The sequence below is a fragment of the Pseudoalteromonas sp. SG41-5 genome (assembly GCF_014164495.1).
In the GTDB taxonomy this organism is placed as follows: Bacteria; Pseudomonadota; Gammaproteobacteria; order Enterobacterales; family Alteromonadaceae; genus Pseudoalteromonas; species Pseudoalteromonas rhizosphaerae.
The window spans coordinates 1-57,671 of record NZ_JACJFH010000003.1 but is presented as its reverse complement, the minus strand read 5'-3'; the positions used below and the strand labels follow the sequence as shown (position 1 = coordinate 57,671).

Here is a 57,671-nt window from a genome sequence, read left to right as displayed (position 1 = left end):
TGGCTTAACGGGTATTTTTTTCGCGCCTTTTTTACATGGCGGCTGGGCACATTTGCTTAGTAACTTAATCCCATTTGCAGTGCTTGGCTGGCTAGTCTGCCAATATAGCGTCAAACGGTTTTGGGCTGTATTTATCTTTACTGCTGTGGTTGGAGGATTACTGGTTTGGCTATTTGGTCGCGCTAATATTCACGTTGGCCTGAGCGGTGTACTTTATGGCTTGTGGGGCTTTTTAATTTGCTACGGCATTATGCATCGGTCATTTAAGGCCATTGCTATTAGTGTCGCGGTGGTATTTTTATATAGTGGTTTAATTTGGGGTGTTTTGCCACAGCGTCCCCATGTGTCATTTGAAAGCCACCTGTTTGGCGCACTCGCTGGTATTCTTATTGGCTATTATTTAGCAAAACAAGATAAGAAAAGCGCAAGTTACAAGCTTTAAAGTTAGCAAGGTTAAAGATAAAATATTAACCGTCATTATCTCGGATTAAATAAATTTGCGCTTTCTCAATTTCGGTTAGCGCTTTATATCCTAGAGGATAAGGCCAACCATAACCCCATCTAAATGTTGTTGGAGAATATGGACTACCGCCAACACGCACACCGCGAGCATGAGTTGTGCTATTTACACCTCGCTTACTTCAGCTACACATTCACGAAGTCCATTATCAACAATATGCCTTTGCTCATATGTACCATCTTGGCAATAACTATAATCGTGGGCGGTACAGCAAAATAACCATAATTATTGCTGAACAGGTAACAAACTTCGAGTAAATTAGGGGCGCTCAATCGATATGGAACCAACTTTAGCTGCAGGTTTGTTTTATCCCGAGTCTGAATGAAACCGCAATCTTGTATTAGTGATTTCAGCATTTTGCTAGCTATTAATCAGATATCGATACTGCTAAATTATTATACTTTGTCAATAATGTTGAGCCTTTTTAATGATTAAGCTACTTAAATTTACTTAATAACTAACTACACTCGGTTATAGAACCTATAATTAAAGCAATACCTTAACAAGAAACTATTTCTTCGTGTATAACTCTCAAAGTATGATTATGAATCGAAGCTGCTATTTTCCTAGCGTAAACGATGGCTCAACAGGTAAATAACTACAATCAAGAGTAGCTATTAGCTGATTATTACTCTTTTTAAGAATTATTTAGCCATAAAACATAGTAGATCGGAGTCCTATTTTTGACAAAGATAATTAAACACCTGAGCATAGTTTTGTTAGCACTCATATTTGCAATGTCATTTGCTTTTGCTAACTCGCCATCAGTTCATTTTGAACGTCTATCTATCAAAGATGGCTTACCTCAAAGCAGCGCGAAAGCGGTGTTACAAGATCGTAAAGGGTTTTTATGGGTTGGTACTGAAGAGGGTTTGGCCCGTTATGATGGTTATGAGTTTAAAGTTTTCAAAAATAGTTTAGATAATCTCCACTCACTCTCAAATAATTATGTAACTGTTCTTTTTCAAGATCAACAGAGCGATCTTTGGATCGGCACCAGAGGTGGTGGCCTAAATCGCTTTAGCTCTACAACTGAACAATTTACGCATTATCGCCATCAAGCAACAAATCTAAACAGTTTAAGTAATGATACCGTGCATGCTGTTACGCAAGATAAACAGGGAAATATTTGGGTGGGGACAGACGGTGGAGGCCTTAACCGTTTTAATCCTGTCACCGAACAATTTACTCATTATCGTCATCAGCAAGCAAACTCTGCAAGCTTAAGTGATGATGCTGTTAGTGTTATTACTGAAGATCAACAAGGAAACCTATGGGTAGGCACGTGGAGTGGCGGCTTAAATCGTTTTAATCCTATCACTGAACAATTTACTCATTACAAACACCAAGCAACAAACCCTAATAGTATAAGTAATAATGCTGTCAGTGCCATTCTTGAAGATAAACAAGGTAATCTATGGGTAGGAACAAAGGGTGGCGGCCTTAATTATTTTAATATCACTTACGATAAATTTACTCGCTATATCCATAATGCAACTGTGCCCAAGAGTCTGAGCCATAATGAAATAGCAGCCATTACCGCAGATCAAGAAGGTAACCTTTGGTTAGGAACTTTAGGTGGTGGACTCAATTATCTCAACTTAAAAACCCAAAAATTTACCCACTATCGCAATCAGACAACAAACCTAAATAGTTTAAGTAATGACAATATTCGAGCCATCACTTATGACCAACAGGGTAATCTTTGGATAGGAACCGATGGCGGCGGACTTAATCGCTTAAACTCACTTACTAAACAATTTGCTCACTACCATCATCAAGCTAATAAACCCAACAGTTTAAGTAATAATATAATACGCGCTATTACCGAAGACAGTCGAGGCATACTGTGGGTAGGAACTTGGGGAGGCGGTTTGAATCGCTTTGATTCCGTCACCGAGCAGTTCTCTCATTACCGTTATAATGAAGATGATCCCAACAGTTTGAGCGACGATAAAGTCTATGCCATCACTGAAGATCGCCAAAATAATCTTTGGATAGGCACTGATGGTAATGCCCTTAATCGTTTTAATCCAATGACAGGGGAATTTACTCACTATCGTCATGATCCTAGCAATGCTAACAGCCTAAGTGATAATGCGGTTAGTGCCATTACTGAAGACCAGCATGGCGATCTTTGGTTTGCCACGTGGAAAGGTCTTAATCGCTTTAATCCAATTACGGAGCAATTTACTCATTATCGCTATCAAGCAGATAACCCTAATAGTATAAGTAATGACAGTATTCGGGTGATCACTGAAGATCAACAAAGTGATCTTTTGCTAGGGACTTGGAAGGGCCTTAATGTTTTTAATCCAAACACCGAAAAATTTATTAATTACAAACATCAGCCAACAGATCCTAGCAGCTTAAGTAATGACACTGTCTACGCGATTACCGAAGATCGAAAGGGAAATATTTGGATAGGTACCGCCAGTGGCCTTAACTTATTCAACAAAACTACCGGTAAATTCACTCGTTTTCTGAAAAAAGATGGCCTACCTAATAACGTTATTTATAGGATTGAAGAAGACAATAAAGGCAGTCTTTGGCTGAGCACAAATCTTGGTTTATCTAACTTTGATTTTAATACAAAAACATTTAAAAATTACAATATGGATGATGGATTACAAAGTAACGAGTTTAATGCTGATGCATCATTTAAAAATAAACGCGGTGAATTATTTTTTGGCGGGATCAATGGTTTTAATCGTTTTTTCCCCGATAAAATAATCAGTGATACCCAACAACCAAAGGTTGTTATTACCGATATGTTACTATCTAACCAATCCGTACCTATCAGCAATGTAGTACCATTAGATAAAAAATCAGACATAATTAAAAACACGCCTAATAGTAGCTATTCTTTAGAAAAACCAATTCACTCCACTTCTGCAATCACCTTAACTCATCAACAAAACCTTGTAACATTTGAATTTAGTACACTGCATTTTTCCAATCCCAAAAAGAATCAATATGCCTATAAAATGGAAGGTTTTAATGAAAAGTGGATCACAACTACTTATAAAAACCGCCGCGCAACATATACCAATTTACCAACCGGCAATTATATTTTACGCGTTAAAGCCAGCAATCCATATGGCATTTGGAACGAAAAAGGAGTAGCCCTTAAAGTCACTGTATTACCACCGCCATGGCTATCATGGTGGGCATACTCATTTTATTGCACGTTACTCCTGTTCATTATTTGGCTATTTGTGCGCGCGCAACGCAAAAAAGTCATATTTATAAAGAAGCTAAATGAGCAATTAGAAATTAAAGTGGCTGAACGGACACTAGGTTTACAAAAAGCGAATGAAGAACTAGCTAAAATTACTGTAACCGACGAACTCACAGGGTTAAATAACAGACGATTTGTCGCTAATAATTTGCAAACAGACATTGACTTAGTACTACGAAAATATCGCAATCATGATCAAAATAATGATATTGAAAATCATAGTGAATCAGACTTAATCTTTTTTATAATCGACCTAGATCACTTTAAACAAATAAATGATCTTTATGGTCATGCCGCAGGTGATAGCGTATTAATGCAAATTAAACCTATTTTAAAACACGTTTTTAGAAATACCGACTATCTTGTGAGGTGGGGAGGTGAAGAGTTTTTAGTAGTTGCCCGCTTTACCGACCGAAAAAATGCACCGCTACTTGCGGAAAGATTAAGAGCATCGTTTGAAATGCATAATTTTGTCATAGATGACGGAACTATTATCAAAAAAACATGCTCAATTGGCTATGCTAGTTTTCCTTTTTCAATAAATAATCCCGAAAGTTTAAATTGGGAACGAGTTGTAGATATTGCCGATCACTGTTTGTATGCAGCGAAAGAATCAACAAGAAATGCTTGGGTAGGACTAAGCGACATTGATTGTTACGATGATAATTTATTTGTAGCCATCACTGAAAAAACGCAGCAATTGATCAACCTCGAGCAAATAAAAGTAGAGTCTTCAATTCTTAAACCGGATAAAATAAAGTGGCATTAATACACTTTTGTTTACTCCATTAAATAGAGTTAAGTAGTTGCAGGTTTATCTTCTAATTATACAAAAAACACTTAAAAAATAGCCGCGATGTAAACCAATAAACACACGATATGCTTATTACGTGGCGTGGCAGTTTATATTATACCTTATGATCTCAGCGTCATTGTCACTAATACAACGGCGTGATCAGTGCTTTGGTGGTCATGCTCAATCAAGGGATGGTCGTAGTTGTACGAATGAGCTCTGCAGCTCTGCTTAGCTCATATTTAATAACATTACTCATTGATATGTGGTAACGCAATTGTCGTTCAAATTCATAGAAAGTATTCAGTGGCTCAAAGATTAAATGTCGTAATTTAAAGCTGAGTAACGGAGACAACATAAACATTGCATCATCTAAATGATCTTCATATTACTCATGAAAGTTATCTTTGCTTCCCTTGCTCTAAATGATCAACTAGGATGGGTTGTTCGTAACCTTAATTAAAGTAACCAACGTTTAAGGAGTTTTGATGAGTAACAGCGAAAACTATACCCCGCCTAAAGTATGGCAGTGGGACGCGGAAAGTGGCGGTGACTGGGCAAAAATAAATCGACCAATTGCAGGCGCGACTCGCCAGCAAGATTTACCAGTTGGTGAGCACCCTCTTCAGCTTTACTCACTGGCAACCCCTAATGGCCAAAAAGTCACCATCATGCTTGAAGAACTGTTAGAGCTTGGTATCACTGAAGCCGAATATGATGCGTTTTTAATTAAAATCGGCGATGGCGATCAATTTGGCTCAGGCTTTGTGGGTGTTAACCCTAATTCAAAAATTCCAGCGCTGATGGATCACAGTACGACCCCTATAACGCGGGTGTTTGAATCAGGTGCTATTTTACAATACTTAGCAGAGAAGTTTGATGCGCTAGTGCCAAGCGACCACACCAGTAAAACCGAATGCCGTAACTGGTTATTTTGGCAAATGGGATCAGCACCTTATTTAGGCGGTGGTTTTGGTCATTTCTATGCCTATGCACCACACAAAATGCAATATCCTATTGACCGATTTACGATGGAAGTTAAACGCCAGCTAGATGTATTAAACCGCCATTTAAGTGATCACGATTACATGGCTGGTAGTGACTATTCAATCGCAGATATTGCTATTTGGCCATGGTATGGCTCGCTGGTATTGGGATATTTATACGACGCCGCCGAGTTTTTAGATGTTGAATCATATACCCACGTGATGCGCTGGGCAAAACAGATTGAACGCCGCCCTGCAGTAAAGCGTGGTCGTAGAGTTAACCGGACTTGGGGCCCAGAAGATGAGCAACTAGCCGAGCGCCACAGTAAAAGCGACTTTTAACGAAAACCTAACAGCGCGATTAGTATGACTAACCGCGCTGTTACTTATGCTGGCTGTAAATCTATTTGGTTATTTCGCGCCTGCAGGATCTGTAAGCCGCGTGCTAAGAATATGCCACTTAAAATACCGTAAATCGCGCTGACAATAACCATAAATTCTGTACTTTGCGTAACTGCTAGTTGTATTGCCAGCATCACTCCAACACAATATTTAGTAAAGAAAATGGCCATTATTAGTATAAATGGTACTTTGCTACCAGGTATATGAAACACATGCTGCTCACTTATGTAGCGCACTCCCTTTGGCAAACCGAATTGACGAGCGACTCCCCAACCAAGTACTAAACACACAAACCAAACTGCTAATGCAATTACACCAGAAAATGCGGAGTACACCCCAAAAACTGACAGGCCAGCCATTGCGACAGGTAACACACAAACACTGCGTAACGTGACCTCTCTTGCTCGGGTTTGTTTGACACCAAGCACAATCAGGCCGGCAAATAACGCGAACACCCACAGCGGTGTATGTTTAATTATATCAATCACTAAACTTCCTTTTTATTGTTGTTATTGCTTATTGTATTAGTGCCTTGAGCTTAATCTTATTTCAATAATTAATAAAGTTACAATTACATTTTTTTAACCTTTATATACGTAGCAAGCTTAATGTGCCATCTCGATGCTAACTTAGAGAATAGTAAAAGGCGACGACAAACAAATATCGCAGAGTGTAATCGCCATCATTTCAGTAGTAGCAAAACAACAGCGCAATTTGATAACCAAAAACCACTCAGCAGCAAACTAAAACATTCTCTTAAATCGAATGGTTAAGCCATTAAATTGCATTGTTAATTTGTAATATAAAAGGATATGCTCTTATTAGTAATTTACAATTAAAGGAACGGCTATGAAGAACGTATTATTAATCAACTCATCACTCAACGGTGAAAACGGTAATTCACATCAGCTTAGTGAACAGTTCATTGCTGAGCTTACACAAAAAACTGACATTACAGTGACTCGTCGGGATGTTGCCGAAAACCCATTACCACACCTAACTCAAGCTGAAATGGGCGCATGGATGACAGAGCCTTCAGAGCGTAGCGATGAGCAAAACAAACTGGCTGCTATTTCTGATGAGTTGGTCACTGAGCTGCAAAATAATAAACTCATCGTGATGGGCGTCCCTATGTATAACTTTGGTATTCCATCTACATTAAAAGCGTGGATCGATCGTGTTGCTCGCGCTGGCATTACGTTTAAATACACTGAAACAGGCCCAGTTGGGTTAGTTGAAAATACTAAAGTAGTTATTCTTGCTGCTCGTGGCGGTATGTACTTAGGTACTGATATGGACACGCAAACTAAGTATCTAAAAGACTTTTTTGCATTTTTAGGCATCAAAGATGTGGACTTTATTTATGCTGAAGGCCTAAATATGCCAGGTGGTGATGACAGCAAAAACGCCGCTAGTAAAGAAATTTCAGATTACGTATCGGCACTTTAATTTTTTGATAAACAAGCGGTCAGTAAGGATCGCTTTTTAGTTAGCCATGCTGATTTCATTTATTACACATTCTTATCGTCAGTGGATCCGTGTAACTCAACATTCAATACTTTTGTAAACTTGGTGCTTATGTTGCAACACTCTCTATAAACCGCCCATTTCGCTATGCAAAGGTGAAATCTTTTCACAGTTAGCGAAATTATTACAAAGAAGATGAGTATGACGATTAAGAAATCTGCACAATCACATTGGTCTGGCGATATTAAATCTGGTAAAGGTCAAATTAGCACCGAAAGCGGCGCTTTAGATAATCAGCCCTATGGTTTTAATACGCGCTTTGAAGATAAAGCGGGCACTAACCCAGAAGAACTAATAGCTGCGGCGCACAGTGCTTGCTTTAGTATGGCGCTATCACTTGCGTTAACTGAAGCAAATTACGTTGCTGATGATATCACCACCAGTGCAGTGGTTAGTTTAGATGAAGTGGATGATGGCTTTGAGGTTAGTCATATAGCCTTAAGTGTAGAGGCAAAAGTTGCCGGTATTGCTGAATCAGAATTTAAAAAACTGTGCGAGCAAACCAAACAAGGCTGCCCTATCTCAAAATTAATGAATGCTGAGATATCTCTCACTATGGCACTCAACTAAGCTAAAAAATTAACCGTATATAAGCCAAGTAATTATTACTTGGCTTTTTACTGCACGGTTTTTACTATACGTAAAAGGTATAAACATAAAATAACGTAAAATTTCAGCTAAATCTCTGGCCTAACCAAGCTAAATAAATCATGCGTTGTCGTAAAGTAATCTCCGCCCATTTTACCAACGGTATTTAAAGCTCTTGGGTCAATATAGCCGTTAACAAGTACACTTTCATCAATATAAATACCAACTACATTTAATAACATCATTTGCCCGCCACCTGCTTGTTCAGAAATAGTGACCACGTCACGTAAGCTACATTCATAACGAACCTTAGCTGCTGCCACCCCCAATGGAGTTACTGATTGACTTGCACATGATGCGATCCCCACAGCCGTAAATTCACTAGTTTGCGAAGAAAAATTACCGCAACTTTGATTCATTTGCTCCACCAGATTATGACTGACCACATTGATAACGCACTCTTTTGTGGCCAGTAAATTGTTTAAGGTATCCTTGTTTTGATTCTCAGCTGGATTTACCTGAGTCACACTCAACACTGGCGGGTTTACACTTGCCACGGTAAAAAATGAATACGGCGCAATATTCGCCACGCCATCACTACTTAACGTGCTTATCCATGCGATAGGCCTTGGCGTGATCCCACCAACCAATTTACTGTATGCCCCTTTTTGCTCGTCAGGATCAGTTAAATCAAAATACATCATCACCTCATTAAATTTAAACTCATTAAACTAAACGCCTTTTCACTTTGTTACGTATTAAAGACAAAGTAAATGAAAAAAACGCTTTATTACTATGACACACTCTTTGTACTGGTTTACTAACGATTTACGACTAAGCGATAACGCACTAATCTCTCTTGCTGCAAAGCAAGATACAGCACTTAGCTTTGTATATTGTGTTGACCCTCAATGGTTTAAAAGCAATCACCATGATTGCCAATCAATGGGACAACATCGCTGGCAGTTTTTAGCGCAATCTTTACAACAGTTAAACAATACTCTGAAAGACTATGGGCAACATTTAGTGATCTACCATCAAGCTGCTCATGAGGTGATTGAACATTATTATCACCATCACAACGTGCGTACTCTATATTGCAGTGAACAAATTGGTTACGATGAGCAGCAAACGCTACTCAATGTAGCGAAAAATCATGGTGATCTTGTTATTAAACAAGCTAATACATTTACCTTATATGACAACCAGCAACTTCCTTTTACTATTAATGAACTGCCAGCAACATTTAGTCAATTCAGAAAGCTAATTGAGCAAACAACGCCCACTATCAATACACTTTTAGATCCTCCAGAGTACATAGCCAGACCTTTAATTGCTCCAATGCCTTGGCCAACTACATTGCCTAATGTCAGTAAAGAACGAGCGTTATTCGCAGGTGGTGAACAAAGTGCGACTGATCACCTAGCTGATTACTTTTCAAGTGCTAATCCATCTACCTACAAAGAAACTCGCAACGCTTTAGCTGGTATTGAAAACTCAACCAAGTTTTCTCCTTGGCTTGCTAATGGCTGCATTAGTGCTCGGCAAATAGTCAACGCTTTGCGTAATTATGAGCACATTCATGGCGCAAACGACTCAACTTACTGGATTTATTTTGAATTACTGTGGCGTGAATACTTTCAACTATACAGCCTGCGTTATGGCAATAAGTTATTTTCTTTTGCCGGAATTACAAAGCGTAAGCCACTAACCAGTTTTTACCCACAGCGATTTAAGCAATGGTGCACAGGCACAACACCGTATCCCATTGTCAATGCATGTATGAAACAGCTGAATAAAACCGGCTATATGTCAAATCGTGGCCGGCAATTAGTTGCAAGCTGCTTAGTAAACGAGCTCAAGCTAGATTGGCGCTTTGGCGCTGCTTATTTTGAACAACAACTGATTGATTACGACGTGGCATCTAATTGGGGAAATTGGCAATACCTTGCAGGTGTTGGCGCGGATCCTCGCTCGGGTAGGCATTTCAATTTAGTAAAGCAAACCCAAACCTACGATGCTAATAATCAATTTATTAATCACTGGCAAGGTGATGAGGTACACGCCATAGACTCGTTAGATGCCGCAGATTGGCCGTTAAGCAGTTAATAATGCTTAAAGAATAGCGGTGGTGAGAATAAAAGTTGTAGCACACAAAACCGAGCCTTTAAGACTCGGTTTTGTGCATTTTAGCAAGGTGCAACATTATTAAATGTTCTAATTTTTGTTTTTAAATCAAATGCTGCATAACCAGCCACAATAATAAAACAGCCTGCTGGCACAATATAAGAAAAAGCGACACTGAAGGTATCAATAAATACAGCCTGTACCACGGGTACTATCGCTCCACCTAAAATAGCCATTACTAATCCGGCAGCACCTAACTTTGCATCATCGCCTAAACCATGTAATGAAATTGCGTAAATAGTGGGAAACATTAACGATAAACAAGCCGATATACAAACTAAAGCCCAAACGCCACTTATAGTTGGCATTTGCACCATATATAAACATAGTAGCGTCGCAATTACAGAGGTTGCCATTAATAGTTTTGCTGGTCTAATAAATCCCATAAGCCATGTCATCACAAACCGAGAGAACAGAAAAGTGATCATACTGTATTGCAAAAACGTTCCACCGGTCACTTCGTTTGTATCAAGAGCTTCCATAACGTATTGAATGGTAAAGGTCCATATACAGGTTTGCGCTGCAACATTAAAAAACTGCGCAATAACGCCAAAGCGATAATGTGTATTTTTAAATAATCGTTTAAAGGTTGCACGAAAATCGACATGCTTAGATACCTTTTTTTGCTTGCAAAAGTTAGCTGTTTTAGTAAATGCAATTGCCAGCCAAATAAGCACAAGTACGCAAGCCATACCCACATAAGGCACCATAACCGCATCTAGTTCTGCTTTTATTACCTGAGTTAGTTGCTCAGAGCTCATAGCTGCACGCTCATCTGAGGAAGCTATATTTAGGCTAGGTAAAATAAGGGTTGCGGCTAAAAACACACCGATATTAGTACCAACAGGATTGAAAGATTGCGCTAAATTTAATCTACGGGTTGCACTTTGCTGATTTCCCATTCCCATCACATAGGGGTTTGCTGAAGTTTCTAGAATAGATAGACCACCAGCTAACACAAATAAAGCGGCTAAAAAAAAGCCGTAAGTCATTGCTTGGCTTGCGGGATAAAACATAAATGCCCCTATCGCAGCCATGCCTAAGCCTGTCAATACTCCCGTTTTGTAAGAAAAGCGTTTATTTATATAAGCGGCAGGAATGGCTAAGCAAAAGTAGGCGCCATAGTAGCTAAACTGTACAAGTGCCGATTGCACTGAAGACATAGTAAATATTTTACTAAATACTTTAACTAACGGATCAGTCATATTTGCTGCAGCACCCCATGCTGCAAAGCAAAGTACAAGCAAAATAAAGGGAACCACCATCTCCTTAGAGACAAGAGGTGTTTTTGTATGTGTGTGTGTGGTCATTGCCATGTCTCAGTTGTTAACTTTGAGTAAAGCATTTAAACAGGTAAATATCACCTCGTCAATAAATCAACTATAGTTATTTATTACATTTAACAATACTTAATTGTACTCTGTCGTTAATTTAATATTAAATGATCAGCACAGTAATAAAACCAATGCTGTCGCCAAGTATGTCCGCTCAGTGTACAATTAGTTAAGTTATTCAAGACAATAACAGATTAGACAGGAATCATTATCAAAGCTAAAAACCCTCGACTCGTCTCACAAGAAGGCCGAAGCCAATCTGGCTTGCGTGCTCACAATGAACGGCGAATTATGTCTTTAATTCGTCAACAAGGGAGTGCGCCAAAAGCCGAGATAGCACAAAAAACGGGTCTTTCTGCACAAGCCGTTACAGTTATTATCAATAGCTTAGAAGCCGAGTCGTTATTAATAAGAAAAGAGCCACAGCGTGGCCGTGTTGGCCAACCCACTATTCCGTTTGCCTTAAATCCTGATGGTGCTTTTGGCATCGGCTTAAAAGTTGGTCGCCGAAGTTATGATTTAACCTTAATTGACTTGGTCGGAAATATACGCGCAACCTTAAATGAGTACTGTGCCTACCCTACTGTAAATAGTCTGCTCACTTTTCTTGAAAAAGGTATCAGCGTACTTAAAATGAGCTTAAGTGACGAGTTAGCCGAGCGTATTCTAGGTATTGGTGTTGCAACTCCTTTTGAAATTTGGAATTGGACTGAAGAAGCTGGCGCACCAAAGAAAGTAATGAATGAGTGGAAGTCTTTCGATTTTAAACAAAGAATCAATCAGATCATCTCTCTTCCTGTCTATGTATGTAATGATGATACCGCAGCATGCTCAGCAGAGCTGAGCTTTGGCAACCCAGCTCGCTTTACTGATTTTTTATACATTTTTATTGGCACTTTTATTGGTGGTGGAGTCGTTATAAATGAAACCTTATTTACTGGTAAAAAAGGCAATGCGGGAGCTATTGGCTCATTACCAAGGCCTGTACTCAATAGTGAAGGCCAACTAACATCGCAACAGCTGATCATGCAGTCTTCGCTGTATATACTTGAAAAAATGCTTAAAGATGATGGCTACAATACCGACATAGTGTGGAGTTCAAAAGAATATTGGGGAGATTTAGGCCCTGTTTTAGATAAATGGATAGATCAAGTTGCAGATGGCCTTGCCTATGCAGCACTGTGCTCACTAGCTATTTTTGATTTTGAAGCCATTGTGATTGATGGTGCAATCCCTATCAATGTAAGAGAGAAAATAGTATTAGCAACAAAGTTAAAATTAAGCCAAGCCGATCATCGTGGCATTTATCGCTGTGCCGTACAAAGCGGCTCTATTGGTGCTAAAGCTCAATCAATAGGTTGCGCTAACCTACCGTTAATTATAAACTTTTCTCAAGATAACGTCAGCCTTTCCCACAACTAGCTTCCAATAAATTTATCAAGCAGCCGGCGCTATTCGCCGGCGCTTTAATATCCTGGATTACCCGCAAATAAATTCAATTAAATAACTCCATAAACTTGTACAAAAAAATAAGTAATAATAGTTGATTTATTGCTTTTAGTTCTCTACATTCTATTTACAAATTTGCCCAAACTGGTGAGGCGGGTTGATAAAACAGCAAGTTTTTAATCACACGCAACAAAAGCAAAAAATGGTTTAGGATTTGGCCACATAATCGTAACGGGTACATCTGGTCAAAAAAGAGTGAATCTATCAATGCCATTAACCCAGCTAAGTTAGCTGGCTTGATTCGAGAAGATACATAAAGCGACGTATTTTTTGACACCAAAATCAATAACTGTCTTGGTGGTCAAGGCTTAGATTTAACCAAAGGTATCGTTTAAAACGAGACGATACCCTGACAATTTTTATAGGAATAACGTAATGGAAGTAGTTGCAATTGGTGAAGCCTTAATTGATTTACTCTCAAATGATTGTATAGATAAAACAGTATTAAGCAGCGAGCTAGGATTCACTCAATTTGCAGGAGGTGCGCCCGCAAATGTAGCTGTCGCCGTAGCAAAGTTAGGCGGTTTGAGCTCATTGCTTGGTAAGGTAGGCGATGATCCGTTTGGTCGTTTTTTAATAAAGGCACTCGATACACATAATGTTAAAACATCACATGTTAGCTTTTCTAAAAAGGGTAAAACTGCACTAGCCTTTGTCTCATTAGATGAAAGCGGTGAACGTACATTTGATTTTTACGATAAAGACGCCGCGCATTATGATTTGCAGATTTCCGATTTAACCTCCTCTTTATTTGCAGCCCCTAAAATAGTGAGCTTTTGCTCAGGCTCTTTAGCTAAGGCTCACATATTAAATACTACGTTAAATGCACTAAAACACTTTAAAGAAGCAGACTCGGTTACATGCTTTGATATTAATTTTCGACCTGCCTTTTGGGATGAACCACTTACAGCCCCATCCATTATTAATGATATAGCTAAAACGGTTGATGTTATTAAAGCAAGTAAAGATGAGCTGATAGCCCTGTATGGCATTGAGCATATTGAAACCACAATAAAAAGCTGGGTAGACAATGGCGTGTCATTGGTTTTAATGACTGATGGTGGCGAGCCAATTACATTTTCCTCATGCTCATTTAGTGGTACATATCCTTGTCCACCAGCGAATGTCGTAGATACCACAGCTGCCGGTGATGCTTTTGTAGGCGGTTTTTTATACCAAGTAGCTTCGCTAGTAAGTGATAAAAATGAATTTACTGATTGGGCCAATAATTTTGAAAAAGTATTAAAAGCAATCGACTTTGCAGCTAAGTGTGGCGCCTCAACTGTCGCAAAGTTTGGTGCATTCGACGCTTTACCAACGCAGCAAGACCTGTCTGCCTGAGCACTTACAATCAACCAGCCTATTTGTAACCTCTATTCTAACGACTAAAACTCATATTTTTAGTTTTAGTCGTCTAACAAAATCGCTTTTAAACTACTTTTACATTTAATACGTATAAAACTATTTATGCCTAATTATTTATAAACGATACGGTTTTGATATCACCAGTATGAAAGAAAAAATAAACATAGTCTGGTTTAAACGTGACTTACGCCTAAGCGATCATCAGCCTTTAAAAAATGCGTTTAGTAATGGCCTGCCCACACTATTAATTTATAACTTTGAACCTTTACTGCTTGCCGATGGGCATTACAACGAGCGGCATTGGCGCTTTGTCTATCAATCTATTGTTGATTTAAATACCCAACTAGCTCGCTATAATAGCCGCGCGTATATATTTAATGAAGACATGCAAACCCTACTTGAATCGCTTCACTCGCAGTTTGCAATCACAAACATGTTTAGCCATCAAGAAATAGGGCTAAACAACACTTTTGAACGTGATAAAACCATTAAAGCATGGTGCCAACACCATCATATTAACTGGTTAGAGTCGCCAACTGGGGCTGTGATACGTGGCAAAAAAAATCGCCACAATTGGAACGAACGCTGGCAACAAACCATGCAAGCACCTATTGCTATACCTAATTGGAAGCAAATAAAGCCACTCATCCTTACTGACTATAAAACCCCCAAGCTGCCTAGTGCCTATACGCAAGATAATGAACATTTTCAGCATGGGGGACCACGACTTGCCCGTGAAGTAATGCAAAGTTTTTTTGCTGAACGCGGTAAGGGTTATCAAAAAGGAATATCTAGCCCTAGTTTAAGCCGTACTCATTGCTCTAGGCTATCGCCCTATTTAGCGTGGGGAAATATCAGCCTGAGGCAAGTGTATCAAATGGCGATTGACGCATACCATAGCACTCATGCTGATAAAAAAGGTTGGAAGCGCCCGCTTGCTGCATTTGTATCTCGCTTGCACTGGCATTGCCATTTTATGCAAAAGTTTGAAAGCGAATGCAGCATGGAATTAAAAGCATTAAATCCGGGGTACCATGCATTTCCATATCGTGATGACGCACAAGTTACTAGCGATATTGAACGCTGGGCACAGGGGCAAACCGGTATTCCTATTATTGATGCCTGTATGCGCTGTTTAAAAGCCACCGGTTATATTAATTTTAGAATGCGCGCTATGTTAGTTAGTTTTGTTACGCATCATTTAAACATCAGCTGGCAACATGCAAGCCTGCCGTTGGCTAACTATTTTTTAGACTTTGAACCGGGGATCCACTACCCGCAAATACAAATGCAAGCATCGGTTACGGGCATTAATACTATTAGACATTACAACCCGATTAAACAATCTGAGGATCAAGACCCGAGCGGTGAATTTATAAAAAAATGGTGCCCAGAGCTTGAAAAGCTGCCTGTAGAATACTTGCATGAACCTTGGGAGCAAACACCCATGGAAGCATTATTTAACGACTTTAAACTAGGTGACGATTACCCTGCACCGATGATTGATTTAACCAAAGCGTCTAAAGAAGCGAGAGAACGGCTTTGGCAATATCGCGAACGTATTGAGGTTAAGCGCGCTATTCCTGCGATTTTAAAAAAGCATGTAAGCATCGCCCCTAGAACAAAAAGTACCAAGACAAACCATCACAATGGCTCATAAAAAACTAACTTTACCGCAAAAAACCTGCCCCACTTGCAAACGTGATTTTGCTTGGCGTAAAAAATGGCAGCGCGACTGGGATAACGTTATTTACTGCTCGCAGCGTTGCAAACGCAATAAAAACGAAGAGTCAACGCGCTAGCTAAAATTTGCAGTTAAACAGAACAAAGCTTTGTTATTGATTCTAAAAATACGGTAACATCATTGTTATTATTAATAATAAATAGCAATAATTATCCTAACGGTGGTTTTTCAGGGTAAGTAAAATAAATTAAGGGATACTATGAATTGTACTAATTGTGGTAAAGGTTTACTTAAACCGAGTTTTATTGAAGGTCAATTTCGTTCGCACACATGCACGCACTGTAATGGCCACTGGATACTAATCGAAGACTTTGCAGCTTGGAAAGAGCGTAACCCAAACTTTGCATTTGCTGACAATATCTCATTCGAAGCCGACGCTAAAGACACTAAAAAAGCGTTAATTTGCCCAGTATCGGGGGTCATTATGCGTAAGTTTCGTATTTCATCAGCAACTGACCACCGTATTGATTACAGCGCACCAGTAGGTGGGATCTGGTTAGATGCAGGTGAATGGGAATTACTAAAAGAAGAAGGCTTAGCTGGTACATTGAATGCAGTAGTAACACAGCAATGGCAAAACCAAATTAGAGAGCAAAGTACCAAGCAAAACTTTAGTGACATATATGCTGATAAATTCGGCGCAGACACTTATACAAAAGTGAAAGAACTCAGAACATGGCTTAATGCACAACCGCAAAAAGCAGATTTGAGAGCCTACCTAATGGCTGAAGACCCATATTCTGCAGAAAAGTAAGCTGCTAGAAAAAGTAGGACTCGCTGTATCGAGTCCTTTCATCACAAAATACACCACAGTCATTGTACTTGTTTAATTTTCTTATTGCTGTGTTAACCGCATGCGCCACTGTTTTACTGTTATACTCAAATGCTAATACGCAGAAGCCAATCGCGGCTATGTCATATTTACTTCCGACTTGTCATTCTATGCAAGTTAACCACCTGATTTAAAACCGCTTTATATTAAAAATACTAATTTAGTAAATAACAAAACCCTTTACTGAGACCATTGTTTACAGTCAAGTGTTTCGCTTGCCTGTAAAACAGCCCACAGTTTGTTGGCGAAGTAGCATCATTCGTTTATGAACTCAGCATACTTTAAACAAGGCGATAGCATGAGTGAATTAACTATTGGCGTAATTGGTACGTCACGCAAGACAGATGAACGCCGTTACCCTATCCACCCAGACCACCTTAAGCGCATTCCAGAACAACTTAGAAAACAACTGATCTTTGAACAAGGCTACGGCGAAGCTTTTAATGTGAGCGATGCGCAAATAGCCGCATTAACCGGTGGTGTTGCAAGTCGCAGTGATATTTTAACCAAAATAGGCACCGTAATCATCGCCAAACCGGTGCTTGCTGATTTACAGGAGTTACGTGAAGGTGGAACCCTTTGGGGCTACGTACATTGCGTACAACAACGCGAAATAACCCAAGCTGCACTTGATAGAAAACTCACTCTCATTGCGTTTGAAGATATGTTTGTATGGTCGCCGCAAGGCAATGTTGGTCGTCATACTTTTTATAAAAATAACGAAATGGCCGGCTACTGTGCGGTGTTACACGCACTGCAGCTCAAAGGTATTGATGGACATTATGGTGATCAGCGTAAAACCATCATCTTTAGTTTTGGTGCTGTTAGTCGCGGTGCAATTTATGCACTCAAAGCCCATGGTTTTAGAGATATTACGATTTGCATCCAGCGCCCCGATCACGAAGTACGCGAAGAGATCCTCGACTGCCATTACGTTAAAGTTCGCCAAGGCCAACACGATGAAGCACGGATGATGGTGGTTGAACACGATGGTACGCAACGGCCACTAACGGAGCTCATTAGCGAAGCCGATATTATCGTCAATGGCACTTTTCAAGAAACTGCAAACCCAGTTAATTTTGTTATTGAATCTGAAGCGGACTGCCTAAAAGCAAATAGTTTAATTATAGATGTAAGCTGTGACGAAGGTATGGGGTTCTTTTTTGCTAAACCTACCACATTTGCAAATCCGATGTTTCGCTATAAAACCGTTGATTATTACGCGGTTGATCATACACCTAGTTATTTATGGGAAAGCGCAACACGTTCAATCTCAGCCGCCATGATTGTATACTTACCTACAGTATTAGCAGGCAAGGCACAATGGCAAAAAGATGAAACCATCCGTCGCGCGATTAATATTGAAGACGGTATAATCAAAAATACTGCGATTCTAGCGTTTCAAAAGCGCCAATTAAACCCGCCTTATAATGCACTTTAGTTAATAAACATAATTAGTTTTTCAAACATCAATAAACACGCCGAGCAGTTAATCCTGCTCGACGAGTTCAACTGTAAGAGTCATTGTTCTGATGTTGTTTGCTCACCAGCGACTTTTTCTCTCAGTTGCATCACCACTTGATCTGATATAGCTAAATCTCCTTGCTTGGCACTAAAGCTATGAACAACCCCGGCAGTGGTAGCAACCACTTCCAACACCACTTTATCAAAATCAACATCAAATAAAGTTTGGTCTCGTACTACGGCATCCCCCTCATTAACGTAAATTGCCGAAATCGTAGCCTTACCCATCATTCCTTGTAGTTCAGGTACTTTGATATCCATATTGCTTCCTTAGTAGTTAATTTAAATGCTATTTCGCGCCCCATGCAGCAATCAATTTTTCAAACTGAGCCTGCACATTGTTATTATTGATACCTTGAGTTTGTTGGTTAATTGCATTAACAAGCTCAGTAAATGACGTTTGGTTATTGTTACTGGTAACCGCTGCAGTTAGCGCATTCACAGCCTCTTTATTATCAAGGGCTGCAAGTTGCTCAATTAACGCCTGCAAGTGTGGCTGACAGTTATTACCAGCTATAGCACGGCTTAATTGCTCTAAACTTGCCATATAAGGCGTTTGCACAAAACCATTATCAAGCGATTGCGCTATGCTACTAATTGCTTGTTTATTATCTAAACCTTGAATATTCACACCAACACTTTGTAATAACTGGCTGTAATCGTGGCTTAGGTTGTTTTTACTGAGTTTACCGGCAATCTCTTCCAGTGATTGATGCAAATAGCCCATTTGCTCCACCGCCATCATCACCGGGCTGCCTGCGCCATCAAGTTTATTTAAACGTACAAAGTCACCTTTAATTTGACTAAAGCGCTGCTGCTGCTCTGCGCTTAAGGTGCCACGCAGTTCACCGAGTTTAAGTAAGTTCTCTTCAGAGCCTTTACTGAGTGTTTGCGCTTCACCACGATAATGGTCACAAATCAAGTTTTCTAGCTCTTCGTCATTCATGGCAGCAACGACTTTTTCTGCCATTTTATTCATATTACGGTAGCTGCCTTGCAATTTAAATGGCGGCTCTGTGCGATAATTATTATCTTGCGCGGCTGAGGCAATATACTGGGCGTTCACTTTTAGTACGGTATTACGAATAGTGATTAATCGGCTGAGTACCGCTTTAATTTCGTTAACTTCCGCTTGTGAATAGCCGTGTTCAAGCTCATTTAATGAAATATCTTCGCCTTGACACATCCGCACTAACTTATATAAATCTTCCATGTTACGGTTAGCCAATGGCGCTAATACTGCATTAGATGTTAGCGCATTTTCTATAAAGCTCATGGCAAACTCTTGCTCACACCCGGCTAAGGTATCGCCAAGATTATAAATATCGGCGCGATTTGCCAACATATCAGGAATTTTAAAGCTCTCACCAGATTCTGTATACGGGTTACCTGCCATCACTACGGCAAACTTTTTACCGCGTAAATCATAGGTTTTACTTTTACCGTTCCACACCCCGTCAATACGTCTTGAGCCATCACACAAAGAAATAAACTTTTGTAAAAACTCAGGGTTAGTATGCTGAATATCATCTAAATACAGCATCACGTTATTGCCCATTTCAAAGCTCTGATTGATTTTTGCAATCTCTTTTTCAGCAGTAGCATTAATGGCTTGAGCAGGATCGAGTGACACCTGATCGTGCCCTATCGACGGGCAATTTACTTTTACAAAAGTCAGCCCTAAACGGTTAGCAACGTATTCAACTAAGGTAGTTTTACCGTAACCTGGCGGCGAGATAAGTAATAGCATGCCCATTAAATCAGTGCGTTTGTTTTTACCTGCTGAGCCAATTTGTTTTGCTAAGTTATCACCAATAATTGGGAAGTACACTTTATTGATCAGCTGATTACGTACAAACGAGCTAAGTGGCCTGGCTTTAAATTCCTCAAGTTGCAGACGTTCTTTTTGCGCCGCTAAAATATCACTGCGCAGTGCATGATACTGCTCAAAAGCCGGTACTTGCTCAGTGATGTATTTACGAGTTCTGGCATAAAACTCTGCATAATCAACATGTAAAGTTTGCTCTTGCACTCGTTTATGCTGCCCCATTAAACGCTCAACTTGGGTGTTTGGGGTGACGTCCAACACAGTGTATTTTAATGTTGTGGTGGCACTGAGATGCAAGTAGTTAGCCGCTTCCGCTTGCACCATTGCCGATACTTTAGGATTTTGCATGCAGTACGCATTAAGCCAACTTAAAAATAATAATGCCCGCTCATCAGTTTGCTTTACGTTTTCACAGGCCTGAGCAAGCTCGTTGCTATAACCTTTGGCTTTAGCGTCACTGCTAAACTGTTCAGCTAAATTTTTAGCTTGCTGAGAAACGATAAATAGCTGTTGCTCTGCCGTTTTTTGTTGCGCTAATTGTTGCACTAAATAAGCTGCGGCCAAGTCAGTGGATAAATCAGCAAAACGTGCAGATAATTTGCTAACTTGAGTTAAAAAGGCATTGATCTGTTCACTTAACTGCGCAGTTAACGTGCCGATAAAACTGGTCGCAGCAAAGTGTTTATCCATCAAAATAGCATTGCTCGCTTGATGGAAATATTCGTTCAGTTGTGCAGATGACAATTGCGCACTAAATAACTGCGCAATAATACGACAACTAGCCGGATAAATAAGTAAGTCCAGACTATTTTTTTGCGTCAATAAGGTGTCAATAATTGCCCATGCATCGTGGTCATGAATGCCTTTTTCATAGCCTTCTTGATAGCGCGGTTCAGCAAATTTTTGCACCAGCTGCAATAATTGTTTATCTCGCTGTGCCTGCTCTAATTGTGCAAAAGTCAGCGAATGCTCACTGTTTTCACAAGCGAGTAATATTTGCGCAGCTAAATACTCACCACGATAAACCACCTCACTTTCCGAAACTAATGTTTGTTGCCACAAATGACGGCTTTGCTGTAACGTTTGTAAGCTTTTCTCATCTGTTATTGGCTCAAAATAATCAGTACCCGTTAAGTGCAGCATCAGCTGCTCGTCACGCGGCAATAAGGTTAAATCGAGTAATTGCTTATTAACACTAAAAGCGTGCTTACCAATACTGACTGTATTGCCGCCGTCAGTGAAAATATCTTGTTTATCACGTAACGAACGTATGCCCTGATCTTTACTGGCTTTTAGCTTTGATTGGATATCATCGGCACGAATTTCATCGCCTAACTCTTTAAGCTCACTAGTCAATGCACGAAGCTTGCTGATCATAGGATCGGCGGCAAAATAAGTATTTAATGCATCAAGCTCAGTAAAGCTTTGCGCACGGCGGTTAACGCCTTGCAATATACGCTCGGCGGCATTGGCTAAATTCAATGCGCGGCGCTGACGGGTATCAATTAAGCTTTGTTTATGCGCTTCAAAGCTTTCGTATACGTCATCACGTTTGGCAATGATCTCTGTCAGATATTCGTCAAAATCACTAAATTGCGATTCCAGCTCTTCAAGCTGAATAAGCAAACGTGAAAGTTGCTCGTCACACGCCTCTGGGGTTTTAGCATTATTTAGTGCGTTGGTAATACTTTGCGAAAAAAGCTTAAAGCGTGCGGCAAATTCAGCTTTAGCTTCAACACTGCCAAGGCTCTTTTGACGGATTTCAATGCTCGCTTTAGCACGATTAACCAACGCATAAACAGCACTGATATCTTCGAGGATTTGCGTGCGCACACGGCTGTCGTCGATGTCTAAATCAAGCATAGTGTGGTTAAGTAAATCCAGCTCTACACTTTGCGCATCTAACTGTGCGATATAGGTCTTCAGCTCGCTAACGCTTTCGCTTTTACTGCTTAGCTCTTCAAGCTCTTTAAGTTTTTCGTGGTACGGCGCCAGCGCGCTGTCTTGTTGTAAAAACGCGGCAGTTGCTTGGCTTACTTCAACCAGCCGTGTATCAATTTCACTTTGTAAGTTATTCAGTGCAGCAATATCTATATATTTAATATCTTCAAGGCTTATTACTTGCCCTTTGAGCATTTTTAATGCATCAATACCTTGCACAAATTGCGGTGCGACTTTAAAGCTATCAGGACGTACTTCTCGGGTTACATCAGTGTATTGCTTATTAATATCTACCAAGGCTTGCTTGGCTTTGTTTTGAATCTCGGTGACTTTTTCAAACTCATCAAGTACTTGCTCAGCGGTTTCATTGATGCTGTGTAGGTTTTGTGCGATTTCCGCAAATTCGCTTTCGTTAAGCCAATGGTAACGGTCAAAGATATTCCGGCTAAGGGCAATTAAATCTTCGTAATGAAATAAAGTCGGGCTTTGCTCGCTAATGGCTTTACAGACACTGTATAAATCAGAAATACCGCGAACTAAATCGGGGTTACCTATTTTACCAAAAAAGCTAGTAAGTGGTGGCGCATTGGCTGCAAATTCAGCCGATACAAACGGGCTTTGCCAAATTTGAATCGGGTGTACTCGCTCCGCTTGGTCTTTATCGGCTTTAAAAGTCAGCGTTATACCATCGTTGTAAATAGCATAACCGTGACAATAAATTGGATTTTGCAGGTTTTTATCAATAATATTATAGGCAAATAGCGCGTAACGGCCTTCACTTGGCTCGTAAAACACGTATAAAACATCTTCGCCGTTTGGTGACTTTATATGTCGGTGAAATTCTAAATCTTCTATTTGCTCTTCAAACGAGCGTGCTTGCCCTGATTGTAAGTAGTAACCGCCAGGGAAAATAATGCCGTGATCTTCAGGTAAAGTAACACATGCACTGCCGATTGCATCTTGGCGCATGACCTGCTGAGTGCGGGTATTATAAATAAAGTAACGCCATGTTTTTTCACGGTATGGGAGAATTTTTAGCAGCACTAAGTCGCCTACCAGCGCGTACTCAACTTCGCTGTCAGCAAGGGATTGGTTTTTATCATCAACAGCTTCTTGATAAATCCCTTCACCGGTGTCAGTGCTGTTTTCTATTTTAATGGTCAGTGAACCGCCAATGGTTTCAACAAACACTTGGTCGGCGATGTTGATATGAGCGTGGCGCCCTTCTATGTGGTTACTTCGGTCAGTTTTGAGCCATTCAAAATCATAGTCATGTGCGTGTTGAATATCACGCTCACCGCGGTTATCGATATAATTAATGGTGTTGTCTGGGTGAATTTCCCAGCGAAAAACCCGCACATCCGATAACTTGTCACCGATTTGGAATAGCGCAAATAGCTTGCCATTTTGTTGATATAAATGCTGTAGGCTGGTTTGTTTGTAGTAGGTATACAGTTCTTCAAAATCACGAATAAAACGACTATCGGTTAAAAAACGCGTTGTCTCTGGGTAAGGCTCAATTTCGTAATGGTCGTCTTGCTCCACCAGCTTTTGTACACTAAATACATCACTGATTGCGGTTTCTTTTTTTAATCCCAGAAATACGTTGTAAGCAAAAATAACTTTATCGCCAATAATCACGATATCGCGCGGGGTACAATTTTGCTCCGTACGAACGCGAACACGCCCTTTTACTTGTAGATCAGTGCTACCAAACTCGTTAATACGCTGTGTATTTACATCATCTATTTGCGTTTTTAAACTAGCACCAAAATTATTTAAGCGGCGTTTAATTAAATCGTACGAGCCTTGTTCTAGCGCTTGTTGAGTTGCGTCCGTCATGAAACCTATCCTGAAATTTAATAGAAGTTAGCCGCAATAGTTAAACTATTGCGGCTACAACGAGAGAACTTAGAAATTAAGCTAGTCTTTTGGATCTAGTTTAATTTTCTCATCTAACCCACCACCTAAGTTACCGCCTAACATGCTTAGTAATTGGCTTTTTTCAGCCGCAGAGGTATTACTTAACTGCTTTAATAACTTACTCATGTTGAAGTTTTTAAGTGTTTCGGCTGAGCCATTCGCCCCAGCTAACACCCCTTTTAGGTCTTCAATTAAATTACGATCACCATTTAAGTGATCTTTAAATACGGTTTGTACGGTTTTACTTTCATCAACTAAGCCATCAATTGATTTACCTAAACTGATTGCACTCATAAATTGATTAAAGAACTGACCATCGCCGCCCATAATATTGATATCAGCATTACCTAAGGCTTTCGCCATAATGTGTGCTTGATGCTCGGCAATATCTTTGCTGGCTGAAATTTTTGCCAATACCAGCTCTTTTTGTTGGTTAAGCTGCAGCGTAAAGCTTTCGTAATCGCGAGCATCTTGATCCATCGCATTCAAGGCTTGTAGCTTCTCTTCAAGGCCTTTTGCTTCGGCGCGCATCTTACGCTCAAGGTTAATCGCTTCCACTTCACCTTGTTTCTCATTCGCATCAGCCATGGCTGTTTGTACTTGCGCCTGAGATAAACCAATTTCACGGTTACCTTGTGCTTCAGCTTCAAGTTTTTGACGCATTACTTTAGCATCAGTTTCACCTTGAATTGCATTTGCTTGCGCCTTCGCTTTAATAACATCCGCTTCAGCAAGCCCTTTAGCAGCTGTTTCAACTTGTTGCGCATGCGCCAAAATCTTTTTCGACTCAGCTTGTTGATTAGCAATTCTAAGCTCTGCATTGGCCATTGTTTCAAGCTCACGAGCTTTATATTCTGCGGCTTGCTCTTGCGCTTTTGCAGCTTCGATATCTTTTACTAATGACTGTTCGGCTTCGGCTTTGGCACGAATGATCATCGCACTCTTCTCGCGCTCTGCACCTGCGAGTACCTTCACATCTTTAATGCGCTCTTCTTCTTCAGCCACTGATTTTTCAACAATCACGCGATCACGCACTACATCGGCAATTTCTTTACGTTCTACTTCCAGTGCTTTTTCTTTATTGATGCGCAGGATTTCGGTTTCTCTTTCACGTTCGATCACTTCAATTTCACGTGAACGAGCAACTTTCTCTTCTTCAATACCCAAAACGCGTAATCGGTTTTGTTCGGCAATATCAAGCTCACGTTGCTTATTTTGCTCGCTAATGCCAATCGCTTCTTCTGTTTGAATGCGGGCTTGCTCTGATTTTAAGCGCTCTTCTTGGCGTACTTTTTCAGCTTCGGCATATTCGCGGGCTTTCACGGTTTCAATTTCGCGCACTTGACGTGACATGGCATCTTGCTTTTGGCGCTCAATTTCCAGTGACTTTTCGGTGGCTTCTTGATTTTGGATCTCAATTTTAGCGCGTTCATCACACTTCAATTGATTGGTAGATACATTTTGTACTGCGGTCATTTCAGTGATGCGGCGAATACCTTCGGCATCGAGAATATTTTGCGGATCGAGCTTATCAATTGACGTTTGTTCAAGGTAATCAATAGCAACATCTTCAAGTGAATAACCCGATAAATCTTGGCCAATCACTTCTTTAATATTATCGCGAAATTCATTTCGGTGAGTAAATAACTCAACAAAATCCATTCGCTTACCAACAGTTTTAAGTGCTTCTGAGAATTTCGCTTCAAACAATTCTTGCAATGTGGCGTGCTCTGATGCACGGGCGCAACCGACTTGCTTAGCAACGCGTAAAATATCTTCTTTGTTTTCGTTAACACGAATATAAAAAGTAATGGCGATATCGGCGCGAATATTATCTTTACAGATCAAACCGCCTTTATCTTTACGCTCAAGCACCATGCGCTTGGTTGAAATGTCCATCACTTCCATTTTATGGATCACAGGATAAACAATTCCGCCCGTAGTGGTGACATCGGGCTCGTTCTTCATTTTATTAATGATCAGTGCTTGGCCTTGCTCTACCTTGCGATAAAACTTGCCGATAATTAGCAAAATAGCAAAAATAACAGCGATTGCTATACCTACAAATGTCAATATAGGTATGAGATTATCTAAAAATTCCATGTTATGTCCTAACGTGATTATCGATTTATTATGTGTTACTTACCCCTAAATAAACTAGGGTATTACCAAGGTTTGGCGGTAATAATGTAACAGTGTTGCTCTTTGAGGTGTTCAAGCAACACCGCTGTGTCACCTGATGTAAATTGCTCGTCATTTTCAGCTCTAACTTCAAGTAACTGCTCAGTACCTTGAAATTTAACCCGTGCTTGGCCAAATGTATTAGTTACTTTGCCAGTAACAACAACACATTCTAAACCCAGTAAATCTGAACTTTGCGAGGTTTGTGCGCTGCTAAAAAAGCGCTGTAATGGCCGAGAAATAATGGCCGCAATTGGCATAGCAATCAGCAAACAAACGCCCAGCATTAGCACGCCAAAAATATAAAACCACATACCATCGCCTAACAGGTAGGCAAAAAACTTATGGGCATAGATGCTGATCAACCAGCTACTCATCACTACGAGACTAATAGATACAGTAATTGGGATGCCACCAAACCCCATGCTAAACCATGAACTCAAGCCTGAGCTTTGCGACGCATCGGCTTCAATTTCTAGATCTGATTCAAACATGTCAATATCAGCAAAGCCAATAAGGGTTATTAGCCAAAACAACATCACAACTAACAACAGGGCTGAAAAAATAACGGTGGGGAAAGTAAGCGCTAAGTTTAAAAATTCCATCATTACAACTATCCATTTATTTTAAACGCAGTAGGCGATAAAACTTTTTATCATTTAGTCGCGTAAATGTTAAGTGTTTTATGGAAAATCAACGTTGTTAATATAAAAAATTGTAAATGAATGACTACTTTGAAACGTTAACTTAGCTTAATTAACGACTTAAGGGCTAAATTAATAGTCGAGTAGAACTAGCAATCAACATTAATTGGCTATAACATTCGCGCTTTATTTTTGTACCCATAGCAACGAAACTATATATAAATCGTCAAGAAAGGACACAAATGCGTTATTTTCTGCCTATTTCATTACTTGCGTTATCTTGCTCTGCCACTGTTAATGCGCAGCAGTCTGAAACTCGTCAATGGTTCAACTCAATTCAATACACAACCTTAGAAAATACAGGTTATGACTATGACACTATTGACTTATCGAGCCATTATTATTTTGCGCCGCAGCAAAACTCTGGCGTATGGGATGATTACGGCTACTTAGACACTGATTCAAATATCAAATTAGATTATTCCAATAATGATTTAGCCAACAGCTTTGGCGTATTTGGCGAAGGTTTTTACGGTAACTGGTTTGCAAACTTAGAATTTTCTGATTTGAGTGAAACAGATGATTACTCTGTAGGTGTTGGTTATTTATTTGCTGACGATCTAAAAGTATCTGTGCAAATGCAAGAGTTTGAAAATATCGACACGATCTATCGGTTTACAGCGCAATATAACTATCAACTTAATGATAGCGATTACCTAGGCCTTACAGCTAACACTGACGATGAATTAGAAATATGGAGCTTATCAACTCGCTATTTTGCACATCTTAATGCTGATAGTTATTTAGCTGTAGATGTTGCTTATCACTATAATAACTTTAATCCTTATATAACTAGCCTTGCAAATTATTATTTTAATCGCCATGTTGCGGTTGGTGCAGGTGTTGCTGATTCTAAATTATTACTTGAAGCTAAGTACTTCATTGATAGTCAATATTACTTCACTGCTAACTTTTTCGACAGAGCGGACGGTGAGGTATATAGCATTAAATTTGTCGCACAGTTTTAATAAGTAAAAAGTCAAAAACGCCGCTATTTAGCGGCGTTTTATTTTGTGTGTATGACAACCTAAGTTACATATTACCCAGCTTTATCATCATTGCTGTATACATTTTAAGGTTTAACTTAAGTTGCTCTAAGGTAATAAACTCATGCTCTGAGTGACCGGTGTAGCGCTTGCCTGGCATTGATGGCCCAAACGATACCGCATTATCAAATAACTTGGCATTGGTGCCACCACCAATAGATACAAACCCAGCCTCTTGATCACCGGTAAAATGTTTAAAAATATCTAACAATGCTTGTGCATGAGGTGCGCTGTCGAGCAACATTGGCGTGCCAATCACCACATCAACACCAGATAACTTTACGTTATTTCTCACCTGCCAATTACTCAGTGCGGTATCAATTTGCGTACGTAATACCGCTTCATCTTTACCCATTGGACGACGTAAATTCACTGCAAGTGTGAGTTCATTACCATCACGTTCAATAAGCGTTGGAGCTACTGTCATAGGTCCCATAAAGTCATGTTTATAAGCAATATCACCAAACTGTTTACCATGTATATCAAGACCAATTAGCTGATTAATAAACGCAATTGCTTGGCCATCACTGTTATTCTCAAGCTCAATACCTTTAAAAGCTTCCGCTAAGTAAGCAATGGCGTTAACCCCAGATTCTGGCTCTGATGAATGAGCAGACAACCCTTTTACGCTGATAACAACACCATCAGCTTGCTCGCTAAAGTTAAATTCCACAGCGTTAAGCGCACTCGCTGCATGTTTAAGTTTGCTGACTAACGCAGTATCGGCGTTATGTAACACCACACTCGCATCTTCTGGTATTTGGCTTTTAAAAGCGCCGCCAGTAAGTTCACTTACATACACTCCTGTTTGTGCTGAGGTAGCATTAAACGTTGGTGCAATTAAGCTCCAACCTTTTTCCGCGACAACCACCGGGTATGACGCATCAATAGTAACCGCATATTTAGGCTGCTGATAGCTTTTCATAAACTCTTCAAGCGGACCCCAATCAGATTCTTCAGCTAAGTAAATCATCAACTCAATACGATTATTAAGTGTGATCTGTTGATCTTTTATAGCTTTCATTGCATATAAAGCGGTCGCGATAGCACCTTTATCATCTTCTGTTCCACGCGCAATTAATTTACCTGGCTCTGAGGTACTATCTATTTCAAACGGGCTTTTTTTCCACTTACTTGCGTTGGCAGGTTGCACATCGCCATGGGTTACTATGGTTACCTTTTCAGTTTGTTGCCCCATACCAATAAGTACGGTGTAACCTAAATCTTGGTAATCAAAACCAAGTTCAGCAGCTTTCATTTTTAACAAAGCTTTAAAGCCAATAAAGTCGGGATTATCAGGAGTATTGATGCCGTCTTTATTAACCGTCGGGAATGATACTAAATTAGCTAAGGTATGAATTTGCGCACTTTGGTAGGTATTTACAGCATAATCAGCAACGCTGTCATTAATCTTATTTAATTTTGCATGTGCGTTAAAGGCCAATAAAGCGATACTAGCTAAAGCTAATTTTTTCAAAACAAGTCCCATTCAATTAACAACTAAGAATCACAATTATAACGCTCTGGCTTAATAACGAACAATGCTTTGCGATAGACCGACAACTTATTATTAATAAAACATAGAGCAAAGCAGCTAGGTAAATAATAGGCTGTAAGAAACTTAAGGTTTCATCTGATCAACCATTTCAACAAAACGTTTAACCCCTTGCGTAATTTCACTTAACCCTTGAGATACTTCTAAAATACTTTCTTGCCCTTCGTTTGCAATACCAGCGACAGATCCTAATAGTTCATCCATTTGACTTATCAACGCTTGAGTTTGCTCAACGACACGGCCTATCTCTGCGGTCGATTCTGCGGTATTACTTGCAAGTGTGCGCACCTCATCAGCAACGACAGCAAAGCCACGTCCAGCTTCACCAGCTCGAGCAGCTTCAATTGCAGCATTAAGTGCAAGTAAGTTTGTTTGATCTGCAATAGATCGAATAGTAACCACAATATCAACTATACTTTTAGACTGTATTTTAAGCTCTTTCCCTGTTGCCGTTGCATTATTAACTCGTTCAGCAATGTTTTTTGATGTTTCAACAGCTAAGCCTAAAATATTTACTGCATTGGAAGTTACTTGACTGGTTTCCTCTGAAATAGTCGCAGCTTGATCAATCGTGTTAAATGCTAAGTTAACGCGCTCTGTTATGTCTGATGCAAACTTAATAACTTTATATACCTTACCGTTTTCATCAAAGATTGGATTGTAAGTTGCCTCAAGCCACAAAATGCGACCATCTTTGCTAAATCTCTTAAAACGACCTGAATTAAATCGTCCCTTACTAAGGCTCTGCCAAAACTCTGGATTTTTAAGATAAAACTCTTTATCACAAAATATTTTATGATGTTTTCCTTTTACTTCTTCAAGTGAATAATGAACGGTTGATAAAAAGTTTTCATTAGCATCTAAAATATTTCCTTGTGTATCAAACTCAATGACTGCTAACGATAGATCTAGCGCATTAAGAATTGCATCTTTGTTCTTCAACACATTATTTATAGTCGTGATGTCATTGGCAATTTTAATAACTTTACTTACGCTGCCATCATCTTCTACAACTGGAAAATAATTTGCTTCTAAATAAATAGGAACCTTAGTTTTTGTAAAACGTAAAAAAGTACCACCAAATGATTTACCCGCACTTAAATCTTGCCAGAAATGGCGATAGTCCTCAGAATTTACATAGTCTGAATCACAAAATATTTTATGATGTTGGCCAACAATCTCACTAAGCTTAAACCCCATTACATCTAAAAAATGTTTATTAGCATCAACAATGATGCCATCCACTGTAAAACTAATAAAAGCTATATTAGATTTAATTGCATTTAGCTCTTTTTGAGCCTGAGAGGTCATTGGGTCAGTTTGTTTATGTTTATCTAAAACAGCATTCTTTGACTTAAAAAACATCATTTTATCCTTTGACTGTATCATTCTTATTAGCTATTTAAATCATAGAATTAACAACACTACTCTTTAACAGCCACACTTTAATTGTGACTACTATTCACTACCATTTAGTAACAAAAATCAATAATATCTAATAGTTGAGAATTTTAAAAAGAGCAAGATTAGTCATCAAATTAGTAAGGGGTATTACAGAAAACGCAGGAGATATAAACGATAATAGTATAGGGATAGTTGAGTTTCTAAAATAAATGAGCTATCAGTAAATCTTGTTACTTTTGAGCAACTAAATTTTTAATATGTTAGAGCATTTAAAATGCCCACATAACAAACATTTTATAAATTTATTAGTCATATTTGCATACAACGAAGTATAATGCGCATCTTAAAATTATGGGGTCGATCATGAATCGCAGAAAGAAAATCGTTACAAAGTTTAATAACAAAGATAAGCGCGCAAATGCAAAATTACATAAAAGTAATAAGCCTGCTTATGTGTCTAAAGCTGAACGTGAAAAATTAGCATTACTGGCTCAAGAACAACAAATAGAGTCTATAAACGATGAAACATGTTTATAAATCAATAAAAACAAAAGCTTGGAATGAAAGTAAAATAAAAGTTAATAAATAGTTGCAAGTTGAGCACCTAACTGTAATATTGAATATTCAGCAACAATGCTGAAACACACCAATAATCACTTAGGAGGCATAAATGAACAAACTATTTATTATCACTCCTAGTGCTCCTCAAGAATGTTCTGTCAACTATCATTTAAGTGAATGGTTCGACGAATAAAAAAACCTGAATAATTTAAAAGCAATAATGCCTCGCAGTAGGAAGGCTTCTATGTAATTAAAATTCAGGTAACAATAATGAAAAGAAAACTCTCAATTCTTAATGGATCACTAGCCGCGTGCATGTTTTTTTCGTTTGCAAGCAATGCTTGCTTAACAAACGAAGTTGAATCAAACGACACTGAAAGCAATGCAAATACCCAACTTTGTAGTAATACCACCGTTGCAGGCTCGTTGAGCCGCAATGATACTGATTGGTTTAGCTTTGAAGTAACTCAAGTCGGGCCTATTGAGGTCAGCCTTGAGCACAACACTAACGATGATTTTGACTGGGCATTATACCAAGAAACAGGATCTGCTGTTGCCAAAGGGGCAACTAGCAATGTACCAGAAACAGGCAGTTATAGTGCACAATCAACGGGTACTTATTATGTAAAAGTAACGCGTTACTCCGGTACAGGTTGGTACGATTTAACGGTCAATTTTGGTGAAGGTAGTAACACCGGTGGCGGAAGTGGCAGCGGTGATTGTGGCTATAGCTCTCGCCCTGCAAAGCCAGGTTCATTACAAGCATATTTACAAGGTGGCAGTGCTGATTCATGCAACACATTAACAGCTGATCAAGGTGCTGTATTACTTATGGGCGGTGGCAGCGATGTTGATCAAGCATTTAGTAATCGCGTTGCTAACCATGTTGGCAGCGGTGCCGATGTTGTTGTGCTTAGAACCTCAGGTACTGACGCCTACAACGATTATTTACTGAACTTAATGAATACCAACTCAGTAGAAACACTGATCATTGATACTCGCAACAAAGCGAATGATGACTATGTTGACTGGGCTATCCGCAGCGCCGAATTTGTATGGATTGCAGGCGGTGACCAATCAGATTATCTTAATCAATGGCAAGGTACAAAAGTACAAACCGCTGTGCAACACGTTTTTGATAAAGGCGGTGTCGTTGGCGGAACGTCTGCAGGCATGGCGTTAATGGCAAACAGCGTGTACGACCCAGATGGCGTTGCTGGCGCAGTATCAGATGAAGTAGTCACTGACTTTTGCCACGAAACACTTAACTTCAGCAGTCGATTTATTGATGTGCCTGTATTAAACAACAGCTTAACCGATACACACTTCCAAGAACGTGACAGAATGGGGCGTGCCATCGTGTCTTTAGGCCATCACAGCAATCAGTATTTTTCTATTGCAGCCAGTGAGGCAACCTCACTGTTCATCGATGCCTCTGGTACAGGTGTTGTTGACGGCAGCAATGAAGTTTACATCTTTAAAGAAACGGCTAATACGCAAAGAGTGACATTGCAATGTGGGAGCCCAGTAAACTATCAAAATATTAATAGAGTAAAGCTACTACCTGGTGATAATTACAATGTGGTTAGCCACGCTCATAATGGTATGCAACTAGACGTGAGCATTAATGGTAATAACAATAACTTCTACTCCCCTATCAATCCTTATTAATTCCCCCAGTTAAGAGCCCTTTGGGCTCTTTTTTATTTAAAAAGCAACTTGAGCAATTTCAATCAGGCAGGCATTCTCTTACTTTGTCACACTGACGCCACTTCTGAATAAAAGTATAACGAGTAACTATGAAAAACACGCACCTACAGCGCATCCATCATGTCTGTGATTATATAAACCACCATATTGATGAGCCACTTACATTAGATAGTTTAAGTGCCGTTGCCTATTGTTCTAAATTTCATTTTCATCGTTTATTTATCTCAATAATGGGGGTAAGCGTTACTAAGTACACGCAATTTGCTCGCTTAAAGCGCGCCTCTTATCGGCTTGCTTTTGAGCATCACAAACGCATTATTGATATTGCATTAGAGGCAAGTTTTGAAAGTCCTGAAGCTTTTAGTCGTGCTTTCAAACGTGTTTTTGCTCAATCCCCAACTCAATTCAGAAGCACACCAAACTGGCCACATTGGCATGCGCAGTTTGACTTTAAAATACCTGAATTAAAGGTTAGTAATATGAAAGTAGAAATTGTTCACTTTGCACCGCAAGCTGTTGCGTTGCTTACCCACAACGGTTCGGCCACTAAGCTTATGGAAACAGCCGCACAGTTTATTAAATGGCGAAAAGAGTCAGGCTTATCACCGGTAAAAACCAGTGATACTTATGGCATCCCTTATAGCGATCCTGCGGTGACTGACGACAACGATTTTCGCTTTGACTTCGCCGGCAGCGTCAAGCAACCAATTAGCGATAATCAATATGGCGTAAGAAATGGTGAGATCCCGGCAGGTCGCTGCGCTTTAGTCAAGCACTTTGGCAGTCATGACACTATCAGCGACACTGTTTATTATCTATATCGTCAATGGTTACCAAACAGCACTGAAGAAGTTAGAGATTTTCCGTGCTTCTTTCATTACTTAAATCTCATTCATGAAGTAGATGAGTGTGATTTAATAACTGATATTTACTTGCCGCTAAAATAATAATTAACCGCAGAGGCAAAATCTCATTATTGCCTCTTCGTTCTGTATTCATACTATTACAATTTCACACCTTCAAGCCGTTTAAAGCCAAGGAACTAAAATAATGCGTATAACGGATCGCTACATAGCCAACCACAGCGCTTGCTACTAGCAGCTCAAATATCGCTAAGTAATGTATTTGATTTATAAACTGCATATCCACGTTCATCGTTAGCATCCAATCCGCGAGTTTAAATAACGCCGTAGCACCAATGACCATGGGAAAGGTAAATGCAGCAAACCCAGGGCAAAACCTGCGGCGTAGTAATTTAAAAAATGCCGTATAAATAATGAGTGTCATTAGTATGGCAATACCAAATAACCCCCCAATTATCACTGGCGACGGCTGGGTCACTACAGTGAAATACCCCGCCAACGATAAGCTTGCCGGCGCAGCTAATATAGCTAATGTGGGCTGTGCAGCATCAGGAATTTGCTCAGCAAATATTATCCGGTAAATCATTAACGGCAACATAACTGCGTACATTAACATGCCAAAATAAAGTGCTGCTTGTGCTAAAAACAACAGTGCTGGGTTACCCGAGAACGCGACATCGGCAACAATAATACCCACCGGTGGTACAAACCAACTTGGCACCATGTGCTCAATTTTAAACTCACGAACACGATGAATAATAAAGCTCAATAAAAATCCCAAGTGCAATAAAAATGCGCCTACCCAAAGCACATCCCCTGCTAATGGATTAACGTGCCCTAACGAATTAGATACCACCAACGTTGCCATAGCAAAAGTAGGCACAACGCTACCTACAACAGGGTGCGCTAAATCGGCCTTTAATAAGTGTGGGTACAGTAAAAATTTTAAGCCAAGTATTAATAATAATGCGCTCGCAATTGCCGCCCCAGTGTATTGCGCTGCGCCATTTACATTAAACATATTTTCCCAAGCCCAACCAAGGCTGGCTATGCCTAATGCTAATCCACCCATTGGGGTAGGTGCGGTTATTACTTTGGCTTTTATATAATTAAACATGTTTATACTCCACACTCACTGTTTATCTTATAAAGAAGTTTAACCTTGCATTTTGTTTAGTTAAATCTAATTATATAGAACACATGTTCATAAAAATTAAACACCAAGCTCATGAATATTTCTCTTAAACAACTTAAAGTGTTTGTAGGTATTACTCAGCATGCAACACTTACCGCAGCCTCTGAGCGGCTTTACTTGTCTAAAGCGGCGGTGAGCATGGCGCTTAGCGAGCTTGAAAAGCAGTTAGGTCACCCACTGTTTGACCGAGTAAATCATCGCTTAATTTTAAATCAAGAAGGGCAAAAATTACTGCCCTTGGCCGATGAATTACTGCACAGAGCAAATGATATTAATACGCTTTTTTCGTCCCACGCAAAAGCCAGCGGCACCTTAAAAATAGGTGCCAGCGATACCATTGGTAATCATGTGTTACCCTCTATACTTAGTGGATTTCGCCAACAACAGCTGCATTATTCACAGCAAGTTTTTATTTCAAATTCTGAGCTTATTTGTCAAAAACTGCGCGATTTTGAACTCGACATTGCACTAATAGAGGGCCAAGCCCAGCAAAGCGACTTAGTCTCAACCGTGTTTAGTAAAGACACTATGTGTATTATTGCGCCGCTGTCCCACCCTTTAGCTAAAAAACCACAGCTTAGTTTTAATGACTTAGCAAACAGCGAATGGGTATTAAGGGAAGCCGGCTCTGGTTCACGCTCATTCTTTTTACAAAACCTCGCTACACATATCGATAATTGGAGCCAAAGTTTTGAGCTCAATACCACAGAGGCATTGATCAACAGCGTTGCTGAAGGGTTAGGGCTGGGATGTTTATCGTCACTCGCGGCACAATACGCTTTACAAGATGGCCGCGTTACAAAACTTAATTTAAATCACCCTATGCAAAGGCAATTTTGGTTAGTAATGCATAAAGACAAATATAAAAACCCGTTGCTAACGCAGTTTATAGATTTTTGTGATCAGCTATAATGTAGCCATGCTAAACATCATGGCTACATATAGGTAGTTTACTTAAAATGCGTAGCTGATACCGGCATTAACCGAGCGACCTTGTCCTGCTAATTGGCTAAAGCCTTGGCCTTGATCCACATTAAAATGGGCAATACTGACTCCGCCTAAAGGCTGCTGGTAGTATTCGTCAAGTAAATTAGTAATTGCCAACTTAACTGTTAGCTTATCCCATGTCGCCTTGGTTGCTAAATTCACTAAGCTATAGTTGGCTGATAGATTTTCAATACGACGCGGATCTACACGCGTTTTACTATCTACCCACTCCCAGCTTAATGAGTTTTGCCATTTACCGAGTTGTTGCTCAAGGGCTATTTTGCTGTGCAGTGGCATTATTTGATATAACGGCTCATCACTGTCATCACGCTCGCCATGGGTGCTAGTAAGCGCGGCGGTTAAATCCCATGTGCCTGCATTTTTACTATCAACAACACGAATAATACCTTCAAGCTTAGTGCCATAAAGTGTGGCGTCTAAATTGGTAAATTGCAGGGTATTACGCACAGTTAATGCCTTATCTGTGCGGTTAGTACTGCCAACAACAGTAACATCAATATAATCATTTACTTGGGTATACCAAGCGTTAGCTGTTATTTGCCACTGACCACCTTTTGCCGATTTAGTGTAACTGGTGCTGATGGTATGCGCGGTTTCGGCTGCTAAGTCTGGGTTACCAATATAACCATTACCATCACCAAACCAACCAATCATACTGGTCGACATTGTGCTGACACCCCAGCTATAACGTTCATATAAATTAGGCGCACGATTTTTACGTGCTAAGCCAAATTGTAGTTCATCTTCATTCGTAATTTGGTAGCGTAACAATAGGCTGGCATCCACAAGCGTGTCACTGCGCGCGCGATCCATGGCATTAAACTCTTTTGCAGCATCTTTATTTGGATCTGCCATATTCATTGCTGGCATACTTCCCATACCTGACATTCCATTCATGCCATCACCCATGTCTGAATATGGCTGCACTTCACCGGTATCCGTTTGCACATATTCAATACGCGTACCAGCAGAGACCCACCACTTGTTATTTAGCTGCTTTTGCAGCTCAGCAAAACCGGTGTAGCGGTCACGTTCACCGTCATTAATATTTACATAGTCGTTAGGCCCCATCATCATTGAGCCTTCAATCGCAGGCCACCAATCATCAATGCGGTAACCATAGTATTCTTGGCCGAGCAGTAATACAGTGTCAGCATCAAAGTCTAAACGCCAATTAAGTTGATAACTGATATCTTGCGCGTCGGTATTCATCGGCATCATGCCGGTTTTTTCAGCGCTGAAAAAACCCATTTCGTGCTTTACATCATTAAAGTTTATTTGCGCTCGAAACTCACCACTTTCAAGCTGGCGTTTATACTGAGTGACTATGCCATAACTGGTGTTATCCGTCATATCCATATATTGATTAGCAAAGCCCTGAAAGGGTATTTTTTGATGCGTTAATTTAACCACTAGCTGTTGTTTTTCATCTCGCAGCGCTGCTGTTAATGCATGATTTTGCACGCGATATAGAGTATCTAATACTAAATCACCATTACCATCGTCATAACTATCAGCGTCTTCAAAGGCACCTTGATAATTTAAACTAAAGCTGTCACTGGCAAGTCGTGCGCCAACACCAACCGCTTGCGCATTATTTACACTGCGATACTGCGCCGACACATAACCTGAATGCCACACTAACATATCACTCTCACCATATTGCGGAGCAATGGTGTTTACTACAATAACGCCGGCAATGTTATCGCCACCAGCGCTTACTGGCGAAATACCTGCAATCACTTGATAAGACGATAGCTGATTAGCCGAAATATAAGATAATGGTGGGTTCATCTGATTGCCACAGGCCGCAGTAATATCTGCGCCATCGACCAGTACTTTAACTCTATCGCCCATCATGCCATTTAATATAGGTAAACTAGAAATGCCACCTGCCGCAGAGAAATCCACCCCCAACTCAGTTAAAAGCTGTTCAGCAGAACCTAAATTTGCATGGCTGTTAACGTTTTGGCCCTGTACTTCAATCACTTCAATTGAATCATCAGCCAGTACATAAGGAGAGACTAAACTCGCAATGCAAAGTGCTAACGGAGAAAGTGCATAACGTGAATTGATAGGTGGATTGTGGTTGCTCATTTTATTCTTTAATTACAGCAGGTTTAAGATAAGCAAAGTATATAACTTGACGACAACACTGAACACGCGACAAATTGTCGCACCCCAAGCTCTGACTCGATGTTTATTGTTCTTATTTTAAACACGCTAATAACTTTTAAAAGGCTGTTAGAACACTAAAAACATAAAATAGCCACAACCACTGAAAATTTATTTTTCATCAGCATGCCGCTTAATAACCAAGGTGAATATATCAAGTCATTGAAAATTAGAACGTTCCTATTCAGCCAAAAACACTGCAATCTAAAATCGTATTTTCTGCTCTAAATACACTGTTTTTAGTGCAAGACGCTGACTTATTTTTATCATACAATCGCGGTTTAATTGGTTCTTCAAAATTGCAGTTTCCTGCTTTTTATTAAATAAATCATTCATATTTTGTCGTCAGTCTTTTTACAAGGGTTATCTATGTCACCTGAACCTAGCGTCGTGAACAATACGCTAAGCACTACCGCTATTTTGTTAGTACTTGCACTGGGTACTTTTATTTTAGGATTATCGGAATTTTCGATGATGCCGATGCTGCCATTGTTCAGCGAAACATTTGCCTCAACACCAGCACAAAGCGGTTATACCATTAGCGCCTATGCGATTGGCGTAGTGATCGGCGCACCGTTTTTTATGATCACCACAGCAAACATGCGCAAGCGTAATGCTTTGCTATTATTTGTGTCGATGATGTTTATATTTAACGGCTTAAGCGCATTTGCTAATTCGTTAGAGCAGCTTATATTATTTCGCTTTTTAAGTGGTTTACCCCACGGAGCTTATTTTGCTGTTGCCATTTTATTAGCCGCAGATATAGCACCTGCCAATAAACGCGCCAGCTTTATGTCTAAAGTATTTATGGGCCTTACCATAGCAACGATTGTTGGCGTACCTATGGTTACTTTAGTCGGTCAAAATTTTAGTTGGCGTTATTGTTTAGCGGGCACCGCAGTGCTGGCACTTGTTGCGTTAATTCTAATTGTAAAGTTCATACCAAACACAAAAAATTCAGCCCCTTCGTCGTTATTAAGCGAGTTGAGCGTACTGAAAAATAAGCTGGTTTGGTCAATTTTAGGGATCATTATTGTTGGCTTTGGCGGGGTGTTTTGCATTTATACTTATATTGCCGATACAATTTTAGTGGTCACCCACACACCAGCCTACACTATATCAATTGCAATGGTTATGTTCGGTATTGGTTGTACGCTGGGAAACTATATTTTAGGTAAAGCGGCGGATCATTCGCCCCTTAAAACCACTGGTATAGCACTTGTTGGCGCAATCGTTTTTGCTACAACTTATGTAATGGCAAGCCATAACATTTGGTTACTTTATGCAGTTATATTTTTTATTGGTTTTAGTGTCGGACTTGGCACAGTTATCCAAACTATGTTGATGGATGTATCTCCGCATGGGCACGCAATGATTGGCGCACTTGTACAATGCGCATTCAATACTGCAAATGCAATTGGTCCTTGGGTTGGCGGCTTAGCAATTGCACAAGGCGCGCAACCTAATCAAACCGGCTATGTCGCCGCAGTGTTATTTGCTGGTGGATTTATCATGTGGTTACTGAGTGCATTGCAAATGGGTAAACAAAAACCGCAATTAGTTGCCCCATAAACAGCACTACACTCTGCGTACTTTAAGCACGCAGAGTGTAGAATTTATACCTCTTCATCTTGAAAGATATCTTCAATTTTTAATTTAAATAAACGAGCTGCTTTAAACGCTAATGGTAAACTAGGATCGAACTTGCCTTTTTCGATAGCATTCACCGTTTGCCTTGATACATCAAGTAGCTCTGCTAATTTTGCCTGAGTAAGGTCATGCTCTGCGCGCAATACTTTAAGGCGGTTTTTCATTCTTCGTCCTCAGCGCCAAGTTGTTTATTCATCACTACGACAGACACTAAATAAGTTATCCCCATAAACATCACTAAATGGGAAATCCCTTGTCGAAACGAAATTACCCCGCTCGTTTGTAATACCGAGTATGCTAAACCAAATACTAAACTCCCTCCTAAGGTAATCGCCATCGCATTTAAATGTAACCGTTGCTGCAATTCATCTAAGCCAGCTAAATGGCGTTTATTTGCCATAATCATCATAATACCTGCGAAAACATTAACCATAATTGCCACTATACTAAGTAGCGTGTTCTGCTCGCCCCACAGCAACAATGGCCCGAATGACGCAAGCGCCAAAGTTAAAACCCACGCCAGAGTCCACTTTGCTAAATAAACAGCGTTTAGTTTGTTGCGTTGTTTGAATGTTAATCCTGTTTGTTGTTTCATGCTCTCGCCTTTTTAGTCAAGTAAACTTGACTAAGTATTGTTGAGGCTCACAGAAAAGTCAAGCAAGCTTTACATAAAGTAATGTATAGCAGACATAGCTTGTACCGTGACTGTTTAATAAAGCTTTTTAACGTTTAACTCAGAATATTGTATTAACTTATTGCTTGCAGTAGGATAAAACAAAGCTGTTTAAAGCAACCTCAATTTTAACAATAACAATGATGAGCCCTGCATGCGTAAATCTGTTTTCTTTGTCGGTGAATGGCAAGTAACACCTGCCACCAATAGCTTACGACGAGGTGCGCAAGTCAAACAACTTGAGCCCAAAGCGATGGATGTTTTATTATTATTATGCGAAAAACAAGGAGAATTAGTTAGCACTGAAGAGATCATTAATCACTGCTGGCGTACTGTTGCAGTGGGCGATAACCCATTGCACAAAGTCATCACGCAATTACGTAAAGCATTTGACGACAAAGCCAGTGATCCGCAATACATAGAGACAATCCGCAAGCGCGGCTACCGCGTTATCGCCAAAATAGAGCTCCCTCTCGATGACGAGCAAAAAGCCAGCCATAGTAAATGGCAAGGCAGCTCACCCTTTGTTGGCTTAAGCGCGTTCACTCCCAATGAAGCCGATGTTTTTTTTGGCCGCAGCAAACAAATAAACACACTATTACAGCGGGTATCGGCACAAATAAGTTTTGGCCGCGCTTTTAGCTTATTGCTCGGCTCAAGTGGCTCAGGTAAATCATCTTTAGTCAATGCAGGTATATTACCGGCATTAATGAGTGAGTCAGGATTTGATGGCTTTCGGGTCGAGTCATACTGCCAACTTGATTTTGCTGATATAAGTAAAGATCGGCTATTTCTCGATTTAGCCTCTACCCTACTTGATTTAGAAATCAACGACGCCCCGGTACTTAGCGATATGAGTGCCGACACCTTGAGCGAGTTATTACAAAACGCGCCTGAGCAAATTATTGAGCGTTGCCAGATGGCTGTAAAGCAAAGCCAAACAACCCATATAAAACCGTACTTATTTTTATTTATCGACCGCCTTGAAGTATTGCTGTCGTCGCCAGTATTTAGCGAGCAAGAGCGCAGCCAGTTTTTAACAATTATAGAGTTACTCGCCACCAGTAACTGCATTATTATATTTAGCGCCTGTCGAAATGACTTTTACCCGCAAGTGGTCAATCAACCTAGCTTAATGGCGGGCAAAGCCAATGGCGCCCATTTTGACTTACTGCCGCCCACTCGCACTGAATTAAAACAGATGATCCGCCTCCCAGCTTTAGCCGCAGGGCTTAGTTGGCAGCTTGACCCTGAGCACCAAACCCCACTGGATGAAATACTCTGTAACGAAACCGCCAATAACCCCGACGCCCTGCCAATGCTGCAATACACTTTGCAACAACTGTACTTACAGCGCAGCGAAAACGATGAGCTATTAGTCTCACAATACCAAGCATTGGGCGGTATTGAAGGCGCGATTGGCCAAAAAGCTGAGCACGTTTTTACACAACTGCCCAAGCAACAACAATCCCAGCTGAGCTTGGTATTATCAAAACTAATTACCCTGCACGCTGATGGCGAAACCCTCACCAGCCGCGCAGCCCGTTGGGATGAACTCACCACCCCGGCACAAACACAACTTGCACAAGCGATGGTCGATAGCCGCTTATTTGTATCGCACCTTAAAAACGAGCAAGCCTGTTTTAGTTTGGCGCATGAAGCACTACTACGTCAGTGGCAACGTGCCATAGACTGGATAAACCACCACCAACAAAGCTTAGCCATTAAAAGTCGCTTACAAATTTCCACCGAGCGTTGGTTAAACGAGCATAAACATGCCGACTTTTTATTAGCGCAGGGCAAGCCGTTACAAGAAGCACAAAGCCTTATAAATAACGCTATGTTTACCCTCAGCGCTGCTGAACTGAGTTTAATTAAAGCATCAAACCGCAGAGCAAAACGCAAAAAAACAGTGTTACAAGCCACCGCGGTTGCACTTATTTTACTCAGTTTTATAGCCACCTTTATGAGCGTACGCAGTTACCACGCCGAGCAAGTCGCGCAGCAAAAACGCTTAGAAGCCGAAAGCCTACTTGGCTTTATGGTGGGTGAATTTGCCGATAAACTGCGTAGCGTTAAACGTATGGATTTGCTCGATGGTATTAGCAATAAAGCGCTGGAGTATTTTACTAATCAAGCTGATGAGGACAACTCTCTCTTTAGCTTTACAGACCAAAAAACCGAATTTAACAACCGCTTTCAATATGCACAAACCCTTGAGGCAATGGGAGAAGTGGCCTATTCCCGCGGTAAAACCGACGAAGCATTTACCGCGTTTGAGAGCGCCCGCACCCGACTTGAGGCATTATTAAAAACCCAACCTAGCAACTTAGAGTTACTTACGCTTGCGGGTGCCAATGCCTTTTGGTTAGGGCAGCTTCATTATGATAAAAGTGATTACGCTGCCACAGAGCCAATGTTTAAAAAATACCAAGCCTATAGTGAAACAATGTACTCCCTAGCACCCAATGACTTTAACTCCATTATGGAGTTGTCGTATTCACATAATTCATTGGGTTCTTTGTATTTGAACCAATTTACCTACCAAGCCGCAAAGCAAAACTTTACACAGTCGCTAATCCTTAAAAACAAAGCACTTGAGCTAAAACCTAATAATAAAGATTTACTGCGCGATAGAGCCGATACCATTAGTTGGCTTGCCAGTACTGATGAGAAATTAGGTAACTTTAATGAAGCATTGGGCATGCTTAATAGCGCTGCTAACGAGCTAGGGACTCTATTGTTACAATACCCAAACGATGCCAGTTTGCACAGTGCTCTTGCTTATCAATATATACAGCAAAGCTATTTATTAAGTTACTTTACTGATAAAAGCGCAGCGTATGAAAAAGCTAAGCTTGCGACTGACTCCATCAACCAAGCTCGTATACAAGACCCTGATAATAATCAAATTCAGCGCTATTATTATAGATTTTTAGCTTTGCAATTAATGTTATCTGATGATAAAAAGGTTAATAGCAAGGTGGATGACATACTAAGCTTTATAGCGCAAGAGGGTTTTAGGAGTACAGAAGTAATTAATACCCAAATAAGCTTGATTGAATATTTTTTACAACGAGGTTTTGAGCCTAAAGCTAGAGCACTTTTAACAGCACTTGAACAAAGTGATGATTATAAAGAACAACTAACTCGATTTGACGAAACTAGCTTTACCTCTATTTTAGTAAAATTATATTTAATTAATGCAAAACTCACTCCAAACGAAGAAAAAAGAAAACAATATTGCCAAAATATACTTATCACTTTAGAGAATAAAAAAAGCAAAAGTATATACTATACCTTCCCACTCATTAAAGCGCATACTTGCTTAAATAGAGAAGCCGAGATTACAGGCTTAAAAAACAGCCTAATTAAATTGGGCATCAGTAACTTTGAACTATAACAATCAAAAAGGAAAAAACATGCTTCCAACCTTAACTCCATTTATATTTAACGTGGACATTACTATAAACGACAATGACGAAGCGATCATAACTTACTATGAAAATGACAAAGTAGTTAGCGGTGGTGGCAGCGTTGTAGATGCCAATTCAATTGGCCTTTATATCATTAGAGATAACACGACCAATGACGGCATCACATTCGTTGATGTTGAGTTCTCTGAGGTAGAAGGCTCTGTAGAGCCTTGCCCTAAAGAAGACTTTGCAGGCGCATTAATAAAAGGGGGTAGAGCCATTTGTGTTTATGATTCAAATGAAAATACCGGCCGTACTTGCATGCGTTTTGTAGTAGAACGCGGCGGTAAAACTTACAAAAGCCCGGATCCACAAATTGAAAATAAGAAAGAACCTAACTAAAACAGGCTAATAACGCCTGAATACTTTGCATAGGTTAGTTAAAAACCTGTGCAAATTAAAAAATAAGACAATAAAAATCAACATCTTAAAACCAGAAGATTACCAGAAGGTTTATTTGCACTTTTTTAAGTAAATTTATAGACACCAAAAACGTATAGCAAAGCGTAAGGATCAAACGTGTCTAAGCAAACAAATAATAATAACCAAGCACTTAATACAACACAGCAATCAAAAGCTGCGGGTAAAACATTGTCGACCTGCCTGTCACACATACAGTTTGGCGCATTAATAGAGCTATTTAATGGCACTGCTGAAGGCATTTTTGTTATTGATGAACAAGGCACGTTTGAGTTTGTTAACCCGATGGCGGCGCAGCTTTTAGGCGACTCACAACAATCGTTAATTGGCCAAAGCTTACTGCCGTTTTTGCACGAAACAGATCGTGACAAATACATGTATACGCTATTAAACTGGCTTGATATAAAAGACACTCGCCTTAACTTTGGCCCAAATGAAGTTAAAATAAATAAACTCGATGGCAGTATAATCGAAGCCGATTTATCTATTTCTAACATGCCACAAAGCATTGCCTGTGCACAAAAGCTATACGTTTGTATATTACATGATTTAAGCGCGCATAAAGCGATATTTAATCGATTAAAAATACAAGCCTCGACTGATCACTTAACCGGCCTTGCTAACCGTTTTACGCTTGATGAGTCATTAAATAAATTTTGGGCAGAGAGTATTCAAAGCCATCAGCCTTTAAGCACAATACTGATTGATGTCGATCATTTTAAGAGGTTCAACGATACCTACGGCCATATTAAAGGCGATAAGTGCTTACAAAAAATAGCCAAGGTTATTTTGCAATGTATACCATCAAGAGATTGTTTAGCCGCTCGCTATGGCGGTGAAGAATTTGCTGTTATTCTGCCACGTTGCAACCGTGATAGTGCCGCCGTTGTTGCCAGACACATTCAACAACAGATTAATGCGATGTCATTTACTGACATTGGCCTACCGCCAGAAGTTAAAGTAAGTGTGAGCCAAGGTATTGCCTGCGAATTTGATAACCAATACCGCACCTGCGAAGCACTAATATGTGCCGCTGATACGGCTTTATATAGAGCAAAATCTGACGGCAGAAATAAAATTAGTATTAGTGCTTAATACGCTATAACGGTAAATAATTTGTCTATCAGTTACAGCTCGCTATTACTTTTTGCAGACAGAACTGCAACTTGTAAATAAAACACACTAACAGTTACATAAGACGCAAAATATTAACAATTAAGGTGCATTGCTACTATGGTATTCTGATCTATTCTTTGTTGAGTAAACATTTTATTAGTAAAATGTTGTTGGTTAAAATCAACATACTCAAGGGATTACTATATGGCTAACTTAAAAAAACTGCCCCTACATTTAGCAATATGCAGTACATTTGCTTTTCAAGTAAGTGCCATTGCAGCAGAGCAACCAACTAGCGAAAACGAAGTAAAAGATATTGAAGTTATTTCGGTCACCGGCACACGTCGTAGTTTACGCAGCCTGTCGGAAAGTACAGTTCCTGTAGACTTGCTAACCAGTCGTGATCTGGCAACCACAGGCCAACTAGAAATAAGCCAAGTGCTTGCAGCCCAATTACCTAGCTTTAACTACCCAAGTGCAACCCTCGCTGATGGTACTGACCATGCAAAACCTGCAGTATTAAGAGGCCTAGCTCCCGATCACACCTTAGTACTTGTCAATGGTAAACGCCGTCACTCAGGTGCTTTATTGAATTTAGGTGGCACAGTTGGCCGCGGCTCTACGGCTGTTGATTTAAATAATATTCCAACCTCTGCGATTAAGCGCGTCGAAGTACTGCGTGATGGTGCAGCGGCTCAATATGGCTCAGATGCCATTGCTGGTGTGATCAATATTGTACTCAAAGATGCCGATGAAGGCGGTAGTGTAAGCTACACCTATGGTGAGTACGACACACAAATGGCGGGCTCTCCTCAGTTACTCAGCACCAGTGCTGATGCGCAAGGTAATTTAAGCTTTGCCAAAGGCGAAGACCGTAAAGTAAACGATGGTATTACCCGAACTGCAAGTGCCAATGCGGGCTTTTCGCTAAGCGAGAATGGCTTTATCAATATCTCAATTGAAACCCGTAACAACGAGCCAACTAACCGCTCAGGTATTGATGAGCGAGAACAATATAATCGTGATGAAAACGGCGCGCTTGATCCAAAAGAGCTGACGTTTGACCGTTATAATCACCGCTTTGGTAAAGCCGATGTTGAAGATATCGCGCTATTTTATAATCTTGGCTACGACTTTAGTGATGACTTATCACTTTACTCTTTTGCCAGTTATTCAAATCGTAAAGGTAACTCAGGCGGTTTCTATCGTCGTGCCAAAGACAACCGTAATTTGCCAAGCGTTTATCCAGATGGGTTTTTACCAAACATTGACACTGATGTTGACGACTATTCGTTTGCTATCGGTTTAAATGGGGCTAGTAATGATTGGACATGGGATATCAGCACTAATTATGGTCGCAATGATTTTGCCTTAGGTGTTAGCAATAGCATCAATACCTCTATGGGTGCTAACAGTCCGACAGAGTTTGATAATGGCGCATTAGTGTATGAACAATTCCTTGTTAACATGGATGCCAGCAATAGCTTTGACTTAGGCTTACCTGATGACGTGTTTGTTACCATTGGTACTGAATATCGCCATGAAAACTACCAAATCAAAGCCGGTGAACAAGCTTCGTATTTAACGGTACTTGATGCACAAGGCGTACCTGTTGCCGCCGGTGGTGCACAAGTTTTATCAGGTTTTTCACCGGATAGTGCAACTGATAAAAGCCGCCATAACATTGCTCTATTTGCTGAATTTGATACCTACCTCACTGAAAATTGGAATGCTGTGCTAGCAGGTCGATTTGAAGACTATAGTGACTTTGGCAGTACTTTTACAGCGAAACTTGCCAGCCGCTATAGCATTACTCCTTCATTATCGTTACGTGGTGCTATCAGTAGTGGTTTTAGAGCACCGTCTCTTGCACAAACGTCTTATAAATCAGTCAGCACTGTATTTGAAAATGGCGTACCTAGAGAAGTCGGATTATTTCCAAGTAGTGAGCCTGCTGCCAAAGCGCTTGGCGCAAAAGATTTAGACGCTGAAGAGTCTGTCAATATGACCGCTGGTTTTATCTTCACAGAAGGTAATTTTAGCTTCACGCTTGATGCTTATCGTATCGATATTGATGATCGCATTGTGCTTTCTGAAAACTTAGAAGGCCCTGCTGTTGAAGCTATTTCACAACAAGCCGCTGAGCTTAATACCCAAAGTGTGCGCTACTTTACCAATGCTATCGATTCGCGTACTCAAGGGGTAGATATTGTTGCCACCTATTTACTTGGTTTAGCTGACTATGGTGACTTACGCTTAAGTGCCGCTGTAAACTTTAACGATACAGAAGTTACTCATGTGAAAGACAATCCACCGGAACTGGAAGCGTTAGGTGATGAATATCAATACTTTGCACGACGTGAAATTTCTCGATTCGAAAAAGGCACACCAGCAGATAAATGGAACCTGTCTGCAACATGGGATTATGAAAATATTCAAACCACGCTTCGTGCAACACGCTATGGTGAAGTAGTTGATACCTCAAGTAGCGCTGAGGGTGATGAGCTTCTAAAAGCAAAGTGGCTCACCGATATTGAAGTAGCGTATCGTCCAACTGAGCAATGGAAACTTGCTTTAGGTGCTAATAATCTATTTGATCAGTACCCGCAAGATACGGTAAGTAATATTGGTTATAGTGATTTTAACCAAATTTTCACTTACAGCGGGTTCACGCCATATAGTTTAGATGGCCGCTTTGTTTATGCGAATGTAGCGTTTAGCTTTTAATTAAACAAATAACTACGGCCCATATAAATATGGGCCGTCTTATCGAGGGTGCATAGTTACAATCGCTACAAAGTTAAGGCTTTAGCTAATTGTTCATAGACTATTTTATGGTTACGATTTAAGTCACTCACTTTAACCGCTTTAAACCACTTAATGGCCTGCTGATTATCTTTTGCTTGCCAGCATATTTCTGCCAGCCTTAATGTATGCGAAGCTTTGGTAATATCATCGCTGCCATCGACCATATAACTTAACGAGTCAACATAATACTTAATGGCAAGGTCATACTGTCCGAGCAATTGATATGTACGCGCTAAATTCCCTTGTGCAACAATAATTTTGCCTTGATGCTGAGTTGGAAGTATCCAATCGAGTGCTTTTTTTCTACTATCTCTGGCATTTTCTAAATCGCCAAAAGCATGATAAATATTTGCTTTATTGGAATGTAATTCAAAATTAAAAATTGGGTCTTTACTCTTGCCAAACTTTCGTTCGGTTTTGAGTAGCATTTGAAAAGCGGATTCTTTATTACCAAAAACATACTGCAAATTGGCTAACTCAAGCATTCGCATTGGATCTGCAAACGCGTCGTACATCAACTGTATATCTGTAAGAGCCTTATTAGCATAGATTTCTGCAAGCTCATCATCCTCAGAGTAACGTAAGGCTTTGGCATAATAAAAGTAAACTTGGACTTTAAATACTTCAGGTAGATCATCTCGTTCTGCGAATGGCTCAACAATGATTTTTAAGGTTTCATAATCACTTTTATCGTAATAATAATCAAATAAGTAAGACTTGGCTTTGTACCACCGAGAAGAATCTAGCTCTGATTTCTCTATACGTTCATTAATATAAACTAAGCAGTCTTTCTCTGGCTGCTGTAAGCAGAATTGTTCGTGATCACTAAAGTGTTCAGACGCATTAGCTAGCGTAGAGAAAATAAAGATAAAAATAGCGACTATGAAGTGATTTTTTATCATAAAGTTTAAGTAAACGCTTAATGCTGTAAAGGATATACATAGATTAAAACATATTTGCATAAAATTATTAACAAATATTATACAAAAACAGATCGTTACGTACTAAGAGTGGGGATAATAAACTGGCTTAGGCAATTACAAAAATATTTTATAATTGCCTAAGCATTTGAAAGGTATATATACCTTTACTGATGGCGCTGAATAACTGGTCGCACAGCAGTATTTTTGTATGCTAAATTAAGCTGCTTTTTTCAGCGCTTTTTTAAGCTTACCTATTTTGGCTTTTTGTTTTGCGACTTTATCTTTACGAGCGCTGATTTCTTTTTTAATCGATTTTACTTCTTTACTGATTGCTTTAGCTGGTTTCTTTGACATTGAGTATTTCCTTTTTAATTATGTAGCTCGCTACTGCGAGAGTTGTACTTTATGATAAAAAAGAACCAGATGATACGCGCCAACCAGTTCTTCACTAAAGGTTCACACAACAGAAATAAAACTGAAATTAATCAAATACCTGTAAAAGTTATCATACTGCGTACACTAAAATACTAAAGTAGTAATAAACTACCTAACCCTAAGAAAGTGACAAAGCCAACGATATCGGTCACTGTTGTCAAGATTACTGAACCTGACAGTGCCGGGTCGATTTTCATTTTATCTAAAATCGAAGGGATCACCACGCCAGACAAAGAGGCTGCAATTAAATTAAGCAAAATAGCCACTGTAATAGTGATACTGAGCATCACATCACTAAACCAGAAATAGGTAAGCACACCAATTACCATAGCCCACACACAGCCATTTACAGCCCCTACCCTAAGCTCTTTTTTAAGTAACGCCTTACGGTTTGAGTCGGTTACCTGACCAAGCGCTAAACCGCGCACGATTACGGTAAGTGTTTGACTACCGGCAATACCGCCCATTGATGCAACTACCGGCATTAATACTGCCAATGCAACTACTTGCTCAATGGTTGCGCCAAATAAGCCAATAAACCAGGATGCTAAAAATGCGGTTGCTAAATTAATGCCTAACCAAATACCACGGTTTTTCGCACTTTTTCGTACGCTGGCAAATAGGTCTTCGTCTTCTCGTAAACCACCCGCTTTAGCTGCGGCTTCATCGGTTACCTCTTGGCGCAACTCGTAGGCTGAAGTGACTTTTAAACGCCCTAACAGCTTGTTATCTGCATTGACCACTGGCATAGCCATTCTTTCGCTATGGATCACCACTTCAGCCGCTTCGTATAAGTCATCATCGGCATGTAAAGAGGCAACATCATGCACTGCAAAACTCAGCAAAGTATCAGAGTCGTTAGCTTTAAATAATGCATTAACTGGCACTTCACCAATTAAAGTGCCTTTACGGCTAACTAAATAAATCACTTCACTGTACTGAGGTAAACCTTTTTGCAAGATTTTGCGAGCACCTGCAACGGTTAGCTTTTCAGATACTTTAATAGCGTCAAAATCCAACCAGTGACCTAATTGCTCTGGGTTGTATTGCTGTGCAAGCTCGTACTGCTTAGTTTGTACTTCATCCAATTGATGGCGCGCGTATTCAACAAAGCGCTCCGGAATTATCTCTTCGAGTTCTAGTAACTCTTCAACACTCACTTCATCAAGTAATTTAAAACCGTCATCTTCATCTAGTGATTGTAATAACCAACGACAGCTATCCGCGCCTAAATTAATAAATATTTCGTGCTGGGTGTCTTCATCTAACAACTGCCAAATATCTAAACGTTGCTCTTTTGGCAATGCTTCAAACAATAACGACAAATGCTCAGTTGAGAGAATTTCTTTAGCGTCGGCTAACAGCTTGTTTTTACGTTCTGTGGTATCGCATTGCAGAAGCTCATCGATAAGCTGTGGGAGTTGATCAATCGGGTATTCAATCATGTTGAAGCCTTTGAATTTAACTACTTTGTGATTAGTTTACCTCAGCTTGAAAAAATAGTTTGAGAAATTTTGCGTGTATTCCCCACAACCTAATAGATTGTGGGGAATAACTTTTTATTTAAACCAGCCTTGCAGGCGCTCCATCAACAAGTAGTTAACTGGCACTAGCAACAAGGTAATAAAGGTCGCAAAAATAATTCCAAAACCAAGACTCACCGCCATCGGGATCAAAAATTGCGCTTGTGTTGCCTTCTCAAACAGTAGCGGCATTAAGCCTATAAAGGTCGTTAAGCTGGTTAACATCACAGGACGAAAACGTGATGCGCCCGCCATTTTTACCGCCTCCAGTAAATCCCCCCCTTCACTGCGTTTTTTATTAATAAAATCAACCAAAACGAGTGAATCGTTCACCACTACACCAATTAAGGCTAGCATGCCGAGTAAGCTCATAATGGTCAGTTCCATGCCCATGATCCAATGCCCTATTACCGCGCCTATCATGCCAAATGGGATCACACTCATAACGATCAATGGCTGCAAGTAGGATTTAAATGGGATTGCTAATAAGCCGTAGATAATAAAAAACACAAAAACCAATGCCCATGCAAGTGAACCAAATGACTCTCGCTGCTCTTTGGCTTCGCCTTCGAGTGAGTGACTTACACCAGGGTATTGCTGTACAAGCTCATCTAGGTAAATTTTTAAGTCAGCTTGGAGCACCGTCATATTGGTGTTTTCTTTTTCAATATCAGCGGTAACATTCAAAGTACGGTAGCGATCAATGCGATTTATCGACGAAGGACTTTGCCCTGGCACCAGCTTAGCTACATGCGATAAAGGCACAGTGCCGCCATCGGGTAGATTGATTAAAATATCTTTTAGATCCGCCACTGAGCGGCGCTCTTCGATTGGTAAACGCACCATTACTCGCACATCATCGCGGCCACGTTGAATACGCTGAGCTTGCGCTCCAAAAAATGAATTACGCACTTGTTGCGATACATCAACACGATTCAACCCCAGTGCTAGGCCTTGCTCTGTTAGCTCTATTTGTAGCTCTTCTTTGCCATCAGACATACTATCAGCAATATCAAATACCGTTGGGTATGTCGCTAACCGCGCTTTGACATGATCAGCCACTTCTTGCAATGTTGTCAGTGAGGTTGCCGTTAACTGTACGTCAATCGGATCGGAACTACGGCCAATTTCGGCTCTAAAAGTTAAGCTTTCAGCGCCAGGTATAATACCAATTAAATCGCGCCATTCGCTGGCAAGCTCGCGCGAGCCAATATCTGAGTCGCGGCTTTCAGCGGGTGTTATTTCAAAACGAACACTGCCAGAGTTAGACGCGCCACCGCGCCCGCCTGTGGTGGCGAGTATATTTAAAATAACACTTTCACCTGTATCTTCATCGCGGTACTTATCTTGTAATTGGCGTGCTTTATCCGACATATCAATGACATATTTATTAGTCACTTCAAACGGTGTGCCCGTTGGCAAGGTTAAGTTAACTCGAACCGTTTCACTTGGAATACGTGGGAAGAAAATAAACTTAGTCCAACCACTGGTGATCATGGTTAAAATGATCAAGAAAATACCAACAAACAAGCTCACCGTTGCTAGTTTATGCCGTAAAGCGAGGTTTAAAATGGGCTGATAGTATTTTAAGATTGCATGCTCAAAACCATCAGCAAAACGTTGTTGGAACTTATCAAATTTTGAGGGCTCGCCTTTTTGATGACGTAATTTGATGTACTTTAAATGCGCTGGTAACACGAACTTAGACTCAATTAACGAGAATAATAGCACGGGGATCACCACCACTGGAATTTGCGCAAATAACGCGCCACGGCCACCTTCAATAAACGCCAAAGGTAAAAAGGCCGCGACTGTGGTTAAAACCCCAAACGTTACCGGCGTTGCCACTTCTTGGGTACCACGAATAGCCGCTTGTTCACCTGATTCAGCCGTTTTTAAATGAGTATAAACATTTTCACCAGTAACAATGGCATCATCAACAACAATTCCCAGTACTAAAATAAAACCAAATAAGCTCATAATGTTCAGTGTTACACCAAACAATGGCATCGCTAAAAAAGCCCCCATAAACGATACTGGAATACCAATGAACACCCAGAATGCGATGGCCGGTCGTAAAAATAACGTCAGTAAAGCCAACACTAAAATGCCGCCTTGTAAGGCATTAGTGGTAAGCGTGGCAATACGACTTTTAACCAGTTCTGAATCATCATCCCAGTAACTCAGCTCAAACCCCATCGGCAGATTTGTTTGCTGGTTTTCAATGAATTCTTTAACCTCATCCGCCACGGTAATAGCACTTTGCGGGCCGATTCGGTACACATCAATAAACGCGGCTTGTTTACCATTAAAGCGGGTGCGCACTGGGGTTTCTTCAAAGTCATCGCTAATTTTAGCAATATCTCCAAGGCGAATTATGGTGCCATCGCTTTGGTGTTTTACTACAACTTGGGCAAATTCGTCTTTACGGTAAGCTTGGCCTTTAGAGCGAATGAGTACGTCGCCGCCTTCGGTTTTTAAATTCCCCGCAGAAATGTCTGAGCTCGAATTGCTAATGGCCCGTGAAATATCACTTAAACTTAAACTATATTGGCGTAATGTATCTTGACTGACTTCAATGGCTAACTCGTAATCGCGCACGCCACTTAGTTCAACCTGCGTCACGCTCGGTAAACGTAGTAATTGATCTCGTACTTGCTCGGCGTATTCGCGGGTTTCTTTTTCGCCGTAATCGCTGGCAACGGTGACTGCAATGACTTCGCGCTTGCGCTCTGCAAGAGCTACAACGGGCTTTTCGGCATCAACAGGAAAGGTATTGATCGCATCAACCCGGCTTTTTATATCGGCTAATAACTCCCGCGGATCATAACCGCTTTCAACTTCGATGCTAACCGAGGCAGAGCCTTCTGAGGAGCGACTTGAGATCTGCTTGATCCCTTCTAAATCTTGCACTGACTCTTCAATTCGAATCGTCACCCCTTGCTCTACATCTTCTGGCGTTGAGCCACGTAATGATACGCTAACGCTAATGCGATCGGTTTCAAATGAAGGAAATACTTCAAGCGGTATTTGCGTAGTTAAACTAAATAGACCCGCAAATACAATGCTGATCAGCAATAAATTAGCTGCAACATGATTTTTGGTAAACCAAGCTATCATGGTTTATCTCCTTGCGATCTTGCTGCGCGGCGTTTTTCAACTAACTGCTCAACAGTAATACCCTGTTTCTTAGCCATCTCTTCTAGCTGCTCACGACTTGGGCGCTGTTTTTTCACAGGTTCTGTCGAGGTTGCGGGTTCACCCATTACTTTAACTCGCGTACCCGAGCTCACCTGACCAAGCGGTGTGAGTACCAACTGTTCACCAGCCGTTAAACCACTGGCAATAATTCCTTGCGTGGCGTTTTGCCATGCTAAGCTAATCTCTTTACGCTTAAGTACGCCTTGCTCAACAACATACACATAGCTGCCTTGATAAATGGTGCTGTTAGGAATAACCAATACATCGTTTACCTGTTTACCGCTGATCTGCGCTTTAATATATTGCCCTATCTTAATTGGGTATTGGTTTTGCGCTGTTGCTTTGTATGGATCATTAATTTGTGCCACCACGTACAGTTGTTGGGCGCTTTCATCAATAGCTCCTTCGGTACGCGAAATTTGCCCAAGCCAACTTTGCTTGCCGACTAAGTCTGAAGTGAAATGCACCGCTGATCCAAGTGCATTTTTTTGCCCATCACGATATTGCTCTGGTAAGTTTATAAATGGCAAATCTTTATTTTTGATTGGCAGACGAATTTCCACACTATCAATGGCATAAATCGTTGCAAGCTGAGTATTATTAGACACCACTTGGCCTAGATCAACACTGCGACTGAGTACACGACCGGCATAAGGAGCTGTAATTTTAGTACGCTCTAAATCAAGTTCAGCTTTTTCAAGTTGCGCTTGAGCTGACAACACTTGTGCTTGCGCTGCGGCTAATTGTGGTTCGCGCAACACTAAGTTACTCGCTTGTGCACCATTACCTAAACGCTGCCAGTCAACCAAAGCTTGACGTCCACGCGCTTGCTCTTCTTGTAAGCCCTGTTGCGCAGTTAATAAGTTTGCTTGTGCGGCTTTTACTTCAGCGCGGTGATCCCTATCATCAAGTTGCAGTAACACATCCCCTTTTTCAAAAAAGCCCCCTTCGCGAAACTGCTCACTAACCGCAATGATTTGCCCCGATGCTTGAGCAACTAAGCCACTTTGCGTACGTGGTTTTACGGTGCCAAAACTATCAATCATCACTTGGTATGATTGCGGTGTTAGTAACTGCACTGCCACACTAATTTGTGCTTTAGGTGGCGCTGCAAAACGATTAGCTTGCGGCGGGTTACCTTGAATGAACATAACGATTGCTGCGGTTGCTGCAATCACTACGGCTGGGATCAATATTTTTCTGGTTTTTAAGTTCATAGTTATTGCTCTGTTGATGCGTTGGTTGGCTGTGAAAAATCGCCACCAAGGGCAATATGAAGATTTATACGGTTAATAATAAGTTGGTTTTTAATTTCGATGACTGAGCTTTGAGCATCAAAAGAGCGGTCTTGTGCATCTAATACGGTGGTGTAAGTGACTAAACCACTTTGATATTGCTCAAATGATAATTGCTCTGCTGCAATAGCATTTTCTTGCGCTTTAAGCGTAGCCTGGTAGCGCTGTTGTAATGACTGCTCTTGCGAAATAGCTTGTTCAACATCATTAAATGCATCATACAAACTCGCTAAATAATTTTGCTCTTGGCTTAGCACTGCTAACCGCGCAGCTTCCTCGTTTGCTTTTAGTCTACCTGCATCAAACAGCGGCATAGAAATGCTACCAACCAACGACCATGCCAGGCTCGACGGAGAAAACAAGTCGCTTACTCGGTCTGTGCTATCACCTAACGTTGCTGATAAATCTAAGCTGGGAAAACGTTGTTTATGGGCATAGGCCAAATTAGCATCGGTACTTAACAGTTGATACCAACTGGCCATTAAACTTGGTTTACGGGTGATCAATTCTGACGGTAAACCTAATGGAATAGGTTTATCTAATAATGGTAGCTCGGCCTCGACAGTTAAGGCGCCTTTTGGATAATCTCCAGTTAGCCGTTCAAGTGTTCGAATAGCTTGATTTAATGTCGCTTTTTGCCCGGCAATTCGCGAGCGTTCAGTATTTAGTTCATTACGCGTTAAATACACATCTAACGCATCATTTAAACCTTGGCGATAACCCGATTCAATAATTGCCAAATTTTGCTCAGCGTTTTTTTCACGCTGTTGATACAGTGCCAATAGCTTTTGCGCACTGATGACATTAAACCAGCCGCTGACTACATCGCCTACTAAGCGCTGCTTACTTTGCTCAAAATTGGCTTGCTCTGCTAAAAATTCAAGGTTAGCTTGACGCTGCGCATCAGATAGCTTGCCCCATAGATCAATTTCGTAGCTGAGGGTTAAATTTGCCGAACTGGCATTATTGTAGCTAACAGGGCGATTATCTTTGCTGCGATTCGTCCGCGAAGATAAATCCAAGCTCGGCCACAACGCGGCGCCTGTGGCAATTAGCTGCTGCTGTTTAATAGCAACATCATAACCGGACTGCAAAATTTGCTGGTTATTTGCTAATGCCTGTTCAACTAGAAAAAAAACTTGTGGGTTTTCTAGCTGCTGCAGCCAATTATCTTCAACCTTTAATGCAGACGTAGTCGCTTGTTGCCAAAGCTCTGGGGTATTTGCGATATCTTGCGCACGTTCAGTAGGATTGAGCTGATTGCTGCATGCACTGAGCAGCAACACACTCACCGCCACTAAACTCGGCTTAAGTTGCCAAATCATATAAAAACCTGAATTACTGCTATTTATGAGTGTAATTCAAGCACCAGTGCAGCAATAGCTCAACTGACTTTACATAACATTACACATGCTTAAAGGAAACAGCGGTGAAGCGCAGGTTTTGTGGGATTAAAGGTGAAAGGTGAAAGGTGAAAGGTGAAAGGTGAAAGGTGAATTAGAAAA

Annotated in this window: 40 protein-coding genes and 1 pseudogene (1 of these 41 running past the window's edge); 22 read left to right on the top strand and 19 right to left on the bottom strand. The window is 40.4% G+C overall.

Features of this window, described 5'->3' with window-relative positions:
- The 3 genes from H5232_RS01445 to yghU form a co-directional block, all read left to right on the top strand.
- Positions 1-442, top strand: partial view of a rhomboid family intramembrane serine protease gene (locus tag H5232_RS01445; RefSeq protein ID WP_145237407.1) — the 3' portion only. 155 nt of this gene lie to the left of the window's left edge; 442 of the gene's 597 nt are visible here — the last part of the coding sequence; the start codon falls outside the window, past its left edge; it ends in the stop codon at positions 440-442.
- Positions 443-1,236: 794 nt separating this feature from the next.
- Positions 1,237-4,530 carry a two-component regulator propeller domain-containing protein gene (locus H5232_RS01440; RefSeq protein WP_259400097.1) on the top strand — a complete coding sequence of 1,098 codons (3,294 nt, stop codon included), beginning with the start codon at positions 1,237-1,239 and terminating at the stop codon, positions 4,528-4,530.
- Positions 4,531-5,042: 512 nt separating this feature from the next.
- A complete protein-coding gene (yghU, locus tag H5232_RS01435) occupies positions 5,043-5,882 on the top strand; it encodes a glutathione-dependent disulfide-bond oxidoreductase (RefSeq protein ID WP_182739388.1) in 840 nt (279 codons plus the stop codon).
- Between the two features lie 44 nt (positions 5,883-5,926).
- Here yghU and H5232_RS01430 read toward each other — a convergent pair whose 3' ends face one another.
- Positions 5,927-6,430 carry a DUF6622 family protein gene (locus H5232_RS01430; RefSeq protein WP_182731071.1) on the bottom strand — a complete coding sequence of 168 codons (504 nt, stop codon included), beginning with the start codon at positions 6,428-6,430 and terminating at the stop codon, positions 5,927-5,929.
- A gap of 361 nt (positions 6,431-6,791) precedes the next feature.
- Here H5232_RS01430 and H5232_RS01425 point away from each other — a divergent pair, with 361 nt between their 5' ends.
- Both H5232_RS01425 and H5232_RS01420 read left to right on the top strand, forming a co-directional pair.
- Positions 6,792-7,391 carry an FMN-dependent NADH-azoreductase gene (locus H5232_RS01425; RefSeq protein ID WP_149980849.1) on the top strand — a complete coding sequence of 200 codons (600 nt, stop codon included), beginning with the start codon at positions 6,792-6,794 and terminating at the stop codon, positions 7,389-7,391.
- A gap of 219 nt (positions 7,392-7,610) precedes the next feature.
- Complete coding sequence (locus tag H5232_RS01420; protein ID WP_182830494.1) at positions 7,611-8,039, top strand: OsmC family protein; 429 nt, start codon at positions 7,611-7,613, stop codon at positions 8,037-8,039.
- A gap of 107 nt (positions 8,040-8,146) precedes the next feature.
- On the opposite strand, the gene H5232_RS01415 is transcribed toward H5232_RS01420, so the two are convergent.
- Positions 8,147-8,758 carry a flavin reductase family protein gene (locus H5232_RS01415; protein WP_182830501.1) on the bottom strand — a complete coding sequence of 204 codons (612 nt, stop codon included), beginning with the start codon at positions 8,756-8,758 and terminating at the stop codon, positions 8,147-8,149.
- Positions 8,759-8,852: 94 nt separating this feature from the next.
- On the opposite strand from H5232_RS01415, the gene H5232_RS01410 reads away from it, so the two are divergent.
- The gene (locus tag H5232_RS01410) at positions 8,853-10,166 is read left to right on the top strand and encodes a DASH family cryptochrome (RefSeq protein WP_182767473.1); all 1,314 of its coding nucleotides are present in this window, start codon (positions 8,853-8,855) and stop codon (positions 10,164-10,166) included.
- A gap of 80 nt (positions 10,167-10,246) precedes the next feature.
- On the opposite strand, the gene fucP is transcribed toward H5232_RS01410, so the two are convergent.
- A complete protein-coding gene (fucP, locus tag H5232_RS01405; protein ID WP_182830493.1) occupies positions 10,247-11,554 on the bottom strand; it encodes an L-fucose:H+ symporter permease in 1,308 nt (435 codons plus the stop codon).
- Positions 11,555-11,842: 288 nt separating this feature from the next.
- On the opposite strand from fucP, the gene H5232_RS01400 reads away from it, so the two are divergent.
- The 6 genes from H5232_RS01400 (at position 11,843) to H5232_RS01375 (ending at position 18,469) form a co-directional block, all read left to right on the top strand.
- Positions 11,843-13,000 (top strand): ROK family transcriptional regulator, encoded by a 1,158-nt coding sequence (locus H5232_RS01400; protein WP_220493207.1) that lies wholly within the window; start codon positions 11,843-11,845, stop codon positions 12,998-13,000.
- 462 nt (positions 13,001-13,462) lie between these two features.
- Positions 13,463-14,428 (top strand): carbohydrate kinase, encoded by a 966-nt coding sequence (locus H5232_RS01395; protein ID WP_182830492.1) that lies wholly within the window; start codon positions 13,463-13,465, stop codon positions 14,426-14,428.
- Between the two features lie 169 nt (positions 14,429-14,597).
- Complete coding sequence (locus H5232_RS01390) at positions 14,598-16,112, top strand: cryptochrome/deoxyribodipyrimidine photo-lyase family protein (RefSeq protein ID WP_182783831.1); 1,515 nt, start codon at positions 14,598-14,600, stop codon at positions 16,110-16,112.
- Positions 16,102-16,254, top strand: coding sequence for a DUF2256 domain-containing protein (locus H5232_RS01385; protein ID WP_145237463.1), 153 nt, complete (start codon positions 16,102-16,104; stop codon positions 16,252-16,254). Before H5232_RS01390 ends, H5232_RS01385 begins: the two co-directional genes overlap by 11 nt.
- Before the next feature lie 141 nt (positions 16,255-16,395).
- Complete coding sequence (locus tag H5232_RS01380) at positions 16,396-16,950, top strand: zf-TFIIB domain-containing protein (protein WP_182758542.1); 555 nt, start codon at positions 16,396-16,398, stop codon at positions 16,948-16,950.
- Positions 16,951-17,326: 376 nt separating this feature from the next.
- Positions 17,327-18,469: a N(5)-(carboxyethyl)ornithine synthase gene (locus tag H5232_RS01375; RefSeq protein ID WP_182717038.1), complete on the top strand. Its 1,143-nt coding sequence runs from the start codon at positions 17,327-17,329 to the stop codon at positions 18,467-18,469.
- 80 nt (positions 18,470-18,549) lie between these two features.
- On the opposite strand, the gene H5232_RS01370 is transcribed toward H5232_RS01375, so the two are convergent.
- The 4 genes from H5232_RS01370 to H5232_RS01355 all read right to left on the bottom strand — a co-directional run bounded on the left by H5232_RS01370 (position 18,550) and on the right by H5232_RS01355 (position 27,033).
- On the bottom strand, positions 18,550-18,813 hold the full coding sequence (locus H5232_RS01370) for a biotin/lipoyl-containing protein (RefSeq protein WP_149980857.1): 264 nt from the start codon (positions 18,811-18,813) through the stop codon (positions 18,550-18,552).
- A gap of 28 nt (positions 18,814-18,841) precedes the next feature.
- Positions 18,842-24,163 carry a DNA repair ATPase gene (locus H5232_RS01365; protein WP_182830491.1) on the bottom strand — a complete coding sequence of 1,774 codons (5,322 nt, stop codon included), beginning with the start codon at positions 24,161-24,163 and terminating at the stop codon, positions 18,842-18,844.
- A gap of 81 nt (positions 24,164-24,244) precedes the next feature.
- A complete protein-coding gene (locus H5232_RS01360; RefSeq protein ID WP_182830490.1) occupies positions 24,245-26,347 on the bottom strand; it encodes an SPFH domain-containing protein in 2,103 nt (700 codons plus the stop codon).
- Between the two features lie 62 nt (positions 26,348-26,409).
- On the bottom strand, positions 26,410-27,033 hold the full coding sequence (locus H5232_RS01355) for a YqiJ family protein (protein ID WP_257325469.1): 624 nt from the start codon (positions 27,031-27,033) through the stop codon (positions 26,410-26,412).
- Positions 27,034-27,311: 278 nt separating this feature from the next.
- Between H5232_RS01355 and H5232_RS01350 the strand changes: the two genes are divergently transcribed.
- Positions 27,312-28,097, top strand: a complete 786-nt coding sequence (locus H5232_RS01350; protein ID WP_182830489.1) for a putative porin — start codon at positions 27,312-27,314, stop codon at positions 28,095-28,097.
- A 64-nt stretch (positions 28,098-28,161) separates the two neighbouring features.
- Here the strand turns inward: H5232_RS01350 and H5232_RS01345 are convergent, their stop codons facing one another.
- Both H5232_RS01345 and H5232_RS24600 read right to left on the bottom strand, forming a co-directional pair.
- Positions 28,162-29,652: a dipeptidase gene (locus H5232_RS01345; RefSeq protein WP_182717036.1), complete on the bottom strand. Its 1,491-nt coding sequence runs from the start codon at positions 29,650-29,652 to the stop codon at positions 28,162-28,164.
- A 144-nt stretch (positions 29,653-29,796) separates the two neighbouring features.
- A pseudogene (locus tag H5232_RS24600) lies at positions 29,797-31,026 on the bottom strand (methyl-accepting chemotaxis protein); the annotation flags it as partial.
- A 471-nt stretch (positions 31,027-31,497) separates the two neighbouring features.
- On the opposite strand from H5232_RS24600, the gene H5232_RS01335 reads away from it, so the two are divergent.
- The 3 genes from H5232_RS01335 to H5232_RS01325 all read left to right on the top strand — a co-directional run bounded on the left by H5232_RS01335 (position 31,498) and on the right by H5232_RS01325 (position 34,352).
- A complete protein-coding gene (locus tag H5232_RS01335) occupies positions 31,498-31,671 on the top strand; it encodes a DUF2986 domain-containing protein (protein WP_149980863.1) in 174 nt (57 codons plus the stop codon).
- 294 nt (positions 31,672-31,965) lie between these two features.
- Complete coding sequence (locus H5232_RS01330; RefSeq protein WP_182830488.1) at positions 31,966-33,366, top strand: pre-peptidase C-terminal domain-containing protein; 1,401 nt, start codon at positions 31,966-31,968, stop codon at positions 33,364-33,366.
- 128 nt (positions 33,367-33,494) lie between these two features.
- Positions 33,495-34,352: a GyrI-like domain-containing protein gene (locus H5232_RS01325; RefSeq protein ID WP_149980865.1), complete on the top strand. Its 858-nt coding sequence runs from the start codon at positions 33,495-33,497 to the stop codon at positions 34,350-34,352.
- A gap of 64 nt (positions 34,353-34,416) precedes the next feature.
- On the opposite strand, the gene H5232_RS01320 is transcribed toward H5232_RS01325, so the two are convergent.
- Positions 34,417-35,385: a TDT family transporter gene (locus tag H5232_RS01320; RefSeq protein WP_182830487.1), complete on the bottom strand. Its 969-nt coding sequence runs from the start codon at positions 35,383-35,385 to the stop codon at positions 34,417-34,419.
- Between the two features lie 111 nt (positions 35,386-35,496).
- Here H5232_RS01320 and H5232_RS01315 point away from each other — a divergent pair, with 111 nt between their 5' ends.
- The gene (locus H5232_RS01315) at positions 35,497-36,375 is read left to right on the top strand and encodes a LysR family transcriptional regulator (protein ID WP_182717031.1); all 879 of its coding nucleotides are present in this window, start codon (positions 35,497-35,499) and stop codon (positions 36,373-36,375) included.
- Between the two features lie 42 nt (positions 36,376-36,417).
- On the opposite strand, the gene H5232_RS01310 is transcribed toward H5232_RS01315, so the two are convergent.
- A complete protein-coding gene (locus H5232_RS01310) occupies positions 36,418-38,568 on the bottom strand; it encodes a TonB-dependent receptor (protein ID WP_182761471.1) in 2,151 nt (716 codons plus the stop codon).
- A gap of 447 nt (positions 38,569-39,015) precedes the next feature.
- Between H5232_RS01310 and H5232_RS01305 the strand changes: the two genes are divergently transcribed.
- Positions 39,016-40,218: an MFS transporter gene (locus H5232_RS01305; protein WP_149980869.1), complete on the top strand. Its 1,203-nt coding sequence runs from the start codon at positions 39,016-39,018 to the stop codon at positions 40,216-40,218.
- Between the two features lie 44 nt (positions 40,219-40,262).
- Here H5232_RS01305 and H5232_RS01300 read toward each other — a convergent pair whose 3' ends face one another.
- Positions 40,263-40,460, bottom strand: a complete 198-nt coding sequence (locus tag H5232_RS01300) for a helix-turn-helix transcriptional regulator (RefSeq protein ID WP_145237509.1) — start codon at positions 40,458-40,460, stop codon at positions 40,263-40,265.
- Positions 40,457-40,891 (bottom strand): hypothetical protein, encoded by a 435-nt coding sequence (locus H5232_RS01295; RefSeq protein ID WP_182717028.1) that lies wholly within the window; start codon positions 40,889-40,891, stop codon positions 40,457-40,459. Before H5232_RS01295 ends, H5232_RS01300 begins: the two co-directional genes overlap by 4 nt.
- Before the next feature lie 232 nt (positions 40,892-41,123).
- Between H5232_RS01295 and H5232_RS01290 the strand changes: the two genes are divergently transcribed.
- From H5232_RS01290 to H5232_RS01275, 4 genes are all read left to right on the top strand, one after another.
- Positions 41,124-44,372: a winged helix-turn-helix domain-containing protein gene (locus H5232_RS01290; RefSeq protein WP_182830486.1), complete on the top strand. Its 3,249-nt coding sequence runs from the start codon at positions 41,124-41,126 to the stop codon at positions 44,370-44,372.
- A gap of 19 nt (positions 44,373-44,391) precedes the next feature.
- Entirely contained in the window at positions 44,392-44,787 is a 396-nt protein-coding gene (locus H5232_RS01285) for a DP-EP family protein (protein WP_182739399.1), read from the top strand.
- A 177-nt stretch (positions 44,788-44,964) separates the two neighbouring features.
- Complete coding sequence (locus H5232_RS01280) at positions 44,965-45,960, top strand: GGDEF domain-containing protein (RefSeq protein WP_182830485.1); 996 nt, start codon at positions 44,965-44,967, stop codon at positions 45,958-45,960.
- Between the two features lie 225 nt (positions 45,961-46,185).
- Positions 46,186-48,708 (top strand): TonB-dependent siderophore receptor, encoded by a 2,523-nt coding sequence (locus H5232_RS01275; RefSeq protein WP_182830484.1) that lies wholly within the window; start codon positions 46,186-46,188, stop codon positions 48,706-48,708.
- Between the two features lie 65 nt (positions 48,709-48,773).
- Here H5232_RS01275 and H5232_RS01270 read toward each other — a convergent pair whose 3' ends face one another.
- The 6 genes from H5232_RS01270 to H5232_RS01245 all read right to left on the bottom strand — a co-directional run bounded on the left by H5232_RS01270 (position 48,774) and on the right by H5232_RS01245 (position 57,491).
- Positions 48,774-49,691: a tetratricopeptide repeat protein gene (locus tag H5232_RS01270; protein ID WP_182767523.1), complete on the bottom strand. Its 918-nt coding sequence runs from the start codon at positions 49,689-49,691 to the stop codon at positions 48,774-48,776.
- A gap of 237 nt (positions 49,692-49,928) precedes the next feature.
- Positions 49,929-50,066: a hypothetical protein gene (locus H5232_RS01265; protein ID WP_169020715.1), complete on the bottom strand. Its 138-nt coding sequence runs from the start codon at positions 50,064-50,066 to the stop codon at positions 49,929-49,931.
- A gap of 173 nt (positions 50,067-50,239) precedes the next feature.
- A complete protein-coding gene (locus H5232_RS01260) occupies positions 50,240-51,592 on the bottom strand; it encodes a magnesium transporter (protein WP_182830483.1) in 1,353 nt (450 codons plus the stop codon).
- Between the two features lie 114 nt (positions 51,593-51,706).
- A complete protein-coding gene (locus H5232_RS01255; RefSeq protein ID WP_182830482.1) occupies positions 51,707-54,790 on the bottom strand; it encodes an efflux RND transporter permease subunit in 3,084 nt (1,027 codons plus the stop codon).
- Positions 54,787-56,088 carry an efflux RND transporter periplasmic adaptor subunit gene (locus H5232_RS01250; protein ID WP_182717020.1) on the bottom strand — a complete coding sequence of 434 codons (1,302 nt, stop codon included), beginning with the start codon at positions 56,086-56,088 and terminating at the stop codon, positions 54,787-54,789. The genes H5232_RS01255 and H5232_RS01250 overlap by 4 nt, the downstream gene beginning before the upstream one ends.
- 2 nt (positions 56,089-56,090) lie before the next feature.
- Positions 56,091-57,491 (bottom strand): TolC family protein, encoded by a 1,401-nt coding sequence (locus tag H5232_RS01245; protein WP_182717019.1) that lies wholly within the window; start codon positions 57,489-57,491, stop codon positions 56,091-56,093.
- Positions 57,492-57,671 lie beyond the last annotated feature (180 nt).

Excerpts from the sequence above, each read along its gene's own strand:
- yghU (WP_182739388.1), top strand. The coding sequence starts at position 5,043 with ATGAGTAACAGCGAAAACTATACCCCGCCTAAAGTATGGCAGTGGGAC.
- H5232_RS01425 (WP_149980849.1), top strand. The coding sequence starts at position 6,792 with ATGAAGAACGTATTATTAATCAACTCATCACTCAACGGTGAAAACGGT.
- H5232_RS01420 (WP_182830494.1), top strand. The coding sequence starts at position 7,611 with ATGACGATTAAGAAATCTGCACAATCACATTGGTCTGGCGATATTAAA.
- H5232_RS01415 (WP_182830501.1), bottom strand. The coding sequence starts at position 8,758 with ATGTATTTTGATTTAACTGATCCTGACGAGCAAAAAGGGGCATACAGT.
- H5232_RS01410 (WP_182767473.1), top strand. The coding sequence starts at position 8,853 with ATGACACACTCTTTGTACTGGTTTACTAACGATTTACGACTAAGCGAT.
- fucP (WP_182830493.1), bottom strand. The coding sequence starts at position 11,554 with ATGACCACACACACACATACAAAAACACCTCTTGTCTCTAAGGAGATG.
- H5232_RS01395 (WP_182830492.1), top strand. The coding sequence starts at position 13,463 with ATGGAAGTAGTTGCAATTGGTGAAGCCTTAATTGATTTACTCTCAAAT.
- H5232_RS01390 (WP_182783831.1), top strand. The coding sequence starts at position 14,598 with ATGAAAGAAAAAATAAACATAGTCTGGTTTAAACGTGACTTACGCCTA.
- H5232_RS01385 (WP_145237463.1), top strand. The coding sequence starts at position 16,102 with ATGGCTCATAAAAAACTAACTTTACCGCAAAAAACCTGCCCCACTTGC.
- H5232_RS01380 (WP_182758542.1), top strand. The coding sequence starts at position 16,396 with ATGAATTGTACTAATTGTGGTAAAGGTTTACTTAAACCGAGTTTTATT.
- H5232_RS01375 (WP_182717038.1), top strand. The coding sequence starts at position 17,327 with ATGAGTGAATTAACTATTGGCGTAATTGGTACGTCACGCAAGACAGAT.
- H5232_RS01370 (WP_149980857.1), bottom strand. The coding sequence starts at position 18,813 with ATGGATATCAAAGTACCTGAACTACAAGGAATGATGGGTAAGGCTACG.
- H5232_RS01365 (WP_182830491.1), bottom strand. The coding sequence starts at position 24,163 with ATGACGGACGCAACTCAACAAGCGCTAGAACAAGGCTCGTACGATTTA.
- H5232_RS01360 (WP_182830490.1), bottom strand. The coding sequence starts at position 26,347 with ATGGAATTTTTAGATAATCTCATACCTATATTGACATTTGTAGGTATA.
- H5232_RS01355 (WP_257325469.1), bottom strand. The coding sequence starts at position 27,033 with ATGATGGAATTTTTAAACTTAGCGCTTACTTTCCCCACCGTTATTTTT.
- H5232_RS01350 (WP_182830489.1), top strand. The coding sequence starts at position 27,312 with ATGCGTTATTTTCTGCCTATTTCATTACTTGCGTTATCTTGCTCTGCC.
- H5232_RS01335 (WP_149980863.1), top strand. The coding sequence starts at position 31,498 with ATGAATCGCAGAAAGAAAATCGTTACAAAGTTTAATAACAAAGATAAG.
- H5232_RS01330 (WP_182830488.1), top strand. The coding sequence starts at position 31,966 with ATGAAAAGAAAACTCTCAATTCTTAATGGATCACTAGCCGCGTGCATG.
- H5232_RS01325 (WP_149980865.1), top strand. The coding sequence starts at position 33,495 with ATGAAAAACACGCACCTACAGCGCATCCATCATGTCTGTGATTATATA.
- H5232_RS01320 (WP_182830487.1), bottom strand. The coding sequence starts at position 35,385 with ATGTTTAATTATATAAAAGCCAAAGTAATAACCGCACCTACCCCAATG.
- H5232_RS01315 (WP_182717031.1), top strand. The coding sequence starts at position 35,497 with ATGAATATTTCTCTTAAACAACTTAAAGTGTTTGTAGGTATTACTCAG.
- H5232_RS01310 (WP_182761471.1), bottom strand. The coding sequence starts at position 38,568 with ATGAGCAACCACAATCCACCTATCAATTCACGTTATGCACTTTCTCCG.
- H5232_RS01305 (WP_149980869.1), top strand. The coding sequence starts at position 39,016 with ATGTCACCTGAACCTAGCGTCGTGAACAATACGCTAAGCACTACCGCT.
- H5232_RS01300 (WP_145237509.1), bottom strand. The coding sequence starts at position 40,460 with ATGAAAAACCGCCTTAAAGTATTGCGCGCAGAGCATGACCTTACTCAG.
- H5232_RS01295 (WP_182717028.1), bottom strand. The coding sequence starts at position 40,891 with ATGAAACAACAAACAGGATTAACATTCAAACAACGCAACAAACTAAAC.
- H5232_RS01290 (WP_182830486.1), top strand. The coding sequence starts at position 41,124 with ATGCGTAAATCTGTTTTCTTTGTCGGTGAATGGCAAGTAACACCTGCC.
- H5232_RS01285 (WP_182739399.1), top strand. The coding sequence starts at position 44,392 with ATGCTTCCAACCTTAACTCCATTTATATTTAACGTGGACATTACTATA.
- H5232_RS01275 (WP_182830484.1), top strand. The coding sequence starts at position 46,186 with ATGGCTAACTTAAAAAAACTGCCCCTACATTTAGCAATATGCAGTACA.
- H5232_RS01270 (WP_182767523.1), bottom strand. The coding sequence starts at position 49,691 with ATGATAAAAAATCACTTCATAGTCGCTATTTTTATCTTTATTTTCTCT.
- H5232_RS01265 (WP_169020715.1), bottom strand. The coding sequence starts at position 50,066 with ATGTCAAAGAAACCAGCTAAAGCAATCAGTAAAGAAGTAAAATCGATT.
- H5232_RS01260 (WP_182830483.1), bottom strand. The coding sequence starts at position 51,592 with ATGATTGAATACCCGATTGATCAACTCCCACAGCTTATCGATGAGCTT.
- H5232_RS01255 (WP_182830482.1), bottom strand. The coding sequence starts at position 54,790 with ATGATAGCTTGGTTTACCAAAAATCATGTTGCAGCTAATTTATTGCTG.
- H5232_RS01250 (WP_182717020.1), bottom strand. The coding sequence starts at position 56,088 with ATGAACTTAAAAACCAGAAAAATATTGATCCCAGCCGTAGTGATTGCA.
- H5232_RS01245 (WP_182717019.1), bottom strand. The coding sequence starts at position 57,491 with ATGATTTGGCAACTTAAGCCGAGTTTAGTGGCGGTGAGTGTGTTGCTG.